The sequence below is a fragment of the Dyadobacter psychrotolerans genome (assembly GCF_004349265.1).
In the GTDB taxonomy this organism is placed as follows: Bacteria; Bacteroidota; Bacteroidia; order Cytophagales; family Spirosomataceae; genus Dyadobacter; species Dyadobacter psychrotolerans.
This window is the reverse complement of the sequence record NZ_SMFL01000001.1, coordinates 865072-922742: the sequence shown is the minus strand read 5'-3', so window position 1 is coordinate 922742 and position 57671 is coordinate 865072. Positions and strand designations below refer to the sequence as shown.

General features: G+C 41.4%; 53 protein-coding genes (1 of these 53 running past the window's edge). 19 read left to right on the top strand and 34 right to left on the bottom strand.

The features are described from left to right. The 3 genes from E0F88_RS03880 to E0F88_RS03870 form a co-directional block, all read left to right on the top strand. Positions 1–628, top strand: the 3' portion of a protein-coding gene (locus E0F88_RS03880; RefSeq protein ID WP_229213665.1) for a GH92 family glycosyl hydrolase. It extends 1694 nt beyond the left edge of the window; the window shows 628 of its 2322 coding nt (coding positions 1695–2322); its start codon lies off the left edge, out of view; it ends in the stop codon at positions 626–628. Positions 629–720: 92 nt separating this feature from the next. Then, the gene (locus E0F88_RS03875; protein ID WP_131956764.1) at positions 721–1869 is read left to right on the top strand and encodes an FAD-dependent oxidoreductase; all 1149 of its coding nucleotides are present in this window, start codon (positions 721–723) and stop codon (positions 1867–1869) included. Positions 1870–2037: 168 nt separating this feature from the next. Beyond that, positions 2038–3948 carry a S9 family peptidase gene (locus tag E0F88_RS03870; protein WP_131956763.1) on the top strand — a complete coding sequence of 637 codons (1911 nt, stop codon included), beginning with the start codon at positions 2038–2040 and terminating at the stop codon, positions 3946–3948. Positions 3949–4066: 118 nt separating this feature from the next. Here E0F88_RS03870 and E0F88_RS03865 read toward each other — a convergent pair whose 3' ends face one another. Both E0F88_RS03865 and E0F88_RS03860 read right to left on the bottom strand, forming a co-directional pair. Further along, positions 4067–4939 carry an alpha/beta hydrolase gene (locus E0F88_RS03865; RefSeq protein WP_131956762.1) on the bottom strand — a complete coding sequence of 291 codons (873 nt, stop codon included), beginning with the start codon at positions 4937–4939 and terminating at the stop codon, positions 4067–4069. 95 nt (positions 4940–5034) lie between these two features. Next, positions 5035–5907, bottom strand: coding sequence for an alpha/beta hydrolase (locus E0F88_RS03860; protein ID WP_131956761.1), 873 nt, complete (start codon positions 5905–5907; stop codon positions 5035–5037). 245 nt (positions 5908–6152) lie between these two features. Between E0F88_RS03860 and E0F88_RS03855 the strand changes: the two genes are divergently transcribed. Further along, complete coding sequence (locus E0F88_RS03855; protein ID WP_131956760.1) at positions 6153–8450, top strand: S9 family peptidase; 2298 nt, start codon at positions 6153–6155, stop codon at positions 8448–8450. A gap of 6 nt (positions 8451–8456) precedes the next feature. On the opposite strand, the gene E0F88_RS03850 is transcribed toward E0F88_RS03855, so the two are convergent. Further along, positions 8457–8654, bottom strand: coding sequence for a hypothetical protein (locus E0F88_RS03850; protein WP_131956759.1), 198 nt, complete (start codon positions 8652–8654; stop codon positions 8457–8459). 133 nt (positions 8655–8787) lie between these two features. Between E0F88_RS03850 and E0F88_RS03845 the strand changes: the two genes are divergently transcribed. Next, complete coding sequence (locus E0F88_RS03845; protein WP_131956758.1) at positions 8788–9804, top strand: threonine aldolase family protein; 1017 nt, start codon at positions 8788–8790, stop codon at positions 9802–9804. A gap of 246 nt (positions 9805–10050) precedes the next feature. Here the strand turns inward: E0F88_RS03845 and E0F88_RS03840 are convergent, their stop codons facing one another. From E0F88_RS03840 to E0F88_RS03730, 23 genes are all read right to left on the bottom strand, one after another. Continuing rightward, positions 10051–10452, bottom strand: a complete 402-nt coding sequence (locus E0F88_RS03840) for a DUF1398 family protein (RefSeq protein WP_131956757.1) — start codon at positions 10450–10452, stop codon at positions 10051–10053. Positions 10453–10549: 97 nt separating this feature from the next. Beyond that, entirely contained in the window at positions 10550–11242 is a 693-nt protein-coding gene (locus E0F88_RS03835) for a DUF421 domain-containing protein (protein ID WP_131956756.1), read from the bottom strand. 108 nt (positions 11243–11350) lie between these two features. Then, positions 11351–11761 (bottom strand): hypothetical protein, encoded by a 411-nt coding sequence (locus tag E0F88_RS03830; protein WP_229213664.1) that lies wholly within the window; start codon positions 11759–11761, stop codon positions 11351–11353. 403 nt (positions 11762–12164) lie between these two features. After that, positions 12165–13112: a DUF4249 domain-containing protein gene (locus tag E0F88_RS03825; protein ID WP_131956755.1), complete on the bottom strand. Its 948-nt coding sequence runs from the start codon at positions 13110–13112 to the stop codon at positions 12165–12167. Between the two features lie 4 nt (positions 13113–13116). Further along, positions 13117–15501, bottom strand: a complete 2385-nt coding sequence (locus tag E0F88_RS03820) for a TonB-dependent receptor (protein ID WP_131956754.1) — start codon at positions 15499–15501, stop codon at positions 13117–13119. Between the two features lie 123 nt (positions 15502–15624). After that, positions 15625–17706 (bottom strand): M3 family metallopeptidase, encoded by a 2082-nt coding sequence (locus tag E0F88_RS03815; protein ID WP_131956753.1) that lies wholly within the window; start codon positions 17704–17706, stop codon positions 15625–15627. A gap of 94 nt (positions 17707–17800) precedes the next feature. Further along, positions 17801–18565, bottom strand: coding sequence for a hypothetical protein (locus E0F88_RS03810; protein ID WP_131956752.1), 765 nt, complete (start codon positions 18563–18565; stop codon positions 17801–17803). 171 nt (positions 18566–18736) lie between these two features. Next, positions 18737–19657: an SMP-30/gluconolactonase/LRE family protein gene (locus E0F88_RS03805; protein ID WP_310589676.1), complete on the bottom strand. Its 921-nt coding sequence runs from the start codon at positions 19655–19657 to the stop codon at positions 18737–18739. A gap of 138 nt (positions 19658–19795) precedes the next feature. Next, positions 19796–20584: a DUF1801 domain-containing protein gene (locus E0F88_RS34650; RefSeq protein ID WP_165939983.1), complete on the bottom strand. Its 789-nt coding sequence runs from the start codon at positions 20582–20584 to the stop codon at positions 19796–19798. A gap of 105 nt (positions 20585–20689) precedes the next feature. Beyond that, positions 20690–21373, bottom strand: a complete 684-nt coding sequence (locus E0F88_RS03795) for a DUF4369 domain-containing protein (RefSeq protein ID WP_131956751.1) — start codon at positions 21371–21373, stop codon at positions 20690–20692. 6 nt (positions 21374–21379) lie between these two features. Further along, positions 21380–22366, bottom strand: coding sequence for a glycosyl hydrolase family 18 protein (locus tag E0F88_RS03790; protein WP_131956750.1), 987 nt, complete (start codon positions 22364–22366; stop codon positions 21380–21382). 4 nt (positions 22367–22370) lie between these two features. Further along, positions 22371–23054: a DUF6624 domain-containing protein gene (locus E0F88_RS03785; protein WP_131956749.1), complete on the bottom strand. Its 684-nt coding sequence runs from the start codon at positions 23052–23054 to the stop codon at positions 22371–22373. A 36-nt stretch (positions 23055–23090) separates the two neighbouring features. After that, positions 23091–24200 (bottom strand): Gfo/Idh/MocA family protein, encoded by a 1110-nt coding sequence (locus tag E0F88_RS03780; protein WP_131956748.1) that lies wholly within the window; start codon positions 24198–24200, stop codon positions 23091–23093. Between the two features lie 170 nt (positions 24201–24370). Beyond that, on the bottom strand, positions 24371–24754 hold the full coding sequence (locus tag E0F88_RS03775; protein WP_131956747.1) for a T9SS type A sorting domain-containing protein: 384 nt from the start codon (positions 24752–24754) through the stop codon (positions 24371–24373). 288 nt (positions 24755–25042) lie between these two features. Continuing rightward, a complete protein-coding gene (locus E0F88_RS03770) occupies positions 25043–25384 on the bottom strand; it encodes a helix-turn-helix domain-containing protein (RefSeq protein ID WP_131956746.1) in 342 nt (113 codons plus the stop codon). A gap of 263 nt (positions 25385–25647) precedes the next feature. After that, positions 25648–26028 (bottom strand): T9SS type A sorting domain-containing protein, encoded by a 381-nt coding sequence (locus tag E0F88_RS03765; RefSeq protein ID WP_131956745.1) that lies wholly within the window; start codon positions 26026–26028, stop codon positions 25648–25650. A gap of 207 nt (positions 26029–26235) precedes the next feature. Beyond that, positions 26236–27477 (bottom strand): MFS transporter, encoded by a 1242-nt coding sequence (locus E0F88_RS03760; protein ID WP_131956744.1) that lies wholly within the window; start codon positions 27475–27477, stop codon positions 26236–26238. Positions 27478–27612: 135 nt separating this feature from the next. Continuing rightward, a complete protein-coding gene (locus tag E0F88_RS03755; protein WP_131956743.1) occupies positions 27613–28383 on the bottom strand; it encodes a 3-ketoacyl-ACP reductase in 771 nt (256 codons plus the stop codon). A 57-nt stretch (positions 28384–28440) separates the two neighbouring features. Further along, positions 28441–29586 (bottom strand): Gfo/Idh/MocA family protein, encoded by a 1146-nt coding sequence (locus E0F88_RS03750; RefSeq protein WP_131956742.1) that lies wholly within the window; start codon positions 29584–29586, stop codon positions 28441–28443. A gap of 66 nt (positions 29587–29652) precedes the next feature. After that, the gene (locus E0F88_RS03745) at positions 29653–30474 is read right to left on the bottom strand and encodes a sugar phosphate isomerase/epimerase family protein (protein ID WP_131956741.1); all 822 of its coding nucleotides are present in this window, start codon (positions 30472–30474) and stop codon (positions 29653–29655) included. A 92-nt stretch (positions 30475–30566) separates the two neighbouring features. Next, positions 30567–31943 (bottom strand): glycoside hydrolase family 88 protein, encoded by a 1377-nt coding sequence (locus E0F88_RS03740; RefSeq protein WP_131956740.1) that lies wholly within the window; start codon positions 31941–31943, stop codon positions 30567–30569. 90 nt (positions 31944–32033) lie between these two features. Continuing rightward, entirely contained in the window at positions 32034–32948 is a 915-nt protein-coding gene (locus tag E0F88_RS03735) for a helix-turn-helix domain-containing protein (protein WP_131956739.1), read from the bottom strand. Positions 32949–32963: 15 nt separating this feature from the next. Then, positions 32964–33518, bottom strand: a complete 555-nt coding sequence (locus E0F88_RS03730) for a DUF4126 domain-containing protein (protein ID WP_131956738.1) — start codon at positions 33516–33518, stop codon at positions 32964–32966. A 193-nt stretch (positions 33519–33711) separates the two neighbouring features. On the opposite strand from E0F88_RS03730, the gene E0F88_RS03725 reads away from it, so the two are divergent. The 8 genes from E0F88_RS03725 (at position 33712) to E0F88_RS34000 (ending at position 40656) form a co-directional block, all read left to right on the top strand. Further along, complete coding sequence (locus E0F88_RS03725; RefSeq protein WP_131956737.1) at positions 33712–35481, top strand: ABC transporter ATP-binding protein; 1770 nt, start codon at positions 33712–33714, stop codon at positions 35479–35481. 220 nt (positions 35482–35701) lie between these two features. Further along, positions 35702–36145: a helix-turn-helix domain-containing protein gene (locus tag E0F88_RS03720; RefSeq protein WP_131956736.1), complete on the top strand. Its 444-nt coding sequence runs from the start codon at positions 35702–35704 to the stop codon at positions 36143–36145. 232 nt (positions 36146–36377) lie between these two features. After that, entirely contained in the window at positions 36378–36536 is a 159-nt protein-coding gene (locus E0F88_RS33575; protein WP_165939982.1) for a hypothetical protein, read from the top strand. 92 nt (positions 36537–36628) lie between these two features. Next, positions 36629–36847 (top strand): hypothetical protein, encoded by a 219-nt coding sequence (locus tag E0F88_RS03715; protein ID WP_220466214.1) that lies wholly within the window; start codon positions 36629–36631, stop codon positions 36845–36847. 380 nt (positions 36848–37227) lie between these two features. Then, positions 37228–37854 (top strand): hypothetical protein, encoded by a 627-nt coding sequence (locus E0F88_RS03710; protein ID WP_131956734.1) that lies wholly within the window; start codon positions 37228–37230, stop codon positions 37852–37854. A 6-nt stretch (positions 37855–37860) separates the two neighbouring features. After that, complete coding sequence (locus tag E0F88_RS03705) at positions 37861–38382, top strand: peroxiredoxin family protein (protein WP_131956733.1); 522 nt, start codon at positions 37861–37863, stop codon at positions 38380–38382. A gap of 51 nt (positions 38383–38433) precedes the next feature. Continuing rightward, a complete protein-coding gene (locus E0F88_RS03700; RefSeq protein WP_220466213.1) occupies positions 38434–39957 on the top strand; it encodes an ABC transporter transmembrane domain-containing protein in 1524 nt (507 codons plus the stop codon). Between the two features lie 6 nt (positions 39958–39963). Continuing rightward, a complete protein-coding gene (locus E0F88_RS34000; protein WP_220466211.1) occupies positions 39964–40656 on the top strand; it encodes an ATP-binding cassette domain-containing protein in 693 nt (230 codons plus the stop codon). 646 nt (positions 40657–41302) lie between these two features. Here the strand turns inward: E0F88_RS34000 and E0F88_RS03695 are convergent. From E0F88_RS03695 to E0F88_RS03685, 3 genes are all read right to left on the bottom strand, one after another. Further along, positions 41303–43822, bottom strand: a complete 2520-nt coding sequence (locus E0F88_RS03695) for a penicillin-binding protein 1A (RefSeq protein WP_374756305.1) — start codon at positions 43820–43822, stop codon at positions 41303–41305. A 119-nt stretch (positions 43823–43941) separates the two neighbouring features. Next, positions 43942–44337, bottom strand: coding sequence for a peptide-methionine (R)-S-oxide reductase MsrB (gene msrB / locus E0F88_RS03690; protein WP_131956731.1), 396 nt, complete (start codon positions 44335–44337; stop codon positions 43942–43944). Positions 44338–44415: 78 nt separating this feature from the next. Further along, entirely contained in the window at positions 44416–45963 is a 1548-nt protein-coding gene (locus E0F88_RS03685; protein ID WP_131956730.1) for a DUF5723 family protein, read from the bottom strand. Between the two features lie 343 nt (positions 45964–46306). On the opposite strand from E0F88_RS03685, the gene E0F88_RS03680 reads away from it, so the two are divergent. After that, positions 46307–47737, top strand: a complete 1431-nt coding sequence (locus E0F88_RS03680; RefSeq protein WP_131956729.1) for a circularly permuted type 2 ATP-grasp protein — start codon at positions 46307–46309, stop codon at positions 47735–47737. A gap of 132 nt (positions 47738–47869) precedes the next feature. Further along, complete coding sequence (locus E0F88_RS03675) at positions 47870–48601, top strand: esterase family protein (protein ID WP_131956728.1); 732 nt, start codon at positions 47870–47872, stop codon at positions 48599–48601. Positions 48602–48735: 134 nt separating this feature from the next. Here the strand turns inward: E0F88_RS03675 and pheS are convergent, their stop codons facing one another. After that, complete coding sequence (pheS, locus tag E0F88_RS03670; RefSeq protein ID WP_131956727.1) at positions 48736–49776, bottom strand: phenylalanine--tRNA ligase subunit alpha; 1041 nt, start codon at positions 49774–49776, stop codon at positions 48736–48738. 389 nt (positions 49777–50165) lie between these two features. Here pheS and E0F88_RS03665 point away from each other — a divergent pair, with 389 nt between their 5' ends. Further along, on the top strand, positions 50166–50564 hold the full coding sequence (locus tag E0F88_RS03665) for a LytR/AlgR family response regulator transcription factor (RefSeq protein ID WP_229213663.1): 399 nt from the start codon (positions 50166–50168) through the stop codon (positions 50562–50564). A 102-nt stretch (positions 50565–50666) separates the two neighbouring features. Here the strand turns inward: E0F88_RS03665 and E0F88_RS03660 are convergent, their stop codons facing one another. Next, positions 50667–51383, bottom strand: coding sequence for a porin family protein (locus E0F88_RS03660; RefSeq protein ID WP_131956726.1), 717 nt, complete (start codon positions 51381–51383; stop codon positions 50667–50669). 163 nt (positions 51384–51546) lie between these two features. Here E0F88_RS03660 and radA point away from each other — a divergent pair, with 163 nt between their 5' ends. Continuing rightward, positions 51547–52920, top strand: a complete 1374-nt coding sequence (radA, locus tag E0F88_RS03655; RefSeq protein ID WP_131956725.1) for a DNA repair protein RadA — start codon at positions 51547–51549, stop codon at positions 52918–52920. 38 nt (positions 52921–52958) lie between these two features. Here the strand turns inward: radA and E0F88_RS03650 are convergent, their stop codons facing one another. Genes E0F88_RS03650 through E0F88_RS03640 form a run of 3 tightly spaced genes read right to left on the bottom strand, consistent with a single transcriptional unit; the run spans position 52959 to position 55544 of the window. Then, the gene (locus E0F88_RS03650; RefSeq protein ID WP_131956724.1) at positions 52959–54107 is read right to left on the bottom strand and encodes a hypothetical protein; all 1149 of its coding nucleotides are present in this window, start codon (positions 54105–54107) and stop codon (positions 52959–52961) included. 50 nt (positions 54108–54157) lie between these two features. After that, positions 54158–55072, bottom strand: a complete 915-nt coding sequence (locus E0F88_RS03645) for a DUF58 domain-containing protein (RefSeq protein WP_131956723.1) — start codon at positions 55070–55072, stop codon at positions 54158–54160. Positions 55073–55076: 4 nt separating this feature from the next. Further along, positions 55077–55544 carry a septal ring lytic transglycosylase RlpA family protein gene (locus E0F88_RS03640; protein WP_131956722.1) on the bottom strand — a complete coding sequence of 156 codons (468 nt, stop codon included), beginning with the start codon at positions 55542–55544 and terminating at the stop codon, positions 55077–55079. A 268-nt stretch (positions 55545–55812) separates the two neighbouring features. Here E0F88_RS03640 and E0F88_RS03635 point away from each other — a divergent pair, with 268 nt between their 5' ends. After that, positions 55813–56136 carry a DUF3276 family protein gene (locus tag E0F88_RS03635; protein ID WP_131956721.1) on the top strand — a complete coding sequence of 108 codons (324 nt, stop codon included), beginning with the start codon at positions 55813–55815 and terminating at the stop codon, positions 56134–56136. Between the two features lie 164 nt (positions 56137–56300). Continuing rightward, positions 56301–57401: a redox-regulated ATPase YchF gene (gene ychF, locus E0F88_RS03630; RefSeq protein ID WP_131956720.1), complete on the top strand. Its 1101-nt coding sequence runs from the start codon at positions 56301–56303 to the stop codon at positions 57399–57401. The last annotated feature ends 270 nt before the right edge of the window (positions 57402–57671 follow it).

Here is a 57671-nt window from a genome sequence, read left to right as displayed (position 1 = left end):
TCCGTTTGCAAAAAGGGTTTCATTTATAACAGAAGGTTCACCAGCGCAGTACACCTGGTTCGTGCCTCAGGATATTGCAGGTTTATCAAAAATAATGGGTGGTAACAAGGCATTTACCAATAAACTGGATACACTTTTTGAGCAGGGATATTACTGGCATGGCAACGAACCCAACCACCAGATTGCGTACTTGTATGCCTTCGCAGGCGAGCCTTGGAAAACGCAGAAATGGGTAAGAAAGATTATTCGTGAAGAATACGATACCAGCATGGGTGGATTGAGTGGAAATGAAGATGGGGGACAAATGTCTGCCTGGCTCGCGTTTAGTATGATTGGTATGTATCCTGTCACGCCGGGAACGCCGGATTATGTGTTGGGAAGCCCGGTTTTTCAGGAGGTTACTTTGAATACAGGCAAAGGGAAAAAGTTTGTGATCGAGGCCAAAGGTGTTTCAGATAATGCTCCCTATATCCAGTCGGCTACATTAAATGGAAAGGTATTTACAAAAACATATTTAACCCACACCGAGCTGACACAGGGCGGCAGACTGACTTTGCAAATGGGAAGCAAACCCAACGTAAAATGGGGAGCAGATGCCAAAGATGCTCCGCCTTCTTTGTCTAAGTAAGAGAGCTATTTTTACCAGAAAATCGAAAAACTTGCAAAGAATGGCGGTCTTCTTTAAATTCCGTCAGAATCCATTCTTTTCAGGTTTTCAAAATGAATCGCAGAAACTTTTTTGAAAAAGTAATCCCGGCAAGCCTGGCAGTTGGCGCGGTGGCTTCCTCCTGCGCCCCGAAAGCCCAGCGGTTGTATACCGACAAACATTATTATATCAACAAAGGCTATCATCAGATTCCAAAACTGAGATTGTCGATGGATCGTATCGTAAAGGAAACGGTGGGTTTGCGTCCCTTTCGTGCTTCAGGACCGAGGCTGGATGTTGAAACACTGGGCAGCAAAACCATTGTTCACAATTATGGACATGGCGGAAGCGGCTGGTCCTTATCGTGGGGAACAGGTAATATTGCCAGAAATAATGTGTTAGCGACAAAGGAAAAGAAAATCGCTCTTCTAGGATGTGGCGCAGTCGGAATTGCGACGGCTCGTTTGTTGCAGGAGAGCGGCTGTGAAGTAACAATTTACACCAAAGATGTACCTCCAAATATCACAAGTAACCTGGCAACCGGAACCTGGTCGCCGGCTTCCCGGGTATGTGATATGAAAGTTGCAAAGCCCGAGCTTCAGGGAATTATTGAAGAAGCAGCACGTTTCTCATTTCGCCGTTTTCAGTTTCTTTTAGGAATGGATGACATTGCCTGCTGGGCTGAAGAATATAGTGTTTTTAACCAGGCACCAGTTTACATCCCGGGAGCCGGCGGTGAAGATTTTGAAATACACGGACTCGTACCTGAACGTGTCAGATTAAGTAAAAAGGAGCATCCTTTTAAGGCAGATCATGTTACCCGTCGTGCTAATCTCATGTTTAATATTCCTTCTTATCTTCGCCATCATCTCAATGATTTTTTGATATTTGGAGGAAAGATAAAAATTCAGGAAATAAAGAAACCTGAGGACATTGATGCGCTTCCTGAAAAGGTGATTGTGAATTGTATGGGCCTTGGAGCGAAACCTGTTTTCAACGATCAGGAACTGACGCCGGTTTCAGGGCAGCTTTCGTGCCTGATTCCGCAAAGCGAAGTCAATTATAAATTATATACACAGGGAGCCAGTTTTATATCCCGCAAAGATGGGATCTATATCGGTGGAAACGGCATCGTGGGTAATTGGGATACCACACCAAGTAAAGAACAAACCGAAAAAACAGTAGGCATTCTGCAAAAGCTGATGCAGGAAATGAGAGGGTAAGGAGTCGTGAATTAAGAGTTAAGAATTAAGAGTGAGGAATTAAGAATGGGCAATGAAGCACCGTGCCCTGAAACGGCTTAATCCCTCAGCCGAGGGCAGCGCCCTGGGACTACGAAGTACGGAACAAGCTCGCCACGAGCTTCACAGTCAAGCATAATCGTCAATAAAATGAAAAAAATAGCATACGCAGGTGCCTTAATCTTATTATCGCTTACGATAAAGGCACAAACGAATATTACTCCGGAACAGCTTTGGAAACTTGGCCGTGTTTCGGCGTCCGGGCTTTCCAAGGATAAAAAATATGTAATCTATTCTGTCGGGGTCCCTGATATTGAAACTAATAAAACCATCCGAAAATCATATCGCATACCGGTAGCGGGGGGTGAACCAGTTGAAATAAAGAATACGGATGAGTTTTTGATGAATGACCGCATTTCCTCGGACGGGAAATACATCATCAGCAGCGACGCAGTAAAGGAGACGGAAATTACCGGAGCGGATAAATATAAAGATCTTTCAAAATCAAATGCTTATGTTTTTACGTCACTGAATTATCGGCACTGGGATACCTGGGAAGATGGAAAATTTGATCATGTGTTTGTTGCACCTTATGTTAACGGGAAGGCCGGTAAAGCAAAAGATATCATGGCAGGAGAAAAATTCGATTGTCCGCAAAAACCATTTGGCGGTGATGAAGATTTTATCTGGAGTCCGGACAGCAAGCGGATTTTATATGTTACCAAAAAGAAATTCGGTACAGATTATGCTGTGAGTACTAACACCGACCTGTATGAATATGATATTGAAAAAGGAACAACAGCAAACCTGACCGAAGAAAACAAAGGCTACGACGTAGCTCCTGCCTATAATGAAAAAGGAGAACTTGCCTGGCTACAGATGAAGCGGGATGGCTATGAATCCGACAAGCAGGATCTGATCGTGAGCAATGGCAAAACCAAGATGAACCTTACAGCCCAGCGGGACGATATACATGTTGACGGTTTCAAATGGGCAGAAGATGGTAAAACGATTTTTTTCTGGTCAGCGACTGACGGGACGATACAGTTGTTTAAGGTAAATTATCCCGGGTTGACGAGGATGGCCGTTGTAATTACACAAATTACAAAAGGCGATTTTGATATTAATGGAGTTCACGGGCAAGTTGGTAACACCCTCATTGTTTCAAGAAGCGATATGAATCATGCTGCTGAGCTTTTTTCTGTCGATGCTGAATCGGGGGTAATGAAGCAGCTCACGCATGTAAACGATGATACATACTCCAAACTGGGTGTATGCAAAACAGAAAGAAAATGGGTAGCTACCACAGATGGTAAGAAGATGCTCGTTTGGGTTATTTATCCTCCCGGTTTCGATTCTGCAAAAAAATATCCTACACTGCTTTATTGCCAGGGCGGACCGCAGGCAGCATTGACTCAATTTTATTCCTATCGCTGGAATATGCAGTTGATTGCTTCTCAGGGTTATATTGTTGTGGCACCCAATCGGAGAGGGATGCCGGGGCATGGTACGCAATGGAATGAGCAGGTGAGTAAAGACTGGGGAGGGCAGGTGATCAAAGATTATTTGAGTGCGATTGATGCAGAAGCAAAACAGTCTTATGTTGACAAAAGTCGTTTGGGTTGTGTTGGTGCAAGTTTTGGAGGGTTTTCGGTATTTGCCCTGGAATCTCAGCACAACGGACGTTTCAAAACCTTCGTTTCTCACGACGGAATTTTTGATTTTAGAAGTATGTATGGAACAACTGATGAAATGTTTTTTGAAAACTGGGAAAAAGGCGGAAATTACTGGGATAAGAAAAATACGGTTGCGCAGCGTTCGTTCAGCCAGTCGCCCAGCAATTTTGTAGACCAGTGGAAAACTCCGATTTTTATTATTCAGGGTGGAAAAGATTATCGTGTCCCCATCGAACAGGGCCTTCAGGCTTTCCAGGCTGCTCAATTAAAGGGCATTAAAAGTAAATTGTTGTATCTGCCGGATGAAAACCACTGGGTGTTAAGTGCGCAAAATGCACTGGTTTGGCAAAGGGAATTTTTTAGCTGGCTAAATGAGACTTTGTAAATAACTACCGGCTTTGGCCAAAGCCGTGAATCAGGTTATGCTTTGGTGGCCCCAGGTTTCAACCTGGGGTTATTAGTCTTATTAGCTATTATGTTAAGCGTTTTCAAATTTGTGTTATTTATCTTCTAAAACTCTGTCCTACAAATTTCAGAACTTCCGGTAGGGCTGTTCGCCAATAAGGCCAGGTATGTCCGCCGTCACGAACCCGGAACTCGTGTGGTACACCTTTGTCAATCAAAGAAGCATGCAGAACCATATTGCCTTTAATCAGGTGATCATCGTCGCCGCAGTCGATGTAATATTTTACTGATTTCAACTTTTCAGCCGGAGTTGTTTCTATAATTTTTAGAATTGAATTTCTGTAGTAATGATCCGTTAGTCTGGCGTTGCCTTTTAAATTAGGGCCATAAAGCATTTTGTATCTGCTTTCCCAGCGATCATCTTCCATTGAAGTCATTTCACCGTCTGTTCTCACCGCCGCGCTTAAGGGTGCCGCCGTTGCAAATAGTTCAGGATGTTTCATGGCAAAAAGCAAAGTCCCGTATCCCCCCATAGACAAACCTGCTACAGCGCGGAATTCCTTTTTAGCTCTTGCTCGGTAGGTTGATTCTATAAAAGGAATGAATTCAGAGATGAAGAAATCCTCGTACCTGATTTTCCCGTCGTAGCTGTTCATGTACCAGGTCACTTCTGCATCCGGCATCACAATAATCATTGCCGGAGCGTCGCCACCATTAATCGATTGGTCTGCAATCATTCCTGAATTTCCAAATTGAGGCCAGCCGGTTTCATCATCGGAATAGCCATGCAGTAAATACAAAACAGGATAACTGCGGTTGTTTTTATCGTAATCTGAGGGAAGATAAATGCTGTATTTCATCTCCTTACCCATCAATTTACTTTTCACTTTCAGGCTTTCTTTGATAAGGCCCTGTTGCGCGTTAGCGAAAAATGAGATAAACAGCAGGAAGGAACAAAGGAATTTTTTCATTTAATGTTATTTAAATTTCGGTGCTCAGCACCTATAAAAACGGTTTCCTGACTAGGTTCTACTGGTATTTTTACGTTCTGTGACTTGTAGGTAGTCTATCGCTGAAAACTTTGCCCGACAAACTTCATCACCTCTGGTAGTGCCGTCCGCCAGTATGTCCAGGTATGAGCGCCATCACGGATTCTGAATTCATGAGGAACGGCTTTGTCGATCATGGCAGCATGAAGGGTCATATTGCCTTTTACGAGGAAATCATCATCTCCGCAATCAATGTAATAACGAACCGATTTTAGCTTGTCCAGCGGTGTGGTTTCTATGATTTTTAAAATTGAATTTTTGTACCACTGCTCAGTGAGGCGTCCGGGGCCGGGATCAGATTTGCCAAAAAGCCCTGCAAATAATCCGTTCCAGCGTTCTGCTGGCATGGTGGATATATCATTGTCAGTCCAGAAAGCGCCGCTTAGAGGCGCTGCCGCCGCAAATAAATCCGGATGTTTTGTTGCAAGAAGCATCGTTCCGTAACCGCCCATCGATAATCCCGCAACCGCACGGAATTCCTTTTTCGTACGGGCACGATAAGTGGATTCAATATGCGGAATAAGCTCTTTTAAGAAATAATCTTCATATTTTTCCTTGCCATCTGCATTGTTGATATAAAAAGTAACTCCGGCATCCGGCATGACAATAATCATTGCAGGAGCGGTTCCATTATTAATTGCCTCATCAGCAATATGCTGTGCCTCGCCAAATTGAGTCCACCCGGTTTCATCATCGGAATAACCATGCAACAGATACAATACAGGATAGCTGCGGTTTGTTTTATCATAATCGGCAGGAAGATAAATGCTGTATTCCATCTCTTTGCCCATCAGGCTGCTCTTAATTTTCAGGCTTTCTTTAATCATCCCCTGCTGGGCGCTGGAAATGAGTGGAAGAAGGCAGAATATGATTAAACTTAATTTTCTCATTGTTTTTCAGAATTAATTAATTGCAAAATTAAAAGTAACTTTTTTGGTCAAAGGACATTGTAAAAATGGTGTAAAATCACAAAGGTTAAAATTGTATGATGAAGCGTTAATTTTCAACGACAAACTCTACACGATGTTCACTAGTATTGTATGGTTAAATATCGATTACCTGAGCAAGCTCCCAAACTGTACATTAAAGCATCCATATTGCCTTTACTTACCTGTTTATAAATCCTAAATTTTATATGTCCCGCAACTTTTGGAAGTCTGAATCTGCCGGAACGTTTTGTCACGTTTCAAATTATCACTTATTATTGACATTCTTTTTACTTTTTTGTTCACTTACGTCCACATTTGCCCAGGGTAAAAAAGCAGATTACCAACGCGCGGAAAAAGTGAAACAAGTGATGGACACAAAGGTGTTTTATGCGCCGTCTGCGTTTCACTGGCTTGAAGATAACGCAAAGGTCTGGTATGCAAATTCGACCCCGACAGGTAAGAAATTTGTTTTGGCTGATGTAAAAAATAAAACAAAACAACCTGCTTTCGATCACCAGAAACTTGCATCGGGACTGGCAATTGCTTCCGGGATGAAAGTGAATCCAGATAGCCTTCCGTTTACGGACATTGCTTTTGTAGATAACGGTAAAGCACTGGAGTTTACAGTTAATGAAACGGCTTGGAAATGTTCGCTTGATTCTTATGTTTGCACAAAGACTGTTAAACGACCTGATGTACGGCGGAGGGGATTCTGGGGTGACAATGGTGAGGATAATACAAGACAAAACATCGTTTCTCCGGATGGTAAATGGACTGCTTTTGTCAAAAGTTACAATGTTTATGTTGAGGCTACCGACAAATCCGTGAAGGAATTTGCCATGAGTTTTGACGGATCGGAAGGGGATTATTATTCGCCTGTTCTGTCTTGGTCGCCGGACTCAAAGAAACTTGTCGCTTATAAAATTCGCCCCAATAAACCACACCTGATCTATTTTATTGAATCCACGCCAAATGATCAGTTTCAGCCTAAACTTCATTCCCGCAATTATCTGAAACCAGGTGATGCTTTGCCACAGAAACAGCCACACCTTTTTCTTATCGATTCGAAGAAACACATTGAGGTTGAAACAGGTATGGGTCACCAGTATGCCGTTACCAATCCGAAATGGTGGAAGGATAGCCGTGGATTTACTTTTGAGTACAATCAAAGAGGACATCAGGCATACAGGGTTATTAGTGTGGATGCGGACGGGAAAGCAGTTGACCTGATTTCGGAAACAAGCAAAACGTTTATTGATTACAGCGGAAAAAAATATCGGCAGGATATAAATGACGGAAAAGAAATTATCTGGGCATCGGAACGTGATGGCTGGAATCATCTTTATCTGTATGACGGTTTGACAGGAAAAGTAAAAAACCAGATCACAAAAGGAGAGTGGGTTGTAAGAAAAGTTGTAAAAGTTGACGAAGCAAAACAAACAATTATTTTTGAAGGTAGTGGCCGGGAAAAAGGCCAGGACCCATATCTGATTCAATATTATAAAGTCCATTTCGACGGCTCCGGGTTAACGGCATTAACCTCCGAAAACGGAACACATGCTGCTACTTTTTCTTCGGATTATCAGTATTTTGTAGATACCTATTCCCGGGTGGATCTGCCGCCGGTAACAACTGTTAAAAGTGCTGTTGACGGTAAAATTTTGCAGGAACTGGAAAAGGCAGATATAACAGAACTACAAAAAATGGGCTGGAAAGCACCGGAAGTTTTTGTTGCCAAGGCGAGAGACGATAAAACTGATATTTATGGAATTATCGTTCGTCCGATCAATTACAATCCTAAAAAGAGCTATCCGGTAATAGAGCTTATTTACGCCGGGCCGCACAGTTCACACGCGCCGAAAGTGTTCAATTCAGATTTTCGTTATCGGTTTTTGCATGAATTGGCCGAGCTTGGTTTTGTTGTAGTTCAGCTTGACGGTATGGGGACATCAAATCGTTCCAAGGCTTTTCACGACGTTTGCTGGCAGAATATTAAGGATGCTGGTTTTCCGGATCGAATTAAATGGATTAAAGCCGCAGCCGCTAAGTATCCTTATATGGATGCAACAAGAGTTGGTGTATTTGGTAATTCTGCGGGTGGACAAAATTCGGCGGCAGCGCTGTTATTGCATCCTGATTTTTACAAAGTTGCCGTTTCTTCATCAGGCTGCCACGACAATCGTATGGACAAAATATGGTGGAATGAGCAATGGATGGGTTATCCGATCGGACCGCAATATACTGAATCGTCAAATTCAACGCACGCAGCAAAATTAAAAGGAAAGCTGTTGCTTATTTTGGGAGAGATGGATGATAACGTGGATCCTGCTTCTACGATGCAATTTATGGATGCACTTATTAAAGCCAATAAACCATTTGACTTCCTGATGGTACCGGGCATGGGCCATTCCTTAGGCGGAGATTATGGCGAACATAAAAGAAGAGATTTTTTTGTAAAACATCTCCTGGGTGTTGAGCCGCCAGCCTGGGAAGGTATGGATTGAAAAAACTTATTCAGGTTTCGCAGGGGATTCTGTCGGCAGATATCTCCTGCGTGTCTCGTTAATAAGGAATTTCTTTTGCGCTGTGAAGCTGTCCGGATGCATTGTTTTAAATAAATTACTCCATTCTTCAAACCGGTTAGTATCCGCCTTTCTAAAAGAGGAAGCATCAATTTTCTTTAATTTAAGGTATTCGTCAAACTCCATAGTTTTCAATTTTGATGCAATATATCAGTTTAGGTTAAAAGTACCCGTTAACGTTAACGGCTTTTCGCAATTCGTTTATATCTTCACATTCTGCCGGATTATTCCGGACAACAAACTTTTGGAATATTAAGCTATGATAATCGACTTACGAAGTGATACGGTAACCAAGCCAACCGCTCAGATGAAAGAAGCAATGTGGGAGGCAGAGGTAGGAGACGATGTACTCGGTGACGACCCGACAGTGAATGCATTGCAGGAAAAGGCCGCCAGATTATTTGGAATGGAAGACGCACTTTTTTGTCCGTCCGGAACGATGACAAATCAGCTGGCCATTCGTGTACATACGAAGCCGGGAAGTGATGTAATATGTGATAAATACTCCCACATTTATCTTTATGAAGGAGGCGGAATAATGCTGAATTCCTTTTCTTCTGTTAAACTAATCGACGGTGACCGTGGCCGGATAACAGCTTCTCAGGTTGCCGATTCCATCAGTCCTGAAAACGACATACATTCGACCCGTACCTGTTTGGTGTCATTGGAAAATACGATGAATAAGGGTGGCGGGGCTTATTATGACATTAATGAAATTAAAAATATCCGGCAGGTATGCTGGGATCATAAAATTCCGCTTCATCTCGATGGAGCAAGAATATTTAATGCGTTAGTAGAAACAGGAGAGGATCCTTCTCAATACGGACAGCTTTTTGACAGCATCAGTATCTGTTTATCAAAAGGCCTTGGCTGTCCGGTTGGATCTATTTTGCTTGGTTCAAAACAAACAATCAGTGAAGCACGACGCTTCAGGAAAGTAATGGGTGGCGGCTGGAGACAGGCTGGTTTTTTGGCGGCTGCAGGTATTTACGCACTGGACAATCACGTTGGCCGTCTGGCCGAAGATCATTTACGAGCCCGGGTAATCGGAGAAATTTTTAGACAGAAAGCAGAAGTGGAAGAAATTTTCCAGGTAGATACGAATATTGTGATCATTCGACTTCAGGAAAAAATATCAGAGAAAGACTATGTTAAAAAACTGGCAGACATGGGTATTCTGGCTGTTTCTTTTGGCAAAAATCTGGTACGTTTCGTTACCCACCTCAATTTCACCGACGACCAAATGGATCTGATGCAGAAAAAACTTCTTAGCTAACGATCGGGTTATTTTTTACCACCTGAGACACCTTGGCACAGGTTAGTTTTATTATTTTATTCTAAAAAACTCAGCTTCACTAAAATGTCTCAGGTGGTAAATATAATACCAAGCCTCAAATGTTAAACCTCGGGTTTATTTTAAACATCTGAGACACCTTAGCACGCCTCAATTATAATTTAACGAATTAGAAACTCAGGTGTACTAAAATGTCTCAGGATGCAATTAAAAAAACAAACCCGGATGTTAAACCTCGGGGATGATTTCTTCGTATTCGTATTCGGAGTTGGGACCCTGGTAAATGACTTTCATTCCGGTAATATCCGCCACATATGTATGTATCCCTGCGTCTCCAATCTCCTTTAAAAAAGTGTGATAATCAATCGACTTTTCCTGAATTTTTTTAATAGCCGCTTTAACCGCCTCTAATTCAAATGTTTCAGCTGGCTCAAACTCCGGCATATCCGGTGGAATTATAAGCTTTTCACCGTTTGTAGCCGTGTATGTTCGTTTGTGATTACTGACTTTCACAAAGTAGTTATCAATCCCGATGGCTTTTAAATTTTTTATCAGGTAGGGGTAGGCCTGTCCTTCCGCCCTGTTTTCGGCTGAAATAATCAGCTCTTCTGTTAACGTGATATTTTCCATAGCTTAATAATTTTGGAGTGTCGAAGGTTAGATGCCTATTTCAAATATAATAAATGAATGCCAATGAAGTTGCAAAAACCGCGTTTGCTGACATATATCACGATTTTCGCAACGTTTTAATCGCAATCACCCATTCTTCTCTTTTACATCTGGAGCATACCGCCATTCCGGGTTCGAGGTTTTCGGTATTACCGCAGAAGGAACAGGCATAACATCCTTTTACCTCGATCAGTTTACTTTTCTTTCCATATAAATGCGGTAGGATCGGTAAACCGGCAAGGACTTCCTCATCGTCGTAAAAAAATACGCTCACTTCACCAGAAGGCTCCAGATATGCATTTTTTATCTGACCAAGATGTTCGATGCTTTTCAGGCGCAGTTCAGAAAAAAATTCATCCTGGGCTAAGCTTTCCTTTTTAAATTCTGTAATTGAAAAATTACCTTCTTTAATAAGACAGACAGTTTCGCCTTCCACCAGTTTTTCGAACCATTTGCTTTTACCTGTCAGCCAGGTTACGCCCCGATAAAGCAGGATTACCGTGGTAAAAACAACAAGTGCCGGCAAAATGCCAACATCTTCATAAAACATAGGATCACCCGCAGCAGAACCGAGTGCAATAATAATTACCGTTTCAAAAATTGATAATTGTTTTACACCTCTTTTGCCCGTTGCCCTCAATGCAATCAGGACAATGGTAAACATGATTGCTGAGCGAAAAATTACCTCAAAAATGAATTCGGCAGGAAGTTCATTTAGTAAAACTCGTTCCCATTCGAAGATATCTTTCATTGTTTATAAGTCTATTTGTCTTATAAAAAAAGATGTTACCCTGACCTCTTTGAGCCGGGTAACATCTCCTTTATCTGGTATTTAATTTCCTGTGAAGTATAATATATTTCAGTGAGCCATGTCATCGTCCTCGTGATGGACTATCAATGAACTCCTTGTATCTAATTTTTGAATCATTTCATTTGACATTGCATCGGCATATACCCCGTAGCTACTGACCAAAGTTCCTTTAAGTCCGTCGCATGATTCGATTGCGTACAAAATTGACGTATCCGATGGATTGCTCATTCCCTCGAATCTGAAAAATTCAACAATATTGAAGTCTTCTGGAGAAAGATTGAGACGAATGCCATCTTCTTTTTGCAATTCCAGAGAATGGGCAGTTAAGTTAAAATCGTATGTATACCCTCTCTTTTTTAACTCTTCCAGAGTTTCTATCAATGTATCCGGTTCGTTCGTGTCCTGATGTTCCGGATTATTGCTTTTTTCCTGTGACATATCGGTTTCCTGTAAGTCCATGGCGAGAGTTAGTTTAAGGTTAAGATTGTAACATGATCGAGAAACAGTATGATGTCCGGAACTAATCAATATTTGTAAATGATTAATCTTCAATACACATATTTCGCGATCTGCTACTTTTGATCAAAAAACTATGCCGTCATTGAGTTTGGTTAAAGCGATAAATATGCGGATTCGAAATGACAGGAAATGCTTGCTTTGGTTTATTAAAATTAAAATTATAAAATAAACTAAGTATCTGTTGGTCAGTTTGTTAGTTTATAAAGATGCTTAAACAAATCCTTTTTATATTCTTGTTTAAATTATGCAATTTTGAAATAAAATCTAATAAATCTTAAGGACATGTTGAGGTGCTTTAACCTCAATATGCCATAAAATGTGGAAGCTGACCTTGGGAAGTTTTCTAAGGTTTGTAAATCCGGGTGCCTATGTTATATGCCGAGAAACATCCCAATCCGCCGTTAATGTTGGTAAAGATCAGGGAAGGTTCCGAAAACGGATTTTCATTGTTTCTTAGTTGAAGGGACCGGTGGTATTTAAAGTAAGCCTCGTCTGCATTATATAAGTCAAAGGTTATGGAAACGATCTTATTTTTGGGTCTGACTACAAACTTTTTGCCGGTTCCAAAATCGTAAGTGATGGTTTCGGGTAGTTCAAATGTTCCTAATGGAGATGTCAGAATAGCTCCATCAAGGTTTGCATCGCTTTGGTAATCGTTCCTTCCGATTGTCCGGTCCCAATCTACATTAAAACGATTTCGTACGCGTCTTTCACGAAAGGTTTCTACACTATTTCCTTCTCCATGGGTGTATTCAAGTTCAAGATATGCCCTCAGCCGGTAATAATTTGCTTCTCCGGCAATGTCCTGCCAGCTCATTTTGACAGTCAGTGAAGTATCAATTAAAAATCCATTGTTTGAAAAAATGGTATCAATGACAAAACTTTTAACGATAACCTGCTTGGCAGGAACAACACAAGTTGCCTGAATACTTCTTTGACCGTCCGAAACAGAAAGGCTATAAGTTTTCCCGGCTACAATCGCAAATCGCGCTTTATCGATACCATATGAAGCTCCGGCGGAATCAAAGGACAGCGTGACTTCTTTCGTACCGTCTGAAAGTTTAACAATTGCATTTTTGATGACGTTCCCTCTGTCCGGAGATGTTCCAAACAGAGGAGCTGACTCTGTAACAATGACAGTCGTACGGGCCGCTTGCGGATTGAGAAATGCCTGAACTACAAGTTTTGCTTCGGTGTCCGGTAGTTTATCCTGGGAAACAACCGTCACCAGAGACTCACATGCAGAAAGCATCACGGCAAAACATAGCAGTAAGCAATGTATCAGTTTCATAATTTTAAAACTTAAAGTTATAACTGAACGAGGGAAGAAAGGGGAAAAGCGAATACCTTTTCAGTGTATTTGTAGTTGTTCCGTTCGTATTCTTTTCCTCCGAAATATCATAAAAAAATGGGTTCCGGCGATTGTAGACGTTATAAACGCCAAATTCCCAGGTCCGTTCATGATGTTTCTTTTTCTTGTGAAACTGAATTGCCACATCCATACGGTGAAAAGCTTCCGCCCGGAAACTGTTTTTCTCTCCGTATTCGCTTACCCTCGGACCGCGCCAGGTTGTATAAGTTTTACCATTATTGGTAACCGAAACAAGGTTGTCACTCACCCCTGTATAACGTGAAATCGGCAATGTAAGCGCATTCCCGGTTCCATAAACCCAGGTAGCAGACAGGGTAATCCTTTTACTGATTTCATAAATTCCAACAACCGAGAGATCATGACGCCGGTCGTATCTTGGATAAAAGGTTTTACCAAAATTAAGCTCCGGAAATTGCCATTTTGTCCATGACAAAGTATAACCAACCCATCCCGAAAGCCTTCCTATTTTTTTCTGAATTAGGAATTCCATACCGTATGACCAGCCTTTACCTGCCGTTACATTATCTTCCCAGCTAAGCTCACCCGCATTTTCACCGTTGATGCTTAAAAAGGAAGAGCCTTCTTTGTAATTCAGAATGTTATTCATGATTTTATAATAACCTTCCAGAGTTAGTGTTAAAGCAGGCTTTTCAAGATCTTTTGCAAGACCAAGTGCAATTTGTTTCGATTGCTGGGGAGCAACTTTATCTGTGGTTGGAACCCATAAATCCGTCGGTAATCCAAGACCGGTGTTGGAAAGTAAATGAACGTATTGGTTCATTTGTGCATAAGAAGCTTTGAATGAAAAATCCTGAGCTAGCCGTAACGCGGCTGAAAAGCGAGGTTCCGGTTTTATATAGTTTTTTGTTTCTGTCTGAAAAGAACTCAACCGAAAGCCGACATTCATTTTCAAAGCATCCAGCACCTGCCAGGTGTCTTCAATGTACACACCACCTTCAATTGTATTTACCGGTTTCACAGAACGTATGATCGGCTCACTTATAAATGAACCTGCGATGGCAATGGCAGAAGGCACAAACTTGTGAAAGGTTGCCTGTGCACCAAATTTTACAGTATGTTTTGTAGAAGGGAAAAAGTCGAAATCTGTTTTTACACCATAATCACGAATACGGGAATCGTACCGCAAACTGAATTCGTCAGCATCAGAATTTTCCTTTGAATAACTGGATACACCAAAATTAAAGTTGCTGTAAATGAACGAAGTATTGACAAAGAGTTTATGGTTTAACAAGTGGTTCCAGCGCATTGTCGCAGTTGCATTTCCCCAGTCGAGCCCGGCTCGTGCTTCTGTTGTAGAGCTTTTTTCGTTTGCATAAAATTTATCCCTGCCGAAGTAACCGCTGATATAAAGTTTGTCTTTCTGGCCGAAATCATAATTCATTTTGGCATTCAGATCATAAAAATAATAACCGGGTTTTACCTGGCTGTCTTCTCCTTTTTGTTGTTGCGCTATGAGTGGTTTGGCAAGAAAATCGATGTAAGTTCTTCTCCCGGAGATCAGGAAAGAAGACCTTCCTTTTGAAACAGGACCTTCCAATGTGAGTCGTGAAGATATCAGCCCGATTCCTCCTTCGCCGTGAAGTTTATCTTTGCTTCCCTCTTTCATGTTCATATCCAAAACAGATGAAAGCCGTCCTCCAAAACGGGCAGGAAATCCGCCTTTGGTAAGTTCCACGCTTCTGAGTGCATCGCTATTAAAGATGGAAAAGAAGCCGAAAAGGTGATTGGCATTGTAAACTACCGCGTCATCAAGAATGATCAGGTTTTGGTCCGGACCGCCGCCCCGCACATACAAACCGGTTTGTCCTTCTGTTCCTTTTTGCACACCGGGCATGAGCTGTAAAACTTTCAGTACATCTTTTTCACCAAAAAAGGCAGGGATCTTTTTAATCTGCTGAATGGGAATCTCCACCTGGCTCATCTGGGCAGAACGGCTGACGTAATCTTCCTGCCGGCGCGCAGATACCGTTACTTCTTCAAGCTGATTGATAACGGCCAGAAAAATGTTGATCTGTAAATTTTTAGAAAGGTTTATCTGCTTTTCAATTTTGTTATAACCGACAAAGGAAAATGATATCGTAGCCGAATCAGCAGCAGGAATGGTGAGAGAATAAAAACCGTATGTATTGGTTACCGCGCCGTAAGGTGTGTCGGGAATATAGACATTAACGCCTGGCAATTGCTCCTGGCTTCCTGCTTCTTTTACATATCCACTAATTGTAATCCGTTCCTGGGCAGAGGTAAACAAAGAAATAAGCAGCAGGAAAGCAGTAAAGTGAAAGTGCATGTGTTCTGTTATGTGCTCCGGGTTTAACGATTAAGAGGGGCCAATAAGTATATGAGGTGAAACTGTTAGTGATTTTATACAAATGATAGGGCCGTAAACATTAGTCCACGGCCCATATCAAAATCAAACCTTATCTAATCCACGGTTTTCCAACAAAAATTTCACGTCCGGTTCCCTGCCCCGAAAGGATTTGTATAACGTCATCGGATCGACTGTTCCGCCTTTTTCAAGAATATTTTTTCTGAACGAAGTGGAGACAACCGGATCGAATATACTTCCCGCTTCTTTAAAAGCTGCATACGCATCACTATCCAATACTTCCGACCAGATATAGCTGTAATAACCAGCAGAGTATCCGCCTGAAAATACATGCTGAAAATAGGTGCTGCGGTATCGGGGCGAAATCTGGTCGATCAGCTCCAGGTTATCCATTTGTTCTTTTTCAAAAACAGACACATCAACGCTTTCACCTGAGGTAAGGGTATGATAACCCATGTCTAAAAATGAAGCGGCCAGATATTCAACCGTGGAAAAGCCCTGGTTAAATTTGGAAGCACTTTTCATTTTTTTAATTAATTGGTCGGGAATGACTTCGCTTGTTTGATCATGCAAAGCATAGTTCCGGATAACTTCCGGCTCGAATGCCCAATGCTCCATAATTTGCGACGGCAATTCTACGAAATCCCGGGGGACAGAAGTTCCGGAAAGCGACTCGTACTTTACGTTAGATAACAAACCATGCAGCGCGTGGCCGAATTCGTGAAAAAGTGTCTCTACTTCATCCGGAGTCAGTAATGCCGACTGACCGGCAGCGGGTTTGGCATAATTGCAAACAATAGAAATAATGGGTGAAATACGCAAATCGTCTTTTTTAGACTGTCTGCGATATGACGTCATCCAGGCGCCGCCGCGTTTTGATTCTCTTGTGAAAAAATCCATGTATAACACGCCAACATGTGTCCCATCGGCCTCATTTACTTCATACACAATAACATCCTCATGGTATTTAGGTATGTCTGTAATTTCGGTAAATGTTAATCCGTAAAGGTTTCCTGCAACGCTAAAAATCCCATTGCGCGCATTTTCAAGTTTGAAGTATGGCTTTAACTCTTCTGCATGATAATTGTATTTTTCTTTTCTCACCTTATCTGCGAAAAAAGCCCAGTCCCACGCTTCAAGTCTGCCTTTTTCGCCTTCCCTGTTCATCACTTCCTGCATCTCGTAAGACTCTTGTTTTGCAACCAACAATGCCGGTATCCAAAGATCATTCAGCAGTTTAAAAACCTTGTCCGGTGTTTTGGCCATGCTTTCTTCCAACACATAATCTGCATGTGATTTGTAGCCGAGCAAACCTGCCTTTTCTGCCCTTAAAGAAGTGATTTTATGAACAATATTTTTGTTGTCAAACTCATCGCCATAATTGCAGCGGTTGATGTACGCCTCATACATTTGTTTACGAAGCTGCCGGTTTTCAGCATACTGTAAAAAGGGCATCACACTTGGGTTGTGCAGTGTGAACTTCCAGGATCCCGGTTGTCCTGCATTTTCCGCAGATCGTGCCGCAGCGGCAAGGAGCGAATCGGGGAGGCCTGCCAGATCATTTTGATCCGTAACAATGAGTTCGAATTTATTGGTTTCTGCCAGCAGATTCTGTCCGAATTTTACGGTTAAAACGGATAGTTCTTTATTGATTTCACGTGTTCTGGCCTGTTGGGAATCATCCAGATTTGCGCCGCTTCTTACAAAAGCTTTATACGTTTTATCCAGCAACTGCACCTGTTCGGCACTTAAATCCGGATGTTGTTCGTCCTGAAGAAATTTTACCCGTTCAAAAAGAGCAGCATTGAGATAAATGTCATCACCGTGATGGGATAACTGTGGAGCAATTTCAGGCGCTATCTTTTCAATTTCTGTTGACGTATTGGCAGAGCTCAGATTAAAAAAAACGGTGCTTACCCGTTTGAGTAATTCACCACTTTTTTCCAGTGCTTCAATGGTATTTTCAAAAGTCGGAGAAGCTTCCTGTGTATAAATAGCCTTTATTTTATCTTCCTCTTCTTTCATTCCCTGCAAAAATGCCGGCATAAAATGTTCAGGTTTGATTTTTTCAAACGGAGGAACCTGAAAAGGAATGGTGTGGTCGGTGATGAAAAATGGATTATGTATGTCTGACGCTTCAAATGCGCCATTATCGGATGCTGTCATGCTGGTAATTCAAATTTAAACTGATAAATTGAAATACGGTTTGTACTTCGGATTGCAATTTACCATTTGAACGACCAGCTACAAAACCTGTTGCTTACTGCATGCTCAAAGCATTTTCCTCCACGCTGTTTCTTAACATCAATCCTGACGAAATGCTTGCAAGGACAAGTTTTAAATCTACATCAAGATCTTTTTTGAACCAGACCTTCCCATTGTTAACCGTTGAAACCGCACCGATAACTTTGCCATTCAGCACGAATTCATAACCATACACATTACCCAGCGTTACCAGCGACGGCGATCCTTCCAGTTCGCGAATGCCTGAGATATCGATTTTGATATTGTTGTTACGTACAAAACCAACGGTAGAATTATTTTTCAGACTGCGGCTGTTGCCATCAACATTGTGGACAATAAAATCCCAGACAGCGTTGTCTCCGGCTGGTTTTACGGATCCTGCGAAGTAATTTCTGTATTTCAGCGAAACCGAGAAATAGTTTTTGATCGGTTCGTATTCCGTTTCGTTAAACCGGCTTACAAGTGCAACTTCGGCTGAGCTTCCATTAGCTGAAAATTGCTGAAAACTCAGTTTTTCTTTTGCTCCCTGAAAATTCACAATGAAGGGAATGGAGTAACCGGAGGTCCAGCCTCGTTTCACCTTGCTGGTTTTGAAATCTCCAAATGAAAGTACCTGCCCAACCTGAAAACCCTGTCTGCCTTTAACGGCGTAGGTTTCAGTTTCGTTTTTGAGGTCATTGTTTACCGCAAGTTCGGCAGTACGGCAGGAAAAAACAGAGATAAAAAGACCGAAAAGAACAGTCTTTCCGGCAAAAGATAAATTTGTGAATTTATTTTTCATGGCTAACTGGTTGATTTATATTTAGCAGGAAACCAAACAAAATCAAAAAGTTGGAATGAAAAATGAAAATTTCCTCTAAAATGATTTAACGGTTGCTTAACCGGATAAACGGTATTGAATCGCACCCGTTTGCCCGGTTTACTTAACTCGATTTTGCTTTTTGTGGAACAGCTACTTAACTCCTTTCACTTTCATTTTTAGACCATAAACAGCTCTTTCAGCCGTGATAAAAAGCAGGTCACGGTTTTTGCCGCCGAAACAAACATTTGCGGTCCAGCCTTTATGTACGGGGAAATGTGCGATTTTTTCTCCGGTTTTATCGAAAACAGTTACGCCGTCGCCGGTGAGGTACAAATTCCCTTCTTCGTCCAAAATCATTCCGTCTGAGCCTTTTGACACAAAAAGCGTTTTATTCGTCAGTGAGCCATCTTTTGAAATATGGTAAACAAACGTTTTGTTAGCTCCGATATCTGCAACGTAGAGTTTTTTGCCATCCTTTGTGCCAATTATACCATTGGGTTTTTTTAGCTTATCATCAACACGAACGAGTTTTTTATGGTCCGGGCTAAGGTAATAAACATGTTCGCCGTCCTGTTGCATAGCCGGATCACGTTTCCAATAGTCTCTTTTGTACAACGGGTCAGTCATGTAAATACCGCCTTTTTTGTCAATCCAAAGGTCATTGGGACCATTTAACAGCTTGTTGTCATAGTCTTTTACAAGCACAGTCGCTTTGCCGTTTTTATCAAATGACCATATCTGATTATCTTCATCGGCGCAGGTTACAAGGTTGTCTTTTGCATCAAAATACATACCGTTGGATCTTCCGGCTTTGTCAGAAAATGTACTGAACTTACCCGTTTCAGCATCCCAGCGAATGATTGTGTTGTTAGGTTGGTCGGTGAAGAAAACATTTCCCTGTTTATCTGCCACAGGGCCTTCTGTAAATTTATACCCTTCTCCAAGTTTTTCGACCTGGGCACCAGGTGCTACTATTGACTTTGAATCCATAATTTGTGCTTTCAGTAAAAGCGGCGAGAAAAATACCGCTGCTACAATTTTAATAACTAAACTTCTGGTTGTTTTTGGCATGAGTTATATTCCTGTATTGAAGATGACTTAAAAAGCCTGCCAGGATGCGTTTATTACTGGTGAAGGGAAAGAATAAACCATTGCCTTTTGCATTTATTGGTTAATGAAACATTATTACCGGAATCATTCTGGTTGGTTTCATTTTTCTACACCGGCAATCCACTCCTTAATCACCTGTTGCAGATTTTTCTCTTTTGATTTAACGTCATCAATGTCTTTAAAATGAACTAGCCGCCGGCCATCTTTGTAATCTCCTTCTAAAAAACCTGATTTATCATTTACTTTCGCCCCCGATGGAAACACCAGCAGGATTTTTCCTTTGTTGAGGTTTAAAACCACGATGTCTCTTTTGTATTCCTTCGGATCGAAAGGTTTCATTTCACCGGTGTAATAAAAACTCGGACTGTTCCACTTAATTTGTTCTGCGATTTCCTTATCCGCTGATAGAATAACCTTTCTGATATATTCAACTGTTTCTGCTATTTTCGGATCCAGCTTTTGAATGTGTGCTGAAACCTGGTCCTCGTCAGATAACTTTGATGACTTCGCAGGAATCTTCTTTTTAACTTTTGATTGTGCTATTTCAATATTTTCATCCACCCTGAATTTTACAATTCTACTAACCAAATCCACAGGAATCGGCTGATCCAATGGGAATTGCACCGAGCCTTTTGCATTTTTATAAATAGATAGTTCTTCCTTAAAAATCTTAATTCCTGATGGAGCCGGATAAAACCCTATGTGATTTTTATAACCTGCAAAATGTACCAGATTACCTTGCAGAGTGAAAGTGGGCATTGCATAATTGATTACTTCTTCTGCGTCAGGTGCGGCTTTGCTTATAACGGCGCGAAGCTCTTCCAGTTTATCCTGTGTTTCTTTTGGGAAACCAGAAATGTAGTTGTTGACTTCTGGATTTTTTTTCATGTTTTTATTGACGAGGTTATCTTTAACAAGTGAATGTTTTTGAATATATACAAGACACTATTGCAAGCATAAACCGGACAAAACAGCAAAATTTTCCAAAATGTTTCACTTCCCGTTTGTAGCCGCAATTCCCCTTCTTCGTCCTTTCAGCAACCTGTAATTCCGGTGCCCGGCCATGGATATATCCAGTTTTTCGAACATCCCTTTGTCCTGAAATGCGAACCAGTTGGCTTTTAGTAAATACAAACTGACATAAGATGCCGGATGTGCAGATATAAACTCACCGGTTTTGTTCATCAAATCCTGTTTTTCTGCCAGCTGTTTTTCAACCCAGTAATTCAGGCTGTCTGTGTCGTTTTTTCTACGTGCTTCTTTTTCCCCGACAGAGAAAACTTTGAGTCTTTTATCCGAAGGCATCTGAATTCTTTCACTGAATAACTGCCAGTCAGGGTTGCTTCCCGATTTTGTTACTACAGATTGCGAAAGATCAACGGTATCCAGTTTTATCTGTGTGCCTGATTCAAGAAAGAAAAACAGCGATCCGCTGACCTGGGAAACGTGGAGTTGATACAAATCGGGTAAAAGGTCCTGAGCAAGGTCAAGATGAATGGTATCCGAACCCAGCTTTACGGAATGCACGATTGCGGCGAAACCTTTTTCGCGGGTCAGCAAAACGGCTTTACGTCCTCTTAATTCCCTCGGACTGACCAGCGATAAGTTTACTTTTTGGGAATATGTAGATGAGTTTGTAAAAAGTAGAAAGGCAGGTATCAGAAAATATTTGAACATGGTCTGTTACCTGGTTTTGGATTTTACTACTTCATCAATATTATTGAGCAGCGATTGTGCCCCGGTTGTATCATGCAGCAATTGCCAGATCATGATACCGCCTGCTTGTTCAGCTGCAAGTACCGCCTTTTTTCTGATGGTAGGAATGCCATTGTAGTAAATGATTCCACCGTTTAAAGTTAATTCATCTGACTGAACACCAGACGGATAATTTCGCAGAACCTCTTTCCAGGAAATACTTTCCGGAGCAGTGCCGCCAAAACCATATCCATAAAACGGTACACCGAGACTTAATTTTTCTTTTGCAATTCCACGGATATTTGTCCAATAATCCAGGTCAGATACCGCCATTTTGTAGGGTGCATGCTGGCCGCTTCTGGCTGGGTTCCAGGGGCCGGTTTTGTCATAGGACATGATATTTACGAAGTCAAACTGCTTTAAAGCTTTATCGGTAAACTGGTCTTTGTAAACGGTCGCAATGGCTGCGGTTATCATTTTATTTTTTTGTTTTAATGCTGCTGCCAGATTAACGACAAACTGTTCATAATTAGCATCAATTAATCCGCCTTCCAGATCGACATCAATTCCATCCAGATCGCTATCAACGGCCAATCTTACTAAATCAGCTATCAATTTGACTTGTTTTTCACCGACTAAAAACGCCGGATAATAGGCAGGTGCGCTTCCGCCGCCAATGGAAGCCATTATTTTTACTTTTTTGGAATGAGCAATTTCTGCTGCCGCTTTCAGATTTTCAATACCTATTAGTTTTCCGGTTGAATCCGGATTGATAAAGGCAATATTCAAATGGGTAATTTTAGAATAATCAATGGAATTGGCGCCCAAAAGCAGGTTTTGCTGGCGGGGTAAATAGCCGATAACGCGGAAGGTTCTTCCCTGACCAATAATTGCCAAAGGTTTTTTACTGCACCCTGAAATGATCAATACGGCAAAAATGAAGAATCTGATCCGGACATATTTAAAGTTTTTCATCGGGTTATCTCACTTTCATCTTGTTCACTTCCTCAATGGTCAAAACCTTATAATCGACATTCAATCTTTTAGCATTTTCTTCAACTGTCTGTTCAAAACCGGCTTCTTTTCGTCTTTTGTTTACATTCACAGGATCTATAATGGGCCAGATAATCCATGTCCATTCTGCTTTTCCGGTTGCTTTATTGATGGCGCTAAATCCGCTCGCCTGCGTTCCGTAGATCTGCTCTTTTTCATTTTGCATAAGCGAACGGTCCTTCATCATTGCAAATAATCTAAAAGGCAATTGATTTTCCTTCGCTGCCTTCTCAACAACAGGTAAATACTGATCAATTTTTTCAGAATGCTGGATCACGTAAAATACAGCTTCATTGGCAGGAGAGCCTACCAGTGATTCACCGGGGTATCCATATTGTTTCACAATCGCGTCGATTCTGGTTATATTGGATTCATCGACTTCTGTTTGTAACGTCCAGAGATGGTCAGATAACCGCTCTTTCTGAACATGGTAAACAGCCGCAAGGGAATCTGCTTCTTTTGGTTTCTGAGCGATTGAGAGTAATTCCCTATATTTTTGGTCAAGTACATAAATGCTATCTAACTCCTTTTTTAAAGGGATATTAATTGTTTGAGCAGCAAGTTGAAAGCCTGCGGTAAGAATAAGGGCTAAGGTAAAGACAAACTTCATCAGCAAATCGGGATTGATTTAGGTAATGAATATAGGTTATTTATTTATAAAAATCTTTGCACCGCCCTTCCGGATCGATTCGTAAACTGCGTCTACGACGATCATATCTTTAAGCCCTTCATGTCCGGTAACATTTGGATCAGGCTTGTTATTTAAAATGCAATCTGCAATTCCATCCATCTGGTAAGCCTGATGATTTACGTCGGGTTGGTTGATCGGGCCAAGATGTGTATTTCCCCGGATAGGCCCGTAACCAAAGGCCGGGACCATTTCAGCCCAGCCTTTATCGCCCATTAAATGCAGTCTTTCGCCATGGTTGAAGTTATAGGTACAGCCGCAATTGGCAATAATTCCACTGGGAAAGCCGAGTTGGAAAGTGATCGTTTCATCAACGTCTTTAAATTTAACCGGATCTGTTTTGCTTTCCTGTGCAGTCACCCAAACAGGTTCTTCTCCAGTGCTGTAACGTGCACCATTCAGTGCATATACGCCCACATCCATCATTGCTCCACCACCGGCCAATTCTTTTTTCAATCTCCATTGCGTAGGATCCCCGATCTTGAAACCCATAAAATTATTAACGTGCATAATTTTGCCAAATTCTCCCGCTTCGCGCATCCGGATTACTTCACGCGTATGAGGTTCAAAATGAAGCCGGTAACCAATATAAAAACGCACGCCCGCTTTTTCACAGGCAGCAATCATTTCTCTCGCTTGTTTGGCATTGTCGGCTACCGGCTTTTCACAAATGACATGTTTGCCTGCCGCCGCGATTTGAAGTACATGTTTATGGTGCAGGGAATTGGGTGTTGTAACATACACCAGATCTATATCCGGATTATTTTTTAACTGGTTTACCGTGTCGTAATTGTAAACATTTCCGTCAGGAATTCCGTATTTCTGTTTCCATGTATCCACTTTTGAAGGCGTACCGGAAATAACGCCGGTTATTTTTGCCAGTTTACATTCCTGCATTCCTTTTGCAACAATATTGGCATAACCACCCAAACCCATCATCGCCACACGTAATGGTTTATCCGCCATTGGTATTTTTGCAAAGTCTGAAGCGGCCGCGGGCAAACCCGACAGAGCAGTCACTCCAAGTCCTAATGAAACTTTTTGAAGAAAATCACGACGGGAATTCATAGTTGCAGTGTTAAGATTATTCAGGAAATAGTTTCTGTTATTCTGAAAAGGGAAATTAATCCCGAATCTCCTTTAAGTGTTGTCAGCACATCTACAGCTGAGCATGACGAAGAGAGCAAAAAAAAGCCCCGAATGTAAATCCGGAGCTTTTAAATTTATACGTTGAAGTGTTATTTTACTGCAAGTATTCTTTCCGATTGCTGTTCAGAAAGTTCGAAAAACTTCGTTTGTTTTTCGCCTTTGCTGCTGATTTCAATTTCATATTTACCGGATTCCAGATCGTCAACATTTAAGGTACGGCCAAATTTCTGGCTGCTTTTGTTTATTGTTTCACGATATACAATTTCGCCCTTTTCGTTTCTCAGCAAAATCGTAGTGGAAGCATCGACATTGACTTTGTTCACAAGAACATTGATTTTTCCGCTTTTGGTAGAATAGATTCCTGTTCCAAATCCTGCTGCTTTTTTGGTTTCTTTATCTTCTGCGTTCGCAGTAAAAGAAGCAGATGCAACAAGTGCTAATGCGTAAACGAAGGTTTTGATTGAATTTTTCATGGCTATATTTATTTTATTTGTGAGCCGCCTTAGCGGTGATTGTTATAACTAAAAGAACAGAACAAATATAAGGGCTATGGCAGGTACTATGTATAACAAAGTACATGAGTGGTCAGCGATTATGACCAGTGGCAAAAATGAAGGTTAGTAAATTTTTTGAAGAATAACGTTCTAAAGAAGTAAGAGAAAGAATGCTTTTTTTGACCCCTTCAAAGTGGCTTTTTGATATAGTCGGACTTTGGCGAAAGAAGAATGAATGCGGTAAAAAGTTGACCTCTTTGAATTGAATCAGGTAAGTATTTTCACTTCAACATTTTTTTTCAGGGCAGTAAGAAGTTCTTTCTGCATACGTACCAGTTCTCTGAGTTGATCCACTTCCTGTTCTTCACCAGGTTTTTTTTCAGGTTGATTGGAATTATTTAGGTCAGAATGAGAAATAACAAGCGATTCAACATCTGTATCCAGCAGCGTTGCTATTTCAAATATTTGTCCCCAGGTCAGGGAATTTTGATTTTTACTTTCGAGTTCATCGTAGGCTTGTGCAGAAACTGATAATTTCTCAGCCATGTACTCCTGAGAATAGCCTTTTTTATTTCGGGCTAAGCGTATGTTTTCGCCAATTCGTATCATGTGTAGTATTTTTTTTATAAGCTCTGTTTTATTAGTTCTAACACGTTACCGACGCCGGAAATTTCATATATGACAAGTACATAAATATAAATAAATCATACCAGGAAAAACCAAAATAATTATTCTTGGGTCACCGTTAATTAAAGGTTCTGATTATAATTACAAGACTGTCAGATGTTTAAAGGGAATTAGGTTTGGTGTACACAACAGAAAAGGCCCCGGAACTAAATCCGGAGCCTTTCTGCTTATCTGGTTTGAAGTGTTTATTTGATTGCTAAGATTCTTTCCGATTTTTGCTCGGATACTTCGAAGGTTTTGGTTTGCTTTTCACCTTTGCTGATTACTTCGATTTCGTATTTACCGCTTTCCAGATCATCCACATTTAATGTCCGGCCGAATTTCTGGTTGTTTTTGGCAACTGTCTCGTGGTATACCACTTCGCCTTTTTCATTTTTAAGTAAAAGGGTCGTTGCTGCATCAGAAGAATTTTTGGCTACCAACACATTGATTTTTCCACTTTTGGTAGAATAAATGCCCGTTCCGAATCCGGCAGCTTTTTTGGTTTCTTTATCTTCAGCATTTGCAGTGAAAGCAGTTGCAACAAGCGCCAATGCGCAAACGAAGGTTTTGATTGAATTTTTCATGGCTTTTTATATTTTATTTTTCTGGCTGTTATAATTAAAAGAACATGACAAATGTAAGGGCTATGGAAGGTACTATGCATAACAAAGTACACGAATGGTTGTTGTTTGGTGACGAACGGAAATTATGAGCTCCGGGCAATTAAACGGTCATAAAAAGAGCTCCCGGTTTTGCCGGAAGCTCTTTTGGATAGTAAAAAGAAAGTTGTTCTATTCCTTTTCAATGAAGTCCATATCTTTTGTAAATGTTTCCTCAATGAAATAAAGGGCAAGTAAAGCCACTGCACTGGTAGCTACACCAATCAGCAACGCGCCCTGAATAACACCCAAATCCGGTTTGAACTGAACAAATAATGCGGCAAGCGGAATAGTTGCTCCGCGAACAAAGTTGGGAACCGTTGTTGCCACCGTAGCCCGCAGGTTTGTACCGAAAAGTTCTGCTGCTATGGTGATGAACAAAGTCCAGTAGCCGTTACAAAAGCCGAGCATGGCACAAAGGACGTAAAAGGAGAATAGATCAGTTATTGGTATCAGCAGGTAACCAACAACCATTGCCAGTGAAAGAATGATGAACAAGCCAATCACTTTCTTTCTGCTTTTCATATACTGACTGAGTAATCCACTGACAATATCACCAAAAACCTGTCCGGAAAATGCAAGCATTACTGCCTTTCCTGCATTAATTCCTTCAATTCCCTTTGCAATACCAAATTCCGGAGAAAAGGTGATCAGGATACCAACGACAAACCAGATCGGAAGTCCGATCAGGATCGCCATCAGATATTTGGAAAGGCGTCCCCAGTTTGTGAGAATCATCAAAATGTTTCCGCGGTCAACTGATTTTTCTTTCACTTTGTCAAATATGCCGGATTCGAAAACATTAAACCTGAGTACCAAAAGTACAAGGCCCATGCCGCCACCGACAAAATAAGAGATTCTCCAGGCAAACAAATCAGCAACGAAATAAGCAAGGATAGCTCCTAAAACACCCAGAGTCGCAACCAGGGTAGTTCCGTAACCTCGAATTTCCTTTGGAAGCACTTCGGTAACCAGTGTAATACCGGCTCCAAGTTCCCCGGCAAGCCCGACGCCGGCAATAAATCTCAGGATAGCGTACTGATCCATCGAAGTCACAAATCCGTTGCCAATATTGGCAAGAGAATACATGATAATAGATCCGAACAAGACGGAAAGACGACCTTTTTTATCGGCGATAATTCCCCAGAGAACTCCGCCGATAAGCATACCGGCCATCTGATAATTTAACAAACGTATACCTTCCGTAAGCAATTGATCCGTGGGAACGTTCAATGCTTTCAGACTTGGTACACGTACCACACTAAAAAGAAAAAGGTCGTACATGTCGACCAGATAACCAAGTGCAGCCACAATAACCGGCACTTGTAAAAGTTGCGAAAGTAAAGACGGACGCGATTCGGAAGTGATGGACATGGTTTAGGGAGCTATTAGCTGCGGACAACAGGGCGAACCAATGCTGACTTTAAGCTAAGGTTAGGAAATAATATTCTTGGCTGTTATGCCAAATTCTGCATCGGATGTCGGCAATCGGCTTTCAGCCAGGCTTTGTCAAAGTCTGTCGATCAGCATTCCTCCGTCTACGCCGATAACCTGGCCGGTCGAGTAGGGGAAATCTCCTCTTGTAAGTGATGCTACTGCTTTGCCAACGTCTTCTGGTGTTCCCCAGCGAGGTTGTAAAGCAATTCCGCTTTGAAAAAGGTTGTCATATTTCTCCTGAACTTTGGAAGTCATATCGGTTGATATAATTCCCGGACGTATCTCATAGACCGGAATGTTGTATTCGGCAAGCCTGACAGCAAATAACAAATTCGTCATGGCGAGACCTGCTTTTGAGATACAGTATTCACCTCTGTTGATAGAAGCAACGGTTGCTGAGATGGAGGTTACAAAGACGATGGAAGCATCAAAAGCATGGTTGTTCTGCTTTGTATGTGCCATTCTTTTGGCAACTTCCTGAGTCAGAAAAAACGGGCCTTCAAGGTTGGTAGTCATTACTTCCTGATAATTTTCAGGCGTAGTTTCCAGAATATCCAGTCGCACTCTTGGTGCAATGCCGGCATTGTTTACCAACACATTGATATTACCAAAAACAGAATAAGCCTTTTCAACAATGGCTTCCCGGTCGGCTGCATTGGCAATGCTTCCCTGACAATACAGTACTTCTGCTCCAAGTTCTCTCAGCTGATCGAGTGCTTCTGCTGCACCGGCTTCATCACGAACGCCGTTAATAGCCAGGTTAAATCCTTCTTTTGCCAATGCCTTAGCAATTCCGAATCCAATTCCACGGCTTCCTCCTGTAATTAAAGCTGTCTTTTTCATTTGATGTCTGATTAGACTTTCCAAGTTTTTAAAACTTGGAAAGTCTAAAATTTAATATTACAAAGCCTCAATATTGACCCACTGGCGTTTTTCCCAGCTTTCAATTCCTTTTTCTGCCAGCTGAACACCGCGTGCGCCTGCTTTCAAATCCCATGGGAATGGTGTGTCCTTTACGATATGTTTCAGGAATAGCTCCCATTGTGCTTTAAATGCATTGTCAAAGTTTTCCTGTTCCGGTACTTTCGACCAGCCTTCGAAGAACGGAATAGGCTGCGCAATGTCCGGATTCCAAACAGGTTTTGGTGTATTTCCGTAATGCTGGATATAGCAATCACGAAGGCCCGCAACGGCAGAACCATGCGTTCCGTCCACCTGCAGAGTGAGCAGGTCATCGCGGCGAACACGAACGGTCCAGGAAGAGTTGAATTGCGCAATCACATCCCCTTCAAGTTCGAAAGTTGCATAACATGCATCATCGGCGGTACAGACGTATGGTTTTCCGTTTTCGTCGATTCGTTCCGGAATGTGTGTTGCACCCAGGCATGATACTGCTTTCACAGTTCCGAAAAGGTTGTCAAGAACATAACGCCAGTGGCAAAGCATGTCGACAATAATTCCGCCGTCATCTTCTTTACGGTAGTTCCATGAAGGGCGTTGTGCAGGAATGCTGTGTCCTTCAAATACCCAGTATCCGAATTCTCCGCGAACAGAAAGGATTTTCCCGAAGAATCCGCTTTCCATCAAACGCTTTAATTTTAACATGCCTGGCAGCCAGAGTTTGTCCTGCACTACGCCATTTTTTAGGCCGGCAGCTGTTGCCAGTTCGTAAAGTTCAAGAGCTTCTTCGGTGGTTGTTCCCGTAGGTTTTTCACAATAAATATGTTTTCCGGCAAGAATAGCTTTTTTTACAGCCGGAGCTCTGCGGCCTGTAACCTGAGCATCGAAGTAAACCTGATATTGCGGATCGGCAAGTACGGAATCAAGGTCGGTTGTATATTTTTTAACACCTGATTGTTTACACAGTGCCTGTAATTTGCTTTCATTACGTCCTACCAGAATAGGATCAGGCATGATGACTTCATCAGCTGAAATTTTAACACCGCCTTGTTCGATGATCGCCTTGATGGAGCGCATTAAATGCTGGTTGGTTCCCATACGGCCGGTAACGCCGTTCATGATAATGCCAATGGTATGAGTTGTCATTTTTAGCAGTTAGTTATTAGTGATTAGCTTTTGCGAAGCACTTACTTCGCTGACGGATATTTTGTATTAAACTTTCTCTACGAAAGCATCTGTAATTTCCTTTAAAAACAGGTGCTGGTCTTTGGCCCAGTGTATATTGGAAAATATTTCTACTTCACAAAAACCTTTAAAGCCGGTATCTTCTACCCATCCACGGATTTTTTTCAGGTCAATGCAGCCTTCGCCCATGAGTCCCCGGTCGTTGAGCATATCGATGGTGTTCACTTTCCAGTCGCACACATGGTAGGCAAACAGATTCCCGTTTGCTCCGCAGCGGGCAATTTCCTTTTCAAGATCACCATCCCACCACAAATGATAAACATCGACCGCAACTCCTACAAACGGCGACTGAAAGGATTCCGCCATGTCATTAGCCTGTGCAAGCGTATTGATCGCAGAACGGTCTGCGGCATACATGGGATGCAGTGGTTCAATGGCAAGTTTTACTTTCAGTTTTTCAGCCAGTGGCAAAATGGCCCCGATACCTTCACGAATCTGTTCCCTGGATTTTTGCATGGATTGATCGGGCGAAGCACCGCAGACCAGCACGATCATTGGGGCGCCCAAAGCAGCGGCTTCTTCCAGTAATTTTTTATTGTGGTCAATGGCCTGCGCTCTTCCGGCGCTGCTGGTATGCGGGAAAAATCCGCCGCGTACATAAGAAACGATTTCCAGGCCTGCCTGGCGGATGATCTCACCCGCACGGTGCGGACCGATCCCTTCCGTGGCATTTTGCCAAACACTTATTCCTTTTACTCCGGCTGCTGCGTAATGATCCACTGATTCCGGCAGGCTCCATGGCTTGGTGGTAATCGTATGAATACAGCAACGATCCAGCGATATGTTCATTTCAGGTATAAATTAAAAATGATAAATTAAGAATTAAGAATTAAGAATTTACTGCTCGCATAATTCTCCCTTCTTCCCTTTCCTCCCCAACCTTATTTAACCGCCCCTAAATAAGCATAGTATGGCAACCCTTTATTGATCCGATGCAGATACAAGGCAACTTCTCTTGCATGATAATCACCCCACATGCTGGATTCACCACATGCGATTTTTTGTCCGGCAGGAATATTATCCCAACCGTTTGGCTGATGATAAATCGAATGCAGGATTAATCCCTGGTGTGTCGGATCTGTGGAAAGATAAGGCTCGGCAAAAAGACTGTCCACTGCTGTGAGGCCTGCCTGCCAGTAGCGACTGCCGTCTTCATTTTTATCGTTCAGATATTTGCCTAATCTTAAAAGTCCCTGCGCACCGATCGCCGTGGCAGAACTGTCTATGGGTTCAAATTCATTGTAAGGATCTGAAACGCGGGATGTGTAATCACCCAGTTTGTAAAGCTGGGGAGCGCCGGTATCCCAGTAAGGAATACCATCGGCTGCTGTGTTATCAATATAAAAATCACAAGTGGCTTTTGCTGCTTTCAGGTATATTTTTTCTATCTCTGCACGGCCGCCAAGCGAGGCAAGTTCTTCATCGGAAAAACTGGAAAGAGATTCAAGCTGTTCTGCAAAACCCGTCATTGCCCAGGCAAGTCCGCGTGTCCAGGTGGTAAAGCCTGAAAAGCCCTGTTGGGAGTTGGGGCAGCGGAAATTACCGTCATTGGTATTAAAAACACTTTCATGCGCAGTACGTCCCCATAAATCGTAGCTATCTCTTCCCTCACCATAAAAAACAGAATATTTAGCAGTTGCGAGTGAATGATAGGTGCCTCTTTCAAGCAGACTGGTTTTTACATCATTTTCGCCCATGAGGCTGTGGCCCAGCAAATGAGAAACCATCAAAGCCCGAACCGAACGAATGGTATCAACGAAAAGTGAATGCGGTCCATTGAAGGAATGGATAAAACCTTGTCCGCCTTTAATACTGGTCCAGCGATGTGCCTGCACGGATCCTGAAACCTTGAGTGCAACTTCATAGAAATTTCTTTCCCAGGCATTTTCTTCAATACGGCCTTCATTCATCAGACGAAGCAGATTGCCGTAGGTACTCACATTGTTAAACCCATGATCATGCACACCAAAGTGGCTAACGTGCGATGCCATGTTGTTAACCGTGTTTTTTCTTGCACTTTCCAAAAATGATTCGTCACCGGTGGCATCAAATTGCAAAACTTCCGCACCATACTGAAAGCCCTGTGTCCATTCTGTCCAGCCACGAAGGGTATATTTGCCATTTACAGTGAACACCGGCGTGCCTTTTGAATTATCATACTCTTTGGAAATAAGTCTGATTTTTTCTCCTGAAAGCTCCCACAATCTGTCAATTTTAGACTGAAGAGATGCGGCTGTAAGATCGTTGCGAATCTGCATAAGTTATCAATAGTATTATTTAGCCTTTTTATTTTTGGATAATACAAAGATATTCTCGTGCTATTTCAGTGGCAAGGTACATTTTTGATATTAAATGGCACTTTTCCGAACATGATCCCGGTATTCATTGGGCGTGAGTCCGGTTTTGCGCTTAAAGATCCGGCCAAAGTAGGAGGGGTCGTCTATGTGAATGTGATAAGCAATTTCCTTACTGCTGAGATTTGTGAAAACCAGAAGCCGTTTCGCCTCCAGAAGAAGTTTGTCCAAAATGTATTCCTGAGAAGGTGTACCCAGATATTTTTTTACGATTTTGCTCAGATAATCCGGAGAAACGGCAAGCGTGTTCGCATACTGCTGAACCTCATGCATTTCCCTGAAATTTTTTTCAACAAGTTCCTGGAAACGACCGACCAGTTCAGGAACGGTGGGGGGAGTGGAACTGGCAGACTGCATTTCATTTTGTGTAATCAGACCACATTTTTGTATCAGCAACCCCAGATATCTGCCGATTAGTGACTGGTCCGCTTCACTGTTCAAATGATCTGAAACCATATTTTCCATGATGTTATGGAAATAATGTCTTTCCTCATTTGAAATCGTAATTACCGGCTGACGGCGTCCCGGCTGGAAAAAAGGAAATTGTGCCAGAGAAGGAGAAGCCGGGTTATAAAATGTATAAAAGTCTTCGGAAAAAGCAACGATAAAGCCCTGACAGGCAGTTGAAAAATGCAATAAATGTACCTGCCCGGGAGTCAGGAAATGGAGCCCCGAGCCTTGCACCGGATAAGAATAGAAGTCAATTTCATGAAAGCCTTGCCCTTCTTCAATAAAAAGAATTTCGTAGTAAGTATGTCTGTGCGGTGCATCTGTCGGAAGCGGGGTGATCGGCAGGGAACCGGGTATTTCTTTTTGTATGCCTGTACTGTTTTTAAATCTGTAAATTTTCAGGGCCGGAGCTTTGCCCGGAGATTTGGGCAAAGAGTGAACAGGTATCGCATCAGACATGAAAGGGAAATTTGTTTATGACTTTTTCAAACTTAATAACTTTTTCAAAAGCCACATCACAAGCAAAACTACCAGTACGAGGGCAATAATAGGCAAAAAAATAGCCAGTCCGGATAAACCGAACGAAGCAACATTTTCGGCCGTAGAGACAACAGGATTGCCGAAACCGGCTGTTGTTTTGGAAGATAACAAACGAAGCAAACCTGTGCCTGCCTGTACGATTCCGGCTGTTCCGCCCCCAACCATCAGCCCGAGTCCCCAGTGTAAAACCGGACTGTCGATGTGAACAAAAGAAGTTGTGAGCAACGTCCCTGCAATAACTGCGGCGGGCGTGGCGATGGTATCGAGCAGGTTGTCGATAAAAGGAATATAATAGCCGCCAATTTCTGCTATCGAAGCGCTAAGAAGAGCAAAAAAGGCCGGCCAGGTTGCCAGCCAGTCGAAACTTTCGCCGGGTGTGATCCAGCCGCTCATCGCAGCAATGTTTGCCGCCAGCATCGGTAAAAACACGCGAAATCCGCAACTCGCACTAAGGCCGATACCAAGACATAAGCTTAGAAATAATTCCATTAGTCAACCGTGTAATGTAAAATGTTTAAGGAAATATATGTAAAAATTATGAGCAATAGCGCTTCATTGCCGATCGGATTATGGCAGAAACGAATTTTATTCGGCTTCGGTGACTAATTTTGTTTTTTCGTTGTTCGTTAAAGATGCATAGTCTCCGACTGCAAAAACATTATTTAAGTTTATTTTTAAGCCAGTGAATAAGGAAACCAAAAGCGGCCAGATATTTGATCTTCCAACTCTACGACGTTTATACGTATTCGTTCGTCCCTATCAGAAGCAGTTTTATTTGCTGATTGGTATCATTATGCTGAATGCATTGTTGGCTCCGCTTACACCTCTTTTGATTAAATACACCATTGATACGCCCATTGCAAACGGGGATTATGCTCAGCTGACTGTCATGTTGGTTCTGATGATTATCGTAACGATCGTACAGGGAGTTGCCCAATTCTGGAATACTTATATGTCGGGCTGGCTGGGGCAATACATCATTCGCGATATCCGGGTGCAGCTTTACCAGAAAATCATCGGTTTAAGATTAAAGTTCTTTGACCAGACTCCGATTGGCAGGCTGGTTACAAGAACAATTTCGGATGTAGAAACGCTGTCCAATGTATTCAGTGATGGTATGGCAGCCATCGCCGGTGATATTCTCCAGTTAACCCTGATCATCGGCGTTATGTTTTACACCGACTGGAAACTCTCCATTATCAGTCTTTCCATGATCCCGCTGATGCTGTTTTGTACTTATGTTTTTAAAGAAAAAATAAAGGATTCATTTAACGAAGTCCGGGCTGCGGTTTCAAATTTAAATTCCTTTGTGCAGGAACATCTTACCGGTATGAGCATTGTGCAGATATTCAGCAGCGAGGATACAGAATATCGTAAGTTTCAGGAGATCAATGAAGTGCATCGTGATGCGAACATTCGATCCATTTTATATTATTCAATTTATTATCCTGTTGCCGACGTAATCGCCGCCGCCGGAACCGGACTGGTCGTTTGGTATGGTTCAAAACAAATCCTGAATTCGGAGGTTACTTTTGGTACCGTTACTGCTTTTGTCATGTTTATTAACCTCTTTTTCCGGCCCATCCGCCAGCTCGCCGACCGTTTTAATACCCTTCAAATGGGAATTGTCAGTACAGACAGGATACTGAAATTGCTGGATAGTGATGAATACACAGTCAACGAAGGAACTTTCGCACCTGATACCGTGAGAGGAAAAGTGGAATTTAAAAATGTATGGTTTGCTTACAACGAAGAAGAATACGTTTTAAAAGATATTAGTTTTAATGTTGATGAAGGAAAAACCATCGCTTTGGTAGGGGCTACCGGTGCAGGTAAATCTTCCATTATCAATTTGTTAACCCGTTTTTATGACATCAACAAAGGGCGGATTTTGGTGGATGATATTGATGTTCATGATTACGAATTAAACGCGCTTCGTAAACATGTCGGTGTGGTTTTGCAGGATGTCTTCCTTTTCTCGGATACCATCGAAAATAACATCCGGCTTGGGGATTTTTCCATCACGCACGACAAAATTGTAGAAGCAGCCAAACTGGTTGGTGTGCACGATTTTATTGAAAGGCTGCCCGGAGGTTACAAATACAACGTAATGGAAAGAGGCTCAACGTTATCCGTTGGTCAGCGTCAGTTGATATCGTTTGTGAGAGCGATGGTTCATGAACCCAAGATCATTGTACTCGATGAAGCTACTTCTTCCGTAGACAGCGAAACAGAAGAGCTTATACAAAAGGCAATAGAAAAACTTATGAAAGGCCGCACGGCAATCGTTATTGCACACCGGCTGTCAACTATCCAGGAAGCCAACAAAATAATCGTAGTCGACAAAGGACAGATTATGGAAGAAGGAAATCATGAACAATTGCTTGAAAAGGACGGTTTTTATGCAAATTTGTACAGAATGCAGTATAAGGAGGTTTTAAAGGTTGGGTGAGGTAACCAACTATGAGACTTTTCAGGTTTTTGAACGGTGACGCCTGGTATTGGAGACTTTCCAAGACCAGGCGTCGCCGTTTAAAACTTGGAAAGTCTAGCCTCCGAAAAGATAGAAATATTTTGATAAAGATAAATTTGTTGCGTAAACTTGTCCAGATATCTCGACGTTGTGAATTGCTTAGGATCATTTAGTTGTCTTAAACATTTCATCAACAAAAATGAAAAAAGAGTACACACGTACAATACCTCCGCACCAGAAGCTGCATACGCTTTCCCAAACGGAACATAGCGTCTTATTTTTAGTTGCATCAGGCTTAAATTCCAAGCAGATTTCCCTTGAACTGGGTGTCCTCCCAAAAAGCATCGATAATTACAAAAATCGTATTGGTAAAAAGCTGGGTATTAAAGGCTATAAGTCACTGCAGTGTTTTGCAATTACTAATAGGGACATTTTATTAGAATGGGGCAGGCTGCTATTTCCACAATTACTAACAGAGCATATTCCTGATGTAAATTTCAAGAAATTAACTGTTACCGATATGCAGGAGACGGAAGGAGGAAATAGCTATAACCTTAAAGACAAATTTCAATTATTTAAATATAATTGTTCGTCAAAGACATTATTTGGCTTGGCGTATTTTAACAGTATTCTCCTGGGATAATTATAACGTATTCTTGTGCTGGCTATGAATTTGTTAGAAATAATTTTGCAAATTAATTGTTTATCGAACTAAATTTCACCTCACAAATAGAGGTGAAATTAGTTTTGTTTTTGGAAAAAATTATGTAATATATTTGTAGGGTCATGACGAATGCTACGTAGCACAAGCGGAATCCCAAAACGCGTGAGAAATGATTTGGGAGGATTTTTAAATGCAATCAATAAATTATTGTATGAAGAAAATAACTGTTGAACAAAGTGATAAAATAACTGGTGGAAGCAAATTAACGCGTCATTGTTTTTTTGTACCTTTTATTACTCTTGCTACTTCTGGTACTTTTTCGGGGATGGCTAACAACATAGCCTGGAATATTGCGTGTTGGCAAAATTAGATCCAGGTGATATTGTTATTTGGATTCGTTTTGCGTCTGATTTTTCAAGTGTTATACATGTTTTAATCAGTAAACTTTAAAGTTAATTTAATATGAAAAGAATAAATTGTAATGTAATGACGAGTTTGCAAGGTGGTGTATCCGCCAGAACTTGTCTATCTTTAGGATGGATAACATTGGGCTATGCAGCCGTTCAACAATGGGGATGGGCGGTTGGAACCGTTGCTGGCGCATTTGGTGCTGGCTGTTTTGACGGTATTACAAGGGTGGATCCAAGTCCTAATTTTAATTCGCCAGTGGTTTTGAGATAATTATTTGGTTTTAATGAACCATTTTTACATGTTAGTTAAAGGGTGAAATAAAAGTTGTATTCTTAATATGTATTTGATTGAGAATACAACTTTTTAGAAATAACCGGCCTAAATTAGTTTATATTATGAATCGTCAAATTATACTCCTAATTATTGGATTGCTGATTTTTTTTATTGGGTGTTTTCTTCGAATGTATGGTAATATAGAAGATGGAATGGCCATCATGACCGCCGGATTGTATTTGACAATTGTTTGGCTTATTGATTCCTTGTTACGCCTAAAAAGGGATGTTGAAAAACTAAGGAATGAAATTAAAGAGTTAAAGAAATAAGGTTTTTTAAATTAATTTGATAAAACTAAATGAAAAATACGGGCAATTATGAAGAATCCGTTGTTATGGCTATTGCTATTAATATCATTGACTTTAACTGTTGTAACCAAGAATACTCTTGTTTCCAATTCTCTTTACTTTAATAGTCTGGCAGAGAAATTGAGTTATGAGCAAATACAAGAATTACTTGCCAAAGGAAAAAAATGGGAATGGGTAGGGTATATATTGGTACTGATAGTATACATTATAAAGTGTTTGTTGGTAGCACTTTGCTTAACATTAGGAGTTTTCTTTGTATTCAACAGATTTGAATTTAAAAGAATGTTTAATATAGCAGTAATGGCGGAATTCGTTTTCTTGATTCCGACTGTCTTTAAATTATTATGGTTTCTTTTCATCCAGACTAGCTATACTTTACAGGATTTGCAATATTTTCATCCCTTTTCGGTGCTCAGCATCTTTGATCCTTTGTCGTTAGAGCCCTGGTTGATATATCCCCTGCAGGTACTCAACGTATTTGAAGCGATGTACTGGGTCGTGCTGGCTTATTTACTTTCCAAGGAATTACCAGAGTTGGATATGAACCGTTCAATGACAGTAGTCATGTCGGGCTATGGTACTGGGCTTATTATTTGGGTTGCTTTTGTCATGTTTTTAACCCTTACGTACACCTGATCAGCTATGAAAAAGTTTTTACGAACACTAGCTGTTGTTTTCATACTTGCTATTCTGGGATATTTGAGCTTTGGAATATATACAAAGTCCAGAAAAAAAGCAGAAGTATCCGCCAGGATTTCAACACTTTCTCCTTTTTCGTTTAATAGCATTGATGGAAGGAAAATCACCAATAAGCATATTTCCGGTAAACCGCTCTGGTTAGTTTTCTTCGATACAAACTGCGAATACTGTCGGATGGAGACTGAAAATATTTTAAAAGCCGGAGAATGGAAGGATATCCAGATATGGCTGGTATCCGCAGAACCGCTTGATTCACTTTCGGCATTTGCCGCAAAATATAGATTAAATAGCTTACCACACGTTCAAGTTCTAAATGATACGCATCATGCAGCTTTTCTTACTTTTAATGTTACATCTTTTCCGGCTTCTTTTTTATATGATTCCAATGGGACTTTAATAAAGCAGTACAAAGGCGTGGTGAAGGTAGAAACGGTTTTGAAAGATTACGCCGGAACGATGCTTTAACAATTTTAGCCAGTTGCCAGCCAGTTAGGTTAGAATACACACACCATCCACATGTCAGACACACACCTAAAAAAAACATTTGTACGCCAGCATGACTCTTCTGATTGCGGCGTTGCCTGTCTTCGTTCCGTTTTAAGGTTCTACGGTGGTGACATTTCATCGGAACGTTTACGGGAGCTGAGTGGAACAAGCACGCAGGGCACCACTTTACTGGGTTTGTACGAAGCAGCAGGTAAAATCGGTTTCGATGCAGAAGGCTGTGAAGCGGAAATTCCTGATCTGAAGGAACACAATCAACCGACCATTTTACATGTGTTGGTGGAAGGAAATTTAGAGCATTATGTGCTTTGGTATGGGTATAGCGCAAAATATAAAACAACAAACCGGAAAGATGAAGCGAATCCGGTGGTTCACGTTATCGGAGATCCGGCCAGGGGAATTATCGAGTTGAGCGATGAAGAATTGGGTGCAATTTGGCAGTCTAAAAAGTGCCTGACGATAAAGCCAACTGCCAGCCTGAAACAGGCAGAACAGCAGAATCAGGAAAAGAGAACCTGGTTTATCAATTTAATTCGTGATGATCAGGGATTGCTGATAGCCGCGGCGGTACTTGGATTGACGATGGCCATATTGGGAATGGTGATGGCGGTCTTTTCGCAAAAGCTTGTGGACGACATTTTACCTTCTAAAAATTACATGAAGTTATTTGCCGGCATCGGACTGGTGACTTTTCTTTTGCTTGTCAGAATCTGGCTCGAGAATTTGCGTGCGTATATATTAATTCGACAGTCGAGAGATTTTAACAACCGTATTATAAGGCACTTTTATGACAACTTGCTCAATCTCCCAAAGCTGTTTTTCGACAGCCGCAAAACGGGTGATATGGTTGCAAGGATGAATGATACGGCACGCATTCAAAAGGTGGTAAGCCAGCTGGCCGGGCAGGTGTTAATTGATATTCTTGTTGTTTTTGTTTCAATAGGGTTTCTGTTTTTTTATTCCTGGCAGGTAGCAGCAGCTTTGTTGGTATGTTTGCCCTTTTATTTCTTTTTAATTTTTAGTTTTCGAAATCCGATCAGTGTAAAACAAAGGCAGGTCATGTCGTCATACGCATTGAATGAGAGCAATTATATCAATACTTTGCAGGGAATCCGTCCCGTTAAATCTTTTAACCGGCAGGGTGTTTTCAGCCGTTTAAACAGAATGGTTTACGGAGTTTTTCAAAATCATATTTTTGATTTGGGTAAAATTCAGCTTCGTTTAAATGTTTATGCATCCATTGCCGGGGTTATCATGCTGATTTGTATTTTGGCCTACACCAGTTATCAGGTGTTACAGGGAAATCTTAAGACGGGCGAGTTAATGGCCGTTTTGGGAGTGAGTTCTTCATTGCTTCCATCGGTGGCAAGTCTGGCGTTGCTGGCAGTTCCAATCAATGAGGCCAGAATTGCCTTTGAGCGGATGTTTGAGTTTACTTCCCTGGAGCCGGAATCTCTGGTTTCAGACATAGCTAATGCAGATTTCGCTTTTGAATCAATGCAAATAAAAAATATTACTTTTCGCTTTCCGGGATGAAAAGCATTGCTAAACGATTTCTCACTTTACATAAAAAAAGGAGAAATTGTAGGCATTATTGGAGAAAGTGGTTGCGGGAAAACAACGCTCATACAATTAATTGAGCGCTTTTATACACCCGAATCTGGTCAGATTATAGTCAATGATTCCTTTTGCCTTGATGCTCTATCTTTGTCATCGTGGCGGGACCACATTGCTGCTGTTCCTCAGGAAGTATATATTTTTAACGGAACGATCCTTGAAAATATACTTTTGGGTAAAGAAGCAAATGAAGAGGAGATAAGCCATTTTTTCGGACAAGAGCCTTTTCTCTTTTTTATAAACACATTACCTCAAGGTTTGTCAACATTGGTCGGTGAGGAAGGGTTGAATCTCTCCGGCGGGCAGAAGCAATGGGTTGGGCTGATGAGAGCACTTTTTTCAAAACCAACTTTATTACTTTTGGATGAAGCTACTTCCGCGATGGATGCACAAAGTGAGCGAAAGGTTCTGGATCTTTTGATAAGTCTGAAATCAAAAATGGGAATTGTTTATGTTTCTCACCGATTGCATACGCTTCCGCGAATTTGCGACCGCATGTATGTGCTGGAAGAAGGCAACATTGTAGCCTCGGGATCGCATGATGACTTACTTGAATCTGAAAGCTTGTATAGTAGGTTTTGGAGAGAACTGCCGTTGTCGATAAAAATAGCAATATGAAGATTACCCAACCTTTAATTAAAAGTATGACCAGGAACGGATTAATCTTTTTTGTAAAAATACTGATTTTCGGTATTGTGATTAACAACCTATATATCTTGTTGATTTTAAAAAAGGAACTTAACCAGATTAACCTTTTAGGAATGCTTGTAGTCAGTATTTGGACAGTTGTCAGATCTTTCTTTAAAAGCAAAGATAGTTAACATGCATTATTCTAAATATTTAGATTTGGCATTCGGATTTCTTACCGGTATGGCAATCGTTGTTTTGCTTGCAAAAAGGAAAAAGGATTTTAAGTATTCCAAGACGATGAGTCCGATACTTTTTCGGCTGCTGAAGGGTTTGGCTTTTATAATCGTAGCAGGTTGTATTCTTTACAGGATCGTAAGAAGTTCACAAGGAATTTCACTAACAAGGACAGAATACTGCATCCTCATTATAGCTAATCTTATTTCCGCTATAATTTTCTTTTTGATTGGTGGTTTTTCTTCTATTGAATACAGAAGAAAATCTTCCGGCAGAAATAATTAAAAGGGTGGTAATCCTAAAAAAGATTTATCAAGTTCCTAAACGGCGACGCCTTGATTGAAGACTTTCCAAGTTTTAAAAACTTGGAAAGTCTAAGTATGGAAAGTCTAAGCCAATATCACTCATTCCTCCTGCTCGTATCCAGTGGAATCGGAGGTGGCCCGATTAAATCATCTTCTTCATTTCTGCCTGAGCCGGTGCTGTCACTTTCTATATCAAGCGAGTCGCTTTGACTTGGCTGGTAATAGGTAGGGCACAGATACGTTTTATTGATCTTAAAACTAGGTTTTGGAAATGGTCCCGGCTCTAAGCCAATGGATTTGTCCCTATATATTTTTTCAAGAAAACTACCGACAATTGGCAAAGCGGTTTTTGCCCCTTCTCCGAGGTTGGTCGTTCGAAAGTGAATACTGCGGTCGTCTCCGCCGACCCATGCGCCGATCACCAGGTCACGTGTGATACACATAAACCATCCGTCTGAGTTGTTGGATGTGGTTCCGGTTTTGCCGCCGATTTCATTACCATTTTTAGCAACATCAAACCGCCATTTAATACTTCCCGATGTTCCGCCGGGTTCTTCCACACCACCTTTAAGCATGTGAACCATCAGAAATGCAGACTCGGGACTAATTGCCTGGCGATGTTCCGGTTGAAATTCTTCTACAATTTTACCGTTGCTCTCTTCGATTTTAGTTACCAGAATTGGCTCCGTATACGTTCCATTATTCACGAAAACACTATACGCGGCAACCATGTCATAAAGGGATACATCAAATGGCCCGAGCCCAATAGATGGCATCGCCTCCAAGGGTGTAGTTATTCCCATTTTCTTGGCATAACGTACCACATTGGCCGGACCAACTTCATCTGTAAGTTCTGCCGTAACAGAATTGACAGATTGTGCCAAAGCCCTGCGCAGCGTCATATTCGAATAAGTAAAGTATCCGGTCGCATTTCTTGGCTTCCATTCCTTTTCCTCTCCGTTCTCAATATATTTTTTAGAAAAAGGTTTGTCTTCAATCTGGTCACAGGGACTCATATTGAACGTTGAATCATCAATAGCGGTAGTATAAACAAAAGGCTTAAAGGTAGATCCCGGCTGTCTTTTTCCCTGTTTTACAGCGTCGTACTTAAAATAATTATAGTCAAGACCACCAACCCAGGCTTTAATCTGCCCGGTGTGCGGATCCATCGCCATCATTCCTGCTCTCAAAACCCGTTTATAGTAATCCAGGGAATCCATCGAACTCCAGTATCTTTTCATCTCACTGCTGTTCTTCCAATCATACACCGTCATGGTGTCTTTTTTGTTAAGATAAAAAAGTACACTGTCCGGGCTGGAAGGGAATTTAGCTGCGAGAGATTTATATCTTGATGTACGCTTGACAACGTTTGCCAGGAAATCCGGAATTTCCTTTCCGTTTTCATCTACCCATGGATTTTGTTTACCCCAGTGATCTTCAAACACCCGTTGAAGCTGTTTCATTTTCTGGGTCATCGCTTCTTCGGCATGTTCCTGCATACGTGAATCGATGGTTGTGTAAATTTTCAGGCCGTCGGTATATAAATCATAACCGTTCTCGTCACCCCATTTTTTTACAAAATCAACAACCGCATTTTTGAAATAATTTGCATTCCCGTCGTAAGGAGTTTCAAATTTGGTATTGAGCTCAATAGGTAAAGCACTGATTGAATCTGCCTGTTTTATGGTCAGATAGCCATATTTCTGCATTTGGGAAATAACAACATTTCTCCTTTCAAGTGATTTCTTGGGATTTCGGATCGGGTTGTAGGTAGTCGTCGCTTTTTGTAAACCCACAAGCACGGCAGATTCCTGAATATTAAGGCTGTCCGGAGATTTACTAAAATAAGACTTCGCGGCTGTGTTTATGCCGTATGTATTGTTACCATAATCTACGGTATTAAAGTACATCGTCAGGATCTCTTCCTTGGTAAAGTTCCTTTCCAGTTTAATCGCCGTCAGCCACTCCTTCGTTTTATAGATTAACGTGCTCAGTAACGGAACGTAACCCAGCGCGCCTCTTGCCCCGCTTTTACGTGTTTTGAATAGCTTTTTGGCAAGTTGTTGTGTAATGGTACTGCCACCTCCCCGGTCTGTTCCGCCGGTAGCAAGTCCAAGAGCAACACTTACCATAGCCTTGTAATCAATTCCGGAATGTTTGTAAAACCGGATATCTTCTGTCGCAACCAGCGCCTTAACCAGATTTGGAGAAATCTGGTTTGCCGCTACAGGTGTTCTGTTTTCCGTATAAAATTTTCCAATCATTACTCCATCCGAAGTATAAATCTCCGATGACTGGTTCATCTTTGGATTTTGAAGATCCTCTACACTGGGCATACTTCCCATTAGCCAGAGGAAATTTGTTTCTACACAAAAAATATAAAAAACGACTCCAAAAAAGCCGTAAACAAAAGTTTTCCAGATAATGGAAACGGGTTTATAATAAGCTGAGTTTTTGTCAAACTTGCTATGCCACCAGTCGCTGAATGAATTTTTATTTTTCCGGTAGGAATTCAGGTATGCATCGGTCCTTTCCTTTCCGGCAAAAAGCGAAAAGAATTTATAGAAAATGAAATTGATAAACGTGGAGGTCTGTGTTCCAACTAATTGGAACATACTTTTGATTTTAATAAAAAACGATCTGATAACTTCCATCAAACGTTAAGGTTCGTAAGTGTCCAAAGATAAGAAAAGCCGGACATTTCTGGTCAAGTCCGGCTTTTACAAAAACTATTCTATTCTGTTTTATCAAATTTCATTGCAACGCCATTCATGCAATATCTCAGTCCGGTAGGCTTGGGGCCATCATTAAAAACATGACCCAGGTGTCCTCCGCATTTGCGGCAAACGACTTCGGTACGAACCATGCCATGGCTCCTGTCGGTAATTTCTTCAACGTTTTCCGAAGATATAGGCTGAAAGAAACTTGGCCAGCCTGATCCTGATTCATATTTTGTCTCAGAAGAAAATAATGGCGTTCCGCATGCTGCACAAACATAAGTGCCTTTTTCCTTATTATCATTAAATGGGTGAGAAAACGGGCGTTCCGTTCCCTTCTCAAACAAAACAAAACATTGCTGCCCTGTCAGTTCCGATTGCCATTCCTCTTTGCTTTTTTCTATCTCTCTCATTTTTTATTGTTTTAGTTTCTGAATAGCACATGTACTACAAAAAGCATGCTGCCATATCAGATAACAGTTTTCAGGCGATTATCGTTTGCTGAAAAGACGTCTTAACCAGGAATCTTCGGGAGGCCAGCATTTATTTTGTGATGTTGGCGGTTTTCGGAATAATCCTGCCGACAGGCCAAAATATAAATTAAACGCTTTTGGATTTCCGATATTCAGCAGGCCGGTAATATGATCTGTGCCAATCCAAAGTGGTCCTGCCCTTCCCGCCAGGCCAAACGAAGGAGATCGATACCGGTTCATTAACGTAAAAGGGACAGATACTTCAAACCATTTACTTTCGTAACGCGGCGTAACTGCGATTACGGATTCAGCCTTCATACCAAAAGCACTTTGAGGAACGAGATTCTGAACCCAGAGTGTATTTACGTATATATTAGGTTTGACGTTGTAGTCTACGCTTGCCTGAAAAGCCATGGGGAGTACAGATTGAAAGTCCGGGGCAAGCGAGCCGCTAACCCCAAGTGAGGTGTTAACTGCGGTGAATGCTCCCTCAGATCCTCCCATTTTCTGAAACGTGTCATATAATAGCCTTTTGTTTTGCGTGTGTACATCCTGTTGCAAAACATAATTGGGGTTGTTAAAACGCACTCTTCCAATGTCAGTCAGCGAAACAGCTACGCGGTACAGATATTTGTTTTTTGAAGCATCCGTTTTCCTAACCCCTCTTTCTGTGTAAGTCATCCTGCCTACATCGGGGCGATATTCATAAACTGCTCCAAGATCAAAACCCCAGCCGCGTCCGGGAGATGCATTGCCAAATAGCCAGGCCGGGCTAGGCCTTATATTTTGAAATCCTTCATCTCTGGTAATCCCGTATTGTACGTTGATGTCTCTAACATTGATCAGCTGACGTTTGTTTGCCCAGGATGGATCAGGAAGAATATTGTAAGATGAGTTGTCGATCAGAACATGCGCATTGTAAAGTCCAAGCAATCTTTTTACCGTTACGCCTACCTTAAGAAAATCCGTTTCATTGTCAATCACCGTGCCTCCGAAGGTCAGAGCAATTTCTCCCAAAACATTAAAATGTAATCTTCCCGACTGGCCATTAAAAATCGGCCCCTGTAACTCTTCCAGTCTTGTGGTTTTGCTGATTAGTCTAGCCATGGGTTCAGTAATCCCGCTGGCATTTAACATATATCTCGCTCTTGTAGAAATTCCTAAACCAGCCCGCCCTTTAAGAAGCGAAAACATGATGGAAGGCAGCCTGACGTCACCACCGCCATTCAGATATTTATTGTTTCCGTTTAATTTTTCCTTTAGATAAGATCTTGGAAACAACAGCGCGCCTTTTTCATTTCTGTATTTGTCGGAAACTGTGTTGGTGATCAGACCCAAAAAAGAATAGGGAGCATCGTATTTAACATGATTGTTAGCCGTGTAGAATTGTGTTCCGACTAAGTTAACATGAACACTGTACCGGCTGTCTGATACAAAGGCAGGATTGTGATATAATGCGTTGGTACCCGCATAGTTACTCATAGCCACGCCCGGGAGGTGCTGAGAAATACCCCGGAAGCAGGAGCAAAAAAACAAAATAAGTACCAGCGGCAGAATTTTATACATCGTGCGGTTAAAACGGTGAACCTACTAATTTCATTATCTATGTGCAAAGAAAAGGCCTGGCAAACGCACTTGCAACGAATACAAGGTTATGAAAAATAAATATTTATCCTGCATTTCAAGGCATGGTTTTAATGAATCTTTCTATAATAAGGTCATTGAGGCGATTGGGTTACACAATTTGATTTTAAAATATTAAGATAAATCGAAAATAATAAGTGCTATTTTAGAAGAAGTTACAGCGTCTGGGTTTGACATATAATGGTTGTCAATTTTGTAAATTGAAACAATGACCATATATTGTTCTGTAAATTATTGTTATGTACTTATTCAAATTTTGTATTGTATGAATTTCTCATTCTCCGACTATCAAACTGAAAATTTCTTCGACGAGATGTTTGGCCCCGATGGAGAGATCCGTTCAGGCTATGAGCATCTGAAGAACAAATTTGAAAATCTGACAAACGAGGACCTGACTAACCGTCAGCTTGCCACGGAGCGTGCTTTGCTGTCGATGGGAATTACTTTTAATGTTTACTCAGAAGGGGAAGGAACAGAACGTATCATGCCCATTGATATCATTCCCCGGGTGTTGTCCAACGCGGAGTGGGAATGGCTGGAAAAAGGTTTAAAACAGCGTATCAAAGCGCTGAATATGTTTATTGATGATGTTTACAATGATCAGAATATATTAAATGACGGCGTCGTACCCCGTGAATTGATCGAATCGAGTAAGTGCTTCCTGAAACCCTGTATCGGACTGAAACCGCCAAAAGGAATCTGGTGCCATATTACGGGAACAGATTTGATTAAAGGAGACGACGGAACGTTTATGGTTCTGGAAGATAATCTTCGCTGTCCTTCCGGGGTGTCATACATGCTGGAAAACCGTGAATTGTCGAAACAGATATTTCCTGATGTTTTGGCGAGAACAGGCGTAAGGCCGGTTTCCGATTATCCGACCCGTCTTTTACAAATGCTTCAGCATTTGGCAGACAGGCCTAATCCGACAATTGCTGTTTTGACTCCGGGCATTTATAATTCTGCTTATTTCGAACATTCCTATCTGGCTCAGCAAATGGGCGTGGAACTTGTCGATACAAGAGATCTGGTAGTATCGGACGGATATGTAAAGATGCGAACTACGAATGGATTACAGATTGTTGATGTAATTTACAGACGTATGGATGACATCTTCATTGATCCGGAGGCGTTTAACCCTGATTCTCTTCTTGGCATTCCCGGAATTTTTGAAGTGTATAAAAAAGGTCGTGTAGCTTTGGCAAATGCACCAGGTACCGGTGTTGCGGACGACAAGGTTGTTTACGCCTACGTGCCAAGGATCATCAAATATTATCTTCAGGAAGAAGCTATTATTCCCAACGTTCAGACCTATATCTGTGGCGAAAAGGAGGATTTCGAATATGTAATGGACAACATCGAAAAGCTCGTTGTAAAAGAAGCGAATGAAGCCGGTGGATATGGTATGCTTATCGGGCCAAAAGCAACTGCGGAAGAACATGAGGAATTCAGACAAAAGATTAGAAACAACCCAAGAAACTATATCGCCCAGCCAACGATTTCACTATCAAGGGTTCCTTGTATGGTAGATGGCCATGCAGAAGGAAGGCATGTGGATTTAAGGCCATATATTCTTTATGGAGATGACATTAGTGTAATTCCTGGAGGACTAACGCGTGTTGCTCTTAGAAAAGGCTCACTGGTGGTAAACTCTTCTCAGGGCGGGGGAGGAAAAGATACCTGGGTTTTATATTAAGTTACTGTTAACAGTTGCTGGCGGGCTGTTGACATTTTCGGTGTAATGACCTCTCGAATGGAGTTTATTATACCGATTATTAAGTTTGCCGGAACTGTTAAACAATAATTGTAGTATTTAAAACCAAAAACCATGCAACGTGAAATCACAGGTTGGCATAGTCCCTCACTGAATAAGGATATGGAGGTTGCCGTGTACGGTGATTATGGCTTTGCACTTTTATTAATTCCAACCGCAGCTTCCGACTATCTTGAATACGAGCAAAATGGTCTTATAGAAAGCATCAGGCCATTTATAGACTCAGGAAAAGTAAAAGTTTATTGTATCAACAGTATCAATTCAGAAAGCTGGCTTAATCCTTACATGCATGGCTATGATAAGGCAGTCAGGCATCAGGCTTACAATGATTATGTTATAAAGGAAGTAATTCCTTTCATCAAAGATACTAGCAGTCCTACCAACGAGATTATTGCAGGCGGTGCTTCTTTCGGCGCTTTTCACGCAGCTAATTTATTTTTCAGACACCCGGATTTCATAAACGGGATCATTGCCATGAGCGGATGTTATGATCTGAGTGCTTATACGGATGGGTATTATGATGATAATGTATACTTTAATTCACCGGTTCATTATCTGGCACAGTTGAAGGCAGAATGGCATCTGTCGTTGTATCGCCAAAGCAGGCACATTCATTTTATCAGCGGATCAGGGGCTTACGAAATGCCTGAATGTTCACGGCAGATTTCAGCTATTCTGAATTCAAAGAATGTTCATAACGAACTTGACATCTGGGGAACAGATATGCCTCACGAGTGGTGGGTTTGGAACAAGATGCTTCCGCATTATCTGGAAACCAGATTTTAGTTATGTAAAATGTAAGAAGTAACACGTAACACGTAACATGAGTAAATGTGAAAGGTGAGATGTAATGAGTAAAATGTTAGAGGTGAAATGTAAAATGTATTGTTCTTTCACATCTAACATTTCACATCTCAAAATCATGCTCCCTCAAACTGACGCAAAAATCTCACATCATTTTCGGTAAACAAACGAAGATCGTTAATGCCGTATTTAAGCATCGTGATCCGTTCGATTCCCATGCCGAAAGCAAATCCGGTGTATTCTTCACTGTCTATACCTACATTTTCCAAGACATTTGGATCAACCATGCCTGATCCGGCGATTTCTACCCAGCCTGTGTGTTTGCAAACATTACATCCCACGCCTTTACAAATGAAACAGGTTACATCAATTTCCGCACTGGGTTCGGTAAAAGGAAAATAAGAAGGGCGAAGACGTATTTTTGAATCTTTACCAAACATCTCTTTGGCAAAATGATAAAGCGTGTCTTTTAAGTCTTTAAAACTCACATTTTTATCAATATACAACCCTTCAACCTGATGAAAAACACAGTGGGCACGGGCAGAAATGGCTTCGTTCCTGAACACACGTCCCGGCATAATTGAGCGGATTGGTGGTTTTTGTCTTTCCATCAATCTCACCTGAACATTGGATGTATGCGTACGAAGTAAAACGTCATCCTTTACGGCATTTTCACTTTTGGATATAAAAAAGGTATCCTGCATTTCGCGGGCAGGGTGATTGTCCGCAAAATTAAGCGCGCTGAAATTGTACCAGTCAGTTTCAATTTCAGGACCATAGGAGACATTGAATCCCATACGTTCGAAAATTTCGATGATACGCCTGCGAACGATCGTCAGTGGATGTAAACTTCCCTGCTGATTTGGAACAACCGGTAAAGTCAGGTCAAAATCAAGTACCGGGTTAGCATCCGAAGAACTTTCCATGGCTGTTGAAAACTCCTGAAAACGGTTTTGGGCTAGATTTTTCAAAACATTTAACTCCTGGCCAACAGCCCTGCGGGCTTCCTGAGGTATATTTTTTAGTCCGTCAAACAGTTCAGTTACAACACCTTTTTTACTGATGTAACGCATCCGGTAAGATTCCAGCTGTTCTTTGTTAGCAACCTCTGTTTGTTCAATTTCCGATATTAACTCTTTTACCCGTTCGGTAATCATATTATTATGGTTTATAGGAATCAGAAATTCTCAATCCGAAAACATCCTTTTCACTGCTAAAATTTCATTTTTCTGCGTACACTGTCAGAGAAAACACCGGTGTTTGTTATCAAAACAGGTGCAAATATAAATAATGTTCAACGGCTACGGGTGGCAAATTCGGAAGAGATGGCCAATTCTTACAAAATACCAGATTTTTGGAGCTTTTTTGATATACGTAAAATTACGTGTTTTGATAAGTTTGGTTACGTCTTTTGTTTTATTAACTAATATTAAAAACCTGAATATCAAATAGTTGTATATTTGCACGTAGTTTTACGTATTTTTTGCAGGCCTTCCCGATACTAAATTTGATACAGAAATTTAGATCAACACAATTCAACTTTGATATGAAAACTTTTGCTTCATTTCCGCTTCAAAACCTGCCGGATTCAGCAGCAGGTATTAACTCCGCATATATCTCAGTTCAATCCATGGGGCGAACGATCTTTTTGTCTCCGGATACAATCACCTTCATGGAAGGTGAAGGAAATTATACGTTTATATATACAGCCAACGGGAAAAAATATCTTGTTTCAAAAACCCTGAAATCCCTGGCATGTAATCTGAATGAAAATTTTCTGAGGGTTCATAAATCATATCTTGTCAATACGGATTATGTGGTGGAGCGGATTGAGGATGATCGTATGCTGAGGATGTCATGTGGGAAGGAAGTTTCTGTTTCAAGAAGAAAGATAAAAGAAATCACAGGAATTCTGGATCATACCAATTTGCGTATCAGCGCTTAAAATTTTGGTGAATTAAATTAGTGGGTTATTTATAAAAACAGCAGCCATCGCTTGGATCGAAGGCTGCTCGTTTTGTTTTAGGGGTAAGCCGGAGACTGTTTCTTAAAATAGTTTAAAACCAAGTGTAACCTGCCATGAAGTAATCTTTTGTTTTACCGAAGCATTTCCGCTCGCCGGTTGTCCATCCACCTGAAAGTTGGCCAGGTTGGTGAATGATCCTTCTTTTCTTACATCCAGGCTAATGCTGCCGATATCAAGTCCTGCTCCTAACTGATAGCCGAAAGTTGCTTGGGAAAGTGCATCGTTAAAATTGGAAGTGTATTGTTCAAAGGCGTCACGCAGGCGCTGATTGTCACCAATCCGAAAGGATGTAACGGGGCCTGCAAGGATACGAACGGGTCCTCCTTTTAACCCGATTAAAAAAGGAACGTCAATGTTACTGTATTTGATGTTAACAGTTTTAGTAACGGGCATATCCTGGTCAGTCTGAATTATGTCAAATGATCCTCCTTTGGTGGAAACGAGAACTTCGGGCTGTATAAATATAGTACGTCCAAACCTCATGTAAATTCCGCCAACTGCACCGGTTCTGGTATTAAAGCTTTGTTTCAGATTATCTTTCACCGTTTTGCCATCATAGCCCAAATACGGGTTACCGCTGTCGTCATAACGGGTTGTAAAAACATCCCCCATCGTCAGGCGCGAAAGATTCACCCCTCCCTTAATACCAACAGCAAAGCCTTTCTTTTGCGCCTGAGCAGAGGTTATACCGACAAGGCATAACAAACAGATGCAGGCTAATTTTGTCAGGATGTTCATGAATAATATTGATTATAGTAAAACCGGTTAATAACGCCGGAAAGTAAAAAACTATACCCGGACTGTTTATTTTTTGATTTAACGGCAGAAAGGTAACGGTAATGGACGATTTTTTGTACTATTTTGTTGTTCCTTAAAGACCAAACCAATTTTAATAAACTTTATGGCGAAAGCTAAAACTGCTTATTTCTGTCAGGAATGTGGGTACAATTCACCCAAATGGGTGGGGAGATGTCCTTCCTGCGGCGAATGGAACACGCTCGTTCAGGAAGTTATAGAAAAGGAGGATAAAAAGCCAACAGTAACCTGGAAATCGGTTAATCTGGCAAGTAAACCGAAGGCGATTACTGAAATTAAATATGAAAATGAACCACGTATAACTACTGATGACCAGGAGCTTAACCGCGTTTTGGGTGGAGGAATTGTTCAGGGGTCGCTGGTGCTCATAGGCGGGGAGCCCGGAATAGGAAAGTCAACTTTGATGCTTCAAATTGCGCTGACGCTTTCAAACAAAAAGGTGTTATATGTATCCGGGGAAGAGTCAGAACAGCAGATAAAAATGCGGGCTGAACGGATGGAATCACAAAGTAATAACTGCTACATTCTCACCGAAACACACACCGAAAATATATTCCGGCAAATAGAAGAATTCAAACCTCAGATTCTGGTTATCGATTCAATTCAGACCATGCAGTCTGCTTATATTGAGTCAGGAGCAGGCAGCGTTTCTCAGGTTCGGGAATGTACAGCTGAGTTTATGAAATATGCCAAGGACACGGGCGTTCCTGTTTTTCTGATCGGCCATATTACAAAAGATGGCTCACTTGCCGGTCCGAAAGTGCTGGAACACATGGTTGATACTGTGCTGCAGTTTGAGGGTGACAGACATACAACTTACCGGATTTTAAGAACAGTAAAAAACCGTTTTGGAAGTACTTCGGAGCTGGGAATTTACGAAATGCACGGTGCCGGACTTAGGCAGGTTAACAATCCGTCAGAAATACTGATATCTCAGCGGGACGAACCGGTGAGCGGAATCGCAATTGGTTCGATGATGGAGGGAAACCGACCGTTGCTTATTGAAATTCAATCACTGGTGAGCGTTGCAACATACGGAACACCTCAAAGAAGCAGTACCGGTTTTGACTCCAAACGTTTACAGATGCTTTTAGCTGTGCTGGAAAAAAGGGGCGGCTTCCGGTTGGGAGTTCAGGATGTGTTTCTGAATGTGGCCGGCGGTTTAAGAGTTGAAGACCCGGCAATTGATCTTTCTGTGATCGCATCCCTGGTGTCGTCCTATGAAGATAAATTTATCCCGGCTTCCGTTGCATTTGCGGCTGAGGTAGGTTTGGGAGGCGAAGTGAGAGCAGTTAACCGCATCGAAAGCCGGATTACGGAAGCTGAAAAACTTGGGTTTAAAAAAATTTATATTTCAAAATACAACAGCAAAGGCCTGGATCTGGAAAGATCTAAAATCAGGATCGTTCCGGTTGCGCATCTGGATCAGCTCTTTATGGATTTGTTTTTGAATCAGTAAACAGACTTTCCAAGTCTCTAAGACTTGGAAAGTCTCGCTTAATATTTCGCGTAAAAGCTTCGTAACTTGTTCGTCAATCTATCGTAAAGTGGTTTGCTGAATTCAACAAACAGCTGCTGCGGAGGTGGTGGGAGCAATTCCTGACTTTTACACAGTTTGAGCTGAGCATCCGTAAGTGCCCGCTCATCGCCATTGAAGTTCGACCATTCACACATCCAGTTATATTCACCTTTGAATTTCTCCTGATCCACAGTTCGCTTGGTTCTGAAGTCACGGATCTGCATATCCATCAGTCCGGCTGAATGAACGGTTTTTCGATTTTGGGTCAATTTCGCCGTCACTTTATCATAAACAGGTACCTTGGACCGGCCAATGGATTTTTCGCCCACTTTAACGCTGTCTTTGCTGGTTACGGTTTCAGTATCTTTTTCAAGAAGCGTTTGTCCAACCACAAAATCATCAAACTGCAAAGTGATTACATGGTCCGGCTGCAATTTGTAATCGGCTGCTTCCCTGGGCGTGTAAAACCGCACAAACTTGTTAAGCCGTTTGTTGGTCCGAAGGAACTCATCTACCCGGTCCTGAAAATATTCATTGCTCAGTTTATAAAGTTTTGAGGTGACCGTAACCTGCTCAACCACAACTTTAAATGAAGCAATTTCATAAGCCAGATCCAGTTTTTTATTTACATCCATAAAACCGGGAATGATAACATCGGCCTTCTCCAGGTGGTCATATGCTTTTCGCGCACTTTCCCGATCTCCTTCGGCTAATAACTTTTCTGCCTGCTGGTAACGAATTCCCGCAGCATTTTTCCTTGCACTTTGTTCTTCATTTTCGAAGCTTTGGGCATTTGTTATTTTCATGCATGTGCTGCATTGACTAATTGCTTTGTACAATTTGTTCAGGGTTGTGTAGGAACTGATGCGCTGCTCCCAGACAAACTGGTCTGCAGAAGCAAGGCTGTTTTTAATATCTTCTTTATGCTGTGCAAGCGCCGCCGGATAGGCCTGCTTAAGAATATCGATGGATGAAGAATGCGTTGGACTGTCTTTTAACTTGTCAACGGCCCGAAGTACGGAATCATCGAAATTGCCGCGCTTTAATGATTTTTTTGCTGACTGGCATCCTGCAAAAATCAGAACGGACAGGCAAATAATATATGAAATGAAGAAGGACCTTTTCATTACGTTGACTGAAAGAATTGACAGGGATTTCGGTCAAAGGTCTTAAAAATTTATCTCATTTTCGAGTGCTTTACCAAATATGCCATCAGGATCGGATCGAAGCCTTGTGCAATATCAGCGTCAATAAAGTCGATTTTATACTGACCACATTTCAGTTTAAGTTTTTGATAAAAGTCTCCCACAAATTTCTGATATGATTCTCTGACCTGGTCGGGCTGCACCTTTATCTTTTCTCCTGTTTCAAGATCAATAAATTCGTAAGGACGGTTTTCAAAAGCGAAAGTTTCCTCGGTTTTTTTATCTGTTACATGAAAAAGAAGCACTTCATGCAGGTTGTGGCGTAAATGCTGTAAGGCTGAAAAAATGCGGTCGGCCTCTTCCAGGTTATCGAACATATCGCTGAAAATGACAACAAGAGAGCGTTTGTGAATTTTTTCTGCAATCTGATGAAGAACCGTAGCAACGGAGGTTTTCTGCATAGGTTTTTCGCTTTTTAGCAGATTATTCAGTTCCAGCATGATCTTGTGAACATGGGAAGGCGTAGATTTTACGGCTGTTTGTACTTCAATGTTTTCTGAGAAAGTACACAGGCTAACCGCGTCTTTTTGTTTTTGAAGTAAGTAGGTGATACTGGCAGCAGCCATGACACTAAAGGTCATTTTGCCAAAATCTGCTGCCGGATAATACATAGACGAAGATGTGTCTATTAAAATATGGCAACGCAGGTTTGTTTCTTCTTCGTAACGTTTTGTGTAAAGCCGGTCAGATTTTGCGAAAACTTTCCAGTCAATGTACCTGGTCGATTCGCCGGTATTGTACAACTGATGTTCTGCAAATTCAACGGAGAAGCCGTGAAACGGAGATTTATGAAGCCCGGTTATAAAACCTTCGACTAATTGTTTTGCCAGAAATTCCAGATTCCCGAATGCTCTTACTTTCGTTAAATCCAGTTCTCTGACGCTCATAGGGTTATTTAATTAGTGCTTTTACCTTATTTTTCATCGCCATTATCTTACCGGACGACGGATCTATTTCTTCATCCTTGTCGAGCAGAACCATTCCTTCCATTCCCACAACACGAACTGCAACGTTCCCGATTCCTTTGGCAACAATACCTAAAACGTTGGCGGCTTCTTTACTGATATCTACAAGGCGGCTTTTTGAATAAGGCCCTCTGTCGTTTACACGAACAATTACTTTTTTGTCATTATCCAAATTCGTGATTTCAAGCATCGTATTATGCGGGTAGGAGCGATGCGCTGCGGAAAGCTCTGTGCTTTTATGTATTTCTCCGAAAGAAGTTTTTCGGCCATGAAAGCGACTTGAGTAATAGGAGGCGCGTCCGGTTTCCGTTTTACCAAGCGATACCTGAGCAAATGTATCGGGCTGCCAGGCAAGGGCAAAAAGGAAGAGAATCAGAATCCGAGGATAAGTCATATCTGAGGGTTTTGATGGAACATAAATAAGGTTTAAGTAACCTTATTTTACTTCTAAAACTTGTGACAGACTTGAAAACGAAGTCACAGAATTTCAAAAGTAACAGAATTATTGGAGAAATGTATATACCTGGCCGTTAAAGTGCAACACATTTATCGAAAAGTGAATTTTTCGATTAGTCTTAATTGCTAATATATTTGTGTTTTTTTGTTCGCAGCAATAAACTTCCTATTTTAGCGTTTGGAAACCTATTTAAAACAAAAGATAAGTGGAAGACAGAGAGCAAATCTACTCCAAAAGGGTTAGGGCAGGAAAACGGACTTATTTCTTCGATGTTCGCTCTACGCGATCTAACGATTATTATCTTACCATCACAGAAAGCCGTCGTCATCCTCAGGGAGATGGTTTTACGTACGAGAAACACAAAATGTTTTTGTACAAAGAAGATTTTGACAAGTTCGTTGATGCATTAAAAGACGCCGTTGATCATGTAAAAACGGAATTGATGCCGGAAGTAGACTTTTCTCAGTTCGAAGCCAAAACAGAAGAAGTGGATGCTGTTATTGGAGAGTCGGATCTGAAGTGGGAGTAAAACTTTACGTTTCCTGAAAGAAGCCTTCGGAATCTATTGCGAAGGCTTTTGGTTTTTGTACTGGCTATATAGTAGTTTTGTATTGAAATTATTATTTGGCTGACAGGCAGTTCGTTCCATTTTTTTCGAATGCTGTCTGCTTTTAAACTGCATACAATTATAATATGAGTCTTCAATGTGGGATTGTAGGATTGCCAAACGTAGGTAAATCCACTCTTTTTAATGCTATTTCTACCGGTAAAGCCGAAGCAGCCAATTATCCTTTTTGTACAATCGAACCCAATGTTGGGGTTGTTACCGTTCCGGACGAGCGGATAGATATTTTGATCGGTTTGGTAAAACCTCAAAAGACAATACCGACCATCATTGAGTTTGTTGATATTGCAGGGTTGGTAAAAGGTGCGAGCCAGGGAGCTGGTTTGGGAAATAAATTTTTGGCAAATATTCGCGAAGTAGATGCCATTGTGCACGTTGTCCGCTGTTTCCAGGATGAAAACGTTGTTCACGTTGAAGGACGTGTTGATCCGGTTTTTGATAAAGAAATTATCGATATCGAACTTCAGCTGAAAGATCTGGAATCGGTTGAGAAAAAAATGCAGAAGTCTGAAAAAGGAGCAAGAGCTGGTGATGCAAAAGCAAAATTGGAACTCGAATGGCTGAAAAAGTATAAAGAAACACTGGAATCTGGTAAAAATGCCAGAAGTTTGGAAATTGATCCGGAAACAAAAGAAGCGGTAATCGGCGATCTTCAGTTATTGACGGTAAAGCCGGTCCTCTATGTAGCCAACGTGGATGAGAATTCGATGCTTACGGGTAACGAATATTCGGAAAAACTTCGCGAAGCAGTGAAACACGAGGGTGCGGAGGTAATTGTTCTTTGTGCTGCGATTGAGTCTCAAATTTCGGAAATAGAAGATCCGGAGGAGCATGAAATGTTTCTTGGAGAATACGGTTTGAAAGAGTCAGGTTTGAGTAAACTGATCAAAGAATCTTATAAACTTTTAAATCTGATTACTTATTTCACAGCTGGTGTCAAAGAAGTGAGAGCGTGGACAATCGTAAGAGGCTGGAAAGCGCCTCAGGCAGCCGGTGTTATTCATAGTGATTTTGAAAAAGGATTTATCCGTGCGGAAGTTATCAAAGTTGCTGATTATGAAAAATATAAAACAGAAGCGGCCGTTAAAGAAGTTGGTAAAATGGCCGTTGAAGGAAAAGAATATGTGGTGCAGGACGGTGACATTATGCATTTCAGGTTTAACGTGTAGTTTAAGAAGACCATCAGCAAAAATTCCCGGCGGACCATTAAAGTTTACCGGGAATTTTTTTATTCCAGTTGTAGTAAAGTAAAGAAGGCAGGAGAGCAAGAAGAAGGCCAATGAAAAGGTATCCTGTGAGATAAGTTAGACATCCTTTTATATCTGTTGTATTTATTTCTAAAATAATAAACAGAAATGGATTTAGAAGGCTGAACAGTATCAGTATAACGTAACCCAGGTTCCTTTTTCGTCTGCTTCCTTTTCTAAGAAGCCAAGAAA

What these genes read in the sequence shown, in the direction of transcription:
- E0F88_RS03815 (WP_131956753.1), bottom strand. Translation starts at nt 17,706, where the DNA reads ATGACAGCATCCGATAATGGCGCATTTGAAGCGTCAGACATACATAAT.
- E0F88_RS03755 (WP_131956743.1), bottom strand. Translation starts at nt 28,383, where the DNA reads ATGAAAAAGACAGCTTTAATTACAGGAGGAAGCCGTGGAATTGGATTC.
- E0F88_RS03650 (WP_131956724.1), bottom strand. Translation starts at nt 54,107, where the DNA reads ATGAAAAGGTCCTTCTTCATTTCATATATTATTTGCCTGTCCGTTCTG.
- E0F88_RS03720 (WP_131956736.1), top strand. Translation starts at nt 35,702, where the DNA reads ATGAAAAAAGAGTACACACGTACAATACCTCCGCACCAGAAGCTGCAT.
- E0F88_RS03875 (WP_131956764.1), top strand. Translation starts at nt 721, where the DNA reads ATGAATCGCAGAAACTTTTTTGAAAAAGTAATCCCGGCAAGCCTGGCA.
- E0F88_RS03680 (WP_131956729.1), top strand. Translation starts at nt 46,307, where the DNA reads ATGAATTTCTCATTCTCCGACTATCAAACTGAAAATTTCTTCGACGAG.
- E0F88_RS03660 (WP_131956726.1), bottom strand. Translation starts at nt 51,383, where the DNA reads ATGAACATCCTGACAAAATTAGCCTGCATCTGTTTGTTATGCCTTGTC.
- E0F88_RS03775 (WP_131956747.1), bottom strand. Translation starts at nt 24,754, where the DNA reads ATGAAAAATTCAATCAAAACCTTCGTTTACGCATTAGCACTTGTTGCA.
- E0F88_RS03870 (WP_131956763.1), top strand. Translation starts at nt 2,038, where the DNA reads ATGAAAAAAATAGCATACGCAGGTGCCTTAATCTTATTATCGCTTACG.
- E0F88_RS34650 (WP_165939983.1), bottom strand. Translation starts at nt 20,584, where the DNA reads ATGAAAAAAAATCCAGAAGTCAACAACTACATTTCTGGTTTCCCAAAA.
- E0F88_RS03710 (WP_131956734.1), top strand. Translation starts at nt 37,228, where the DNA reads ATGAAGAATCCGTTGTTATGGCTATTGCTATTAATATCATTGACTTTA.
- msrB (WP_131956731.1), bottom strand. Translation starts at nt 44,337, where the DNA reads ATGAGAGAGATAGAAAAAAGCAAAGAGGAATGGCAATCGGAACTGACA.
- E0F88_RS03695 (WP_374756305.1), bottom strand. Translation starts at nt 43,822, where the DNA reads ATGTTCCAATTAGTTGGAACACAGACCTCCACGTTTATCAATTTCATT.
- E0F88_RS03765 (WP_131956745.1), bottom strand. Translation starts at nt 26,028, where the DNA reads ATGAAAAATTCAATCAAAACCTTCGTTTGCGCATTGGCGCTTGTTGCA.
- E0F88_RS03750 (WP_131956742.1), bottom strand. Translation starts at nt 29,586, where the DNA reads ATGACAACTCATACCATTGGCATTATCATGAACGGCGTTACCGGCCGT.
- E0F88_RS03825 (WP_131956755.1), bottom strand. Translation starts at nt 13,112, where the DNA reads ATGAAACTGATACATTGCTTACTGCTATGTTTTGCCGTGATGCTTTCT.
- E0F88_RS03640 (WP_131956722.1), bottom strand. Translation starts at nt 55,544, where the DNA reads ATGACTTATCCTCGGATTCTGATTCTCTTCCTTTTTGCCCTTGCCTGG.
- E0F88_RS03865 (WP_131956762.1), bottom strand. Translation starts at nt 4,939, where the DNA reads ATGAAAAAATTCCTTTGTTCCTTCCTGCTGTTTATCTCATTTTTCGCT.
- E0F88_RS03850 (WP_131956759.1), bottom strand. Translation starts at nt 8,654, where the DNA reads ATGGAGTTTGACGAATACCTTAAATTAAAGAAAATTGATGCTTCCTCT.
- pheS (WP_131956727.1), bottom strand. Translation starts at nt 49,776, where the DNA reads ATGATTACCGAACGGGTAAAAGAGTTAATATCGGAAATTGAACAAACA.
- E0F88_RS03675 (WP_131956728.1), top strand. Translation starts at nt 47,870, where the DNA reads ATGCAACGTGAAATCACAGGTTGGCATAGTCCCTCACTGAATAAGGAT.
- E0F88_RS03855 (WP_131956760.1), top strand. Translation starts at nt 6,153, where the DNA reads ATGTCCCGCAACTTTTGGAAGTCTGAATCTGCCGGAACGTTTTGTCAC.
- E0F88_RS03665 (WP_229213663.1), top strand. Translation starts at nt 50,166, where the DNA reads ATGAAAACTTTTGCTTCATTTCCGCTTCAAAACCTGCCGGATTCAGCA.
- E0F88_RS03700 (WP_220466213.1), top strand. Translation starts at nt 38,434, where the DNA reads ATGTCAGACACACACCTAAAAAAAACATTTGTACGCCAGCATGACTCT.
- E0F88_RS03740 (WP_131956740.1), bottom strand. Translation starts at nt 31,943, where the DNA reads ATGCAGATTCGCAACGATCTTACAGCCGCATCTCTTCAGTCTAAAATT.
- E0F88_RS33575 (WP_165939982.1), top strand. Translation starts at nt 36,378, where the DNA reads ATGAAGAAAATAACTGTTGAACAAAGTGATAAAATAACTGGTGGAAGC.
- ychF (WP_131956720.1), top strand. Translation starts at nt 56,301, where the DNA reads ATGAGTCTTCAATGTGGGATTGTAGGATTGCCAAACGTAGGTAAATCC.
- E0F88_RS03685 (WP_131956730.1), bottom strand. Translation starts at nt 45,963, where the DNA reads ATGTATAAAATTCTGCCGCTGGTACTTATTTTGTTTTTTTGCTCCTGC.
- E0F88_RS03790 (WP_131956750.1), bottom strand. Translation starts at nt 22,366, where the DNA reads ATGAAAAACTTTAAATATGTCCGGATCAGATTCTTCATTTTTGCCGTA.
- E0F88_RS03820 (WP_131956754.1), bottom strand. Translation starts at nt 15,501, where the DNA reads ATGCACTTTCACTTTACTGCTTTCCTGCTGCTTATTTCTTTGTTTACC.
- E0F88_RS03715 (WP_220466214.1), top strand. Translation starts at nt 36,629, where the DNA reads ATGAAAAGAATAAATTGTAATGTAATGACGAGTTTGCAAGGTGGTGTA.
- E0F88_RS03840 (WP_131956757.1), bottom strand. Translation starts at nt 10,452, where the DNA reads ATGGAAAATATCACGTTAACAGAAGAGCTGATTATTTCAGCCGAAAAC.
- E0F88_RS03795 (WP_131956751.1), bottom strand. Translation starts at nt 21,373, where the DNA reads ATGTTCAAATATTTTCTGATACCTGCCTTTCTACTTTTTACAAACTCA.
- E0F88_RS03845 (WP_131956758.1), top strand. Translation starts at nt 8,788, where the DNA reads ATGATAATCGACTTACGAAGTGATACGGTAACCAAGCCAACCGCTCAG.
- E0F88_RS03735 (WP_131956739.1), bottom strand. Translation starts at nt 32,948, where the DNA reads ATGTCTGATGCGATACCTGTTCACTCTTTGCCCAAATCTCCGGGCAAA.
- E0F88_RS03760 (WP_131956744.1), bottom strand. Translation starts at nt 27,477, where the DNA reads ATGTCCATCACTTCCGAATCGCGTCCGTCTTTACTTTCGCAACTTTTA.
- radA (WP_131956725.1), top strand. Translation starts at nt 51,547, where the DNA reads ATGGCGAAAGCTAAAACTGCTTATTTCTGTCAGGAATGTGGGTACAAT.
- E0F88_RS03770 (WP_131956746.1), bottom strand. Translation starts at nt 25,384, where the DNA reads ATGATACGAATTGGCGAAAACATACGCTTAGCCCGAAATAAAAAAGGC.
- E0F88_RS03835 (WP_131956756.1), bottom strand. Translation starts at nt 11,242, where the DNA reads ATGAAAGATATCTTCGAATGGGAACGAGTTTTACTAAATGAACTTCCT.
- E0F88_RS03745 (WP_131956741.1), bottom strand. Translation starts at nt 30,474, where the DNA reads ATGAACATATCGCTGGATCGTTGCTGTATTCATACGATTACCACCAAG.
- E0F88_RS03645 (WP_131956723.1), bottom strand. Translation starts at nt 55,072, where the DNA reads ATGAGCGTCAGAGAACTGGATTTAACGAAAGTAAGAGCATTCGGGAAT.
- E0F88_RS03785 (WP_131956749.1), bottom strand. Translation starts at nt 23,054, where the DNA reads ATGAAGTTTGTCTTTACCTTAGCCCTTATTCTTACCGCAGGCTTTCAA.
- E0F88_RS03860 (WP_131956761.1), bottom strand. Translation starts at nt 5,907, where the DNA reads ATGAGAAAATTAAGTTTAATCATATTCTGCCTTCTTCCACTCATTTCC.
- E0F88_RS03810 (WP_131956752.1), bottom strand. Translation starts at nt 18,565, where the DNA reads ATGAAAAATAAATTCACAAATTTATCTTTTGCCGGAAAGACTGTTCTT.
- E0F88_RS03805 (WP_310589676.1), bottom strand. Translation starts at nt 19,657, where the DNA reads ATGCCAAAAACAACCAGAAGTTTAGTTATTAAAATTGTAGCAGCGGTA.
- E0F88_RS03730 (WP_131956738.1), bottom strand. Translation starts at nt 33,518, where the DNA reads ATGGAATTATTTCTAAGCTTATGTCTTGGTATCGGCCTTAGTGCGAGT.
- E0F88_RS03780 (WP_131956748.1), bottom strand. Translation starts at nt 24,200, where the DNA reads ATGAATTCCCGTCGTGATTTTCTTCAAAAAGTTTCATTAGGACTTGGA.
- E0F88_RS03705 (WP_131956733.1), top strand. Translation starts at nt 37,861, where the DNA reads ATGAAAAAGTTTTTACGAACACTAGCTGTTGTTTTCATACTTGCTATT.
- E0F88_RS03830 (WP_229213664.1), bottom strand. Translation starts at nt 11,761, where the DNA reads ATGGACTTACAGGAAACCGATATGTCACAGGAAAAAAGCAATAATCCG.